The 55,103-nt window shown below is 66.6% G+C and carries 58 protein-coding genes (1 of these 58 cut by a window edge); 31 read left to right on the forward strand and 27 right to left on the reverse strand.

The genetic code is table 11. The annotated features are described in order from the left end of the window. Positions 1-134: the 3' portion of a hypothetical protein gene (locus Sa4125_RS20900; RefSeq protein WP_224001277.1), read on the forward strand. Its footprint begins 25 nt before the window's first position; only the last 134 of its 159 coding nucleotides appear in the window; its start codon lies beyond the left edge, outside the window; it ends in the stop codon at positions 132-134. Between the two features lie 253 nt (positions 135-387). Here the strand turns inward: Sa4125_RS20900 and rpsP are convergent, their stop codons facing one another. Both rpsP and ffh read right to left on the reverse strand, forming a co-directional pair. Further along, a complete protein-coding gene (gene rpsP / locus Sa4125_RS20905; protein ID WP_224001279.1) occupies positions 388-843 on the reverse strand; it encodes a 30S ribosomal protein S16 in 456 nt (151 codons plus the stop codon). A 56-nt stretch (positions 844-899) separates the two neighbouring features. Then, a complete protein-coding gene (gene ffh, locus Sa4125_RS20910; RefSeq protein ID WP_224001281.1) occupies positions 900-2,459 on the reverse strand; it encodes a signal recognition particle protein in 1,560 nt (519 codons plus the stop codon). A gap of 398 nt (positions 2,460-2,857) precedes the next feature. Here ffh and Sa4125_RS20915 point away from each other — a divergent pair, with 398 nt between their 5' ends. Beyond that, the gene (locus Sa4125_RS20915) at positions 2,858-3,994 is read left to right on the forward strand and encodes an MBL fold metallo-hydrolase (RefSeq protein WP_224001283.1); all 1,137 of its coding nucleotides are present in this window, start codon (positions 2,858-2,860) and stop codon (positions 3,992-3,994) included. Between the two features lie 82 nt (positions 3,995-4,076). Continuing rightward, positions 4,077-5,165, forward strand: a complete 1,089-nt coding sequence (locus tag Sa4125_RS20920; protein ID WP_224001285.1) for an endonuclease/exonuclease/phosphatase family protein — start codon at positions 4,077-4,079, stop codon at positions 5,163-5,165. A 167-nt stretch (positions 5,166-5,332) separates the two neighbouring features. Here Sa4125_RS20920 and Sa4125_RS20925 read toward each other — a convergent pair whose 3' ends face one another. Continuing rightward, positions 5,333-7,258 (reverse strand): methyl-accepting chemotaxis protein, encoded by a 1,926-nt coding sequence (locus tag Sa4125_RS20925; RefSeq protein ID WP_224001287.1) that lies wholly within the window; start codon positions 7,256-7,258, stop codon positions 5,333-5,335. Positions 7,259-7,500: 242 nt separating this feature from the next. Between Sa4125_RS20925 and dapF the strand changes: the two genes are divergently transcribed. The 3 genes from dapF to ftsY all read left to right on the forward strand — a co-directional run bounded on the left by dapF (position 7,501) and on the right by ftsY (position 11,571). After that, positions 7,501-8,400 carry a diaminopimelate epimerase gene (dapF, locus tag Sa4125_RS20930; protein WP_224008091.1) on the forward strand — a complete coding sequence of 300 codons (900 nt, stop codon included), beginning with the start codon at positions 7,501-7,503 and terminating at the stop codon, positions 8,398-8,400. Positions 8,401-8,439: 39 nt separating this feature from the next. Next, positions 8,440-9,720, forward strand: a complete 1,281-nt coding sequence (mtaB, locus tag Sa4125_RS20935; protein ID WP_224001289.1) for a tRNA (N(6)-L-threonylcarbamoyladenosine(37)-C(2))-methylthiotransferase MtaB — start codon at positions 8,440-8,442, stop codon at positions 9,718-9,720. 87 nt (positions 9,721-9,807) lie between these two features. Beyond that, entirely contained in the window at positions 9,808-11,571 is a 1,764-nt protein-coding gene (gene ftsY / locus Sa4125_RS20940; protein ID WP_224001291.1) for a signal recognition particle-docking protein FtsY, read from the forward strand. Positions 11,572-11,589: 18 nt separating this feature from the next. Here the strand turns inward: ftsY and Sa4125_RS20945 are convergent, their stop codons facing one another. After that, the gene (locus Sa4125_RS20945; protein WP_224001293.1) at positions 11,590-12,006 is read right to left on the reverse strand and encodes a type II toxin-antitoxin system HicB family antitoxin; all 417 of its coding nucleotides are present in this window, start codon (positions 12,004-12,006) and stop codon (positions 11,590-11,592) included. A gap of 5 nt (positions 12,007-12,011) precedes the next feature. Continuing rightward, the gene (locus tag Sa4125_RS20950) at positions 12,012-12,200 is read right to left on the reverse strand and encodes a type II toxin-antitoxin system HicA family toxin (RefSeq protein ID WP_224001295.1); all 189 of its coding nucleotides are present in this window, start codon (positions 12,198-12,200) and stop codon (positions 12,012-12,014) included. Positions 12,201-12,328: 128 nt separating this feature from the next. Here Sa4125_RS20950 and Sa4125_RS20955 point away from each other — a divergent pair, with 128 nt between their 5' ends. From Sa4125_RS20955 to Sa4125_RS20965, 3 genes are all read left to right on the forward strand, one after another. After that, complete coding sequence (locus Sa4125_RS20955) at positions 12,329-12,991, forward strand: septation protein A (protein WP_224001297.1); 663 nt, start codon at positions 12,329-12,331, stop codon at positions 12,989-12,991. 62 nt (positions 12,992-13,053) lie between these two features. Continuing rightward, complete coding sequence (locus Sa4125_RS20960) at positions 13,054-13,812, forward strand: tellurite resistance TerB family protein (RefSeq protein ID WP_224001299.1); 759 nt, start codon at positions 13,054-13,056, stop codon at positions 13,810-13,812. 119 nt (positions 13,813-13,931) lie between these two features. Continuing rightward, positions 13,932-14,705: a tellurite resistance TerB family protein gene (locus Sa4125_RS20965; RefSeq protein WP_224001301.1), complete on the forward strand. Its 774-nt coding sequence runs from the start codon at positions 13,932-13,934 to the stop codon at positions 14,703-14,705. A 31-nt stretch (positions 14,706-14,736) separates the two neighbouring features. Here Sa4125_RS20965 and Sa4125_RS20970 read toward each other — a convergent pair whose 3' ends face one another. The 9 genes from Sa4125_RS20970 to Sa4125_RS21010 all read right to left on the reverse strand — a co-directional run bounded on the left by Sa4125_RS20970 (position 14,737) and on the right by Sa4125_RS21010 (position 19,350). Beyond that, the gene (locus Sa4125_RS20970) at positions 14,737-15,300 is read right to left on the reverse strand and encodes an NUDIX hydrolase (RefSeq protein WP_224001303.1); all 564 of its coding nucleotides are present in this window, start codon (positions 15,298-15,300) and stop codon (positions 14,737-14,739) included. Between the two features lie 4 nt (positions 15,301-15,304). Beyond that, entirely contained in the window at positions 15,305-15,586 is a 282-nt protein-coding gene (locus Sa4125_RS20975; protein WP_224001312.1) for a type II toxin-antitoxin system RelE/ParE family toxin, read from the reverse strand. Next, complete coding sequence (locus tag Sa4125_RS20980; RefSeq protein ID WP_224001315.1) at positions 15,583-15,834, reverse strand: type II toxin-antitoxin system ParD family antitoxin; 252 nt, start codon at positions 15,832-15,834, stop codon at positions 15,583-15,585. The genes Sa4125_RS20975 and Sa4125_RS20980 overlap by 4 nt, the downstream gene beginning before the upstream one ends. Positions 15,835-15,894: 60 nt before the next feature. Continuing rightward, positions 15,895-16,497 carry a DsbE family thiol:disulfide interchange protein gene (locus tag Sa4125_RS20985; protein WP_224001316.1) on the reverse strand — a complete coding sequence of 201 codons (603 nt, stop codon included), beginning with the start codon at positions 16,495-16,497 and terminating at the stop codon, positions 15,895-15,897. Then, positions 16,494-16,664, reverse strand: coding sequence for a heme exporter protein CcmD (gene ccmD / locus Sa4125_RS20990; RefSeq protein WP_224001318.1), 171 nt, complete (start codon positions 16,662-16,664; stop codon positions 16,494-16,496). Before ccmD ends, Sa4125_RS20985 begins: the two co-directional genes overlap by 4 nt. A 46-nt stretch (positions 16,665-16,710) precedes the next feature. Then, positions 16,711-17,466, reverse strand: a complete 756-nt coding sequence (locus Sa4125_RS20995; protein ID WP_224001320.1) for a heme ABC transporter permease — start codon at positions 17,464-17,466, stop codon at positions 16,711-16,713. A 77-nt stretch (positions 17,467-17,543) separates the two neighbouring features. Continuing rightward, the gene (gene ccmB / locus Sa4125_RS21000; RefSeq protein WP_224001322.1) at positions 17,544-18,203 is read right to left on the reverse strand and encodes a heme exporter protein CcmB; all 660 of its coding nucleotides are present in this window, start codon (positions 18,201-18,203) and stop codon (positions 17,544-17,546) included. After that, a complete protein-coding gene (gene ccmA / locus Sa4125_RS21005; protein ID WP_224001324.1) occupies positions 18,200-18,886 on the reverse strand; it encodes a heme ABC exporter ATP-binding protein CcmA in 687 nt (228 codons plus the stop codon). The genes ccmB and ccmA overlap by 4 nt, the downstream gene beginning before the upstream one ends. 134 nt (positions 18,887-19,020) lie before the next feature. Continuing rightward, positions 19,021-19,350, reverse strand: a complete 330-nt coding sequence (locus Sa4125_RS21010; protein ID WP_224008094.1) for a helix-turn-helix domain-containing protein — start codon at positions 19,348-19,350, stop codon at positions 19,021-19,023. A 139-nt stretch (positions 19,351-19,489) separates the two neighbouring features. On the opposite strand from Sa4125_RS21010, the gene Sa4125_RS21015 reads away from it, so the two are divergent. The 4 genes from Sa4125_RS21015 (at position 19,490) to Sa4125_RS21030 (ending at position 24,938) form a co-directional block, all read left to right on the forward strand. Next, positions 19,490-20,101, forward strand: a complete 612-nt coding sequence (locus tag Sa4125_RS21015; RefSeq protein WP_224008097.1) for an NAD(P)-dependent oxidoreductase — start codon at positions 19,490-19,492, stop codon at positions 20,099-20,101. A gap of 383 nt (positions 20,102-20,484) precedes the next feature. Next, positions 20,485-23,229 carry an aconitate hydratase AcnA gene (gene acnA, locus Sa4125_RS21020; protein ID WP_224001326.1) on the forward strand — a complete coding sequence of 915 codons (2,745 nt, stop codon included), beginning with the start codon at positions 20,485-20,487 and terminating at the stop codon, positions 23,227-23,229. Positions 23,230-23,535: 306 nt separating this feature from the next. Further along, positions 23,536-24,306, forward strand: coding sequence for a DUF1223 domain-containing protein (locus tag Sa4125_RS21025; protein WP_224001328.1), 771 nt, complete (start codon positions 23,536-23,538; stop codon positions 24,304-24,306). A gap of 230 nt (positions 24,307-24,536) precedes the next feature. Beyond that, a complete protein-coding gene (locus Sa4125_RS21030; protein ID WP_224008099.1) occupies positions 24,537-24,938 on the forward strand; it encodes a DUF2794 domain-containing protein in 402 nt (133 codons plus the stop codon). Positions 24,939-25,077: 139 nt separating this feature from the next. On the opposite strand, the gene Sa4125_RS21035 is transcribed toward Sa4125_RS21030, so the two are convergent. The 4 genes from Sa4125_RS21035 to Sa4125_RS21050 form a co-directional block, all read right to left on the reverse strand. Further along, a complete protein-coding gene (locus Sa4125_RS21035; RefSeq protein ID WP_224001330.1) occupies positions 25,078-25,641 on the reverse strand; it encodes a GNAT family N-acetyltransferase in 564 nt (187 codons plus the stop codon). Between the two features lie 106 nt (positions 25,642-25,747). Next, positions 25,748-26,512: a Bax inhibitor-1/YccA family protein gene (locus Sa4125_RS21040; protein WP_224001332.1), complete on the reverse strand. Its 765-nt coding sequence runs from the start codon at positions 26,510-26,512 to the stop codon at positions 25,748-25,750. A 215-nt stretch (positions 26,513-26,727) separates the two neighbouring features. Beyond that, positions 26,728-29,217 carry an ABC transporter permease gene (locus Sa4125_RS21045; RefSeq protein ID WP_224008102.1) on the reverse strand — a complete coding sequence of 830 codons (2,490 nt, stop codon included), beginning with the start codon at positions 29,215-29,217 and terminating at the stop codon, positions 26,728-26,730. Between the two features lie 101 nt (positions 29,218-29,318). After that, on the reverse strand, positions 29,319-30,077 hold the full coding sequence (locus Sa4125_RS21050; protein WP_224001334.1) for an ABC transporter ATP-binding protein: 759 nt from the start codon (positions 30,075-30,077) through the stop codon (positions 29,319-29,321). A 66-nt stretch (positions 30,078-30,143) separates the two neighbouring features. Here Sa4125_RS21050 and Sa4125_RS21055 point away from each other — a divergent pair, with 66 nt between their 5' ends. From Sa4125_RS21055 to Sa4125_RS21090, 8 genes are all read left to right on the forward strand, one after another. Continuing rightward, a complete protein-coding gene (locus Sa4125_RS21055) occupies positions 30,144-30,857 on the forward strand; it encodes an arylesterase (RefSeq protein ID WP_224001336.1) in 714 nt (237 codons plus the stop codon). A gap of 244 nt (positions 30,858-31,101) precedes the next feature. Then, on the forward strand, positions 31,102-31,704 hold the full coding sequence (thpR, locus tag Sa4125_RS21060) for an RNA 2',3'-cyclic phosphodiesterase (RefSeq protein WP_224001338.1): 603 nt from the start codon (positions 31,102-31,104) through the stop codon (positions 31,702-31,704). 158 nt (positions 31,705-31,862) lie between these two features. Further along, positions 31,863-32,243 carry a YkvA family protein gene (locus Sa4125_RS21065; protein WP_224001340.1) on the forward strand — a complete coding sequence of 127 codons (381 nt, stop codon included), beginning with the start codon at positions 31,863-31,865 and terminating at the stop codon, positions 32,241-32,243. 269 nt (positions 32,244-32,512) lie between these two features. Next, the gene (locus Sa4125_RS21070; RefSeq protein ID WP_224001342.1) at positions 32,513-33,019 is read left to right on the forward strand and encodes an invasion associated locus B family protein; all 507 of its coding nucleotides are present in this window, start codon (positions 32,513-32,515) and stop codon (positions 33,017-33,019) included. Between the two features lie 424 nt (positions 33,020-33,443). Then, on the forward strand, positions 33,444-34,613 hold the full coding sequence (gene rlmN / locus Sa4125_RS21075) for a 23S rRNA (adenine(2503)-C(2))-methyltransferase RlmN (RefSeq protein WP_224008105.1): 1,170 nt from the start codon (positions 33,444-33,446) through the stop codon (positions 34,611-34,613). Positions 34,614-34,656: 43 nt separating this feature from the next. Then, complete coding sequence (locus Sa4125_RS21080) at positions 34,657-35,112, forward strand: hypothetical protein (RefSeq protein WP_224001344.1); 456 nt, start codon at positions 34,657-34,659, stop codon at positions 35,110-35,112. A 61-nt stretch (positions 35,113-35,173) separates the two neighbouring features. After that, positions 35,174-35,422, forward strand: a complete 249-nt coding sequence (locus Sa4125_RS21085; protein WP_224001346.1) for a BrnA antitoxin family protein — start codon at positions 35,174-35,176, stop codon at positions 35,420-35,422. A 20-nt stretch (positions 35,423-35,442) separates the two neighbouring features. Further along, the gene (locus Sa4125_RS21090) at positions 35,443-36,099 is read left to right on the forward strand and encodes a glutathione S-transferase (protein WP_224001348.1); all 657 of its coding nucleotides are present in this window, start codon (positions 35,443-35,445) and stop codon (positions 36,097-36,099) included. A 6-nt stretch (positions 36,100-36,105) separates the two neighbouring features. Here the strand turns inward: Sa4125_RS21090 and Sa4125_RS21095 are convergent, their stop codons facing one another. Continuing rightward, a complete protein-coding gene (locus tag Sa4125_RS21095) occupies positions 36,106-36,747 on the reverse strand; it encodes a LysE family translocator (protein ID WP_224001350.1) in 642 nt (213 codons plus the stop codon). Positions 36,748-36,926: 179 nt separating this feature from the next. Between Sa4125_RS21095 and Sa4125_RS21100 the strand changes: the two genes are divergently transcribed. The 4 genes from Sa4125_RS21100 to Sa4125_RS21115 all read left to right on the forward strand — a co-directional run bounded on the left by Sa4125_RS21100 (position 36,927) and on the right by Sa4125_RS21115 (position 40,937). Next, positions 36,927-38,123: a phosphatase PAP2 family protein gene (locus Sa4125_RS21100; protein WP_224001352.1), complete on the forward strand. Its 1,197-nt coding sequence runs from the start codon at positions 36,927-36,929 to the stop codon at positions 38,121-38,123. Further along, positions 38,051-39,271, forward strand: coding sequence for an argininosuccinate synthase (locus tag Sa4125_RS21105; protein WP_224001354.1), 1,221 nt, complete (start codon positions 38,051-38,053; stop codon positions 39,269-39,271). The genes Sa4125_RS21100 and Sa4125_RS21105 overlap by 73 nt, the downstream gene beginning before the upstream one ends. Before the next feature lie 203 nt (positions 39,272-39,474). Then, positions 39,475-40,584 carry a Fic family protein gene (locus tag Sa4125_RS21110; protein WP_224001356.1) on the forward strand — a complete coding sequence of 370 codons (1,110 nt, stop codon included), beginning with the start codon at positions 39,475-39,477 and terminating at the stop codon, positions 40,582-40,584. A gap of 203 nt (positions 40,585-40,787) precedes the next feature. Next, a complete protein-coding gene (locus tag Sa4125_RS21115) occupies positions 40,788-40,937 on the forward strand; it encodes a lmo0937 family membrane protein (RefSeq protein WP_188855273.1) in 150 nt (49 codons plus the stop codon). Positions 40,938-41,041: 104 nt separating this feature from the next. On the opposite strand, the gene Sa4125_RS21120 is transcribed toward Sa4125_RS21115, so the two are convergent. Then, complete coding sequence (locus Sa4125_RS21120) at positions 41,042-42,823, reverse strand: L-lactate permease (RefSeq protein ID WP_224001358.1); 1,782 nt, start codon at positions 42,821-42,823, stop codon at positions 41,042-41,044. A 185-nt stretch (positions 42,824-43,008) separates the two neighbouring features. On the opposite strand from Sa4125_RS21120, the gene Sa4125_RS21125 reads away from it, so the two are divergent. Continuing rightward, positions 43,009-44,022 (forward strand): LLM class flavin-dependent oxidoreductase, encoded by a 1,014-nt coding sequence (locus tag Sa4125_RS21125; protein WP_224001360.1) that lies wholly within the window; start codon positions 43,009-43,011, stop codon positions 44,020-44,022. A 435-nt stretch (positions 44,023-44,457) separates the two neighbouring features. Here the strand turns inward: Sa4125_RS21125 and Sa4125_RS21130 are convergent, their stop codons facing one another. Further along, positions 44,458-45,141 (reverse strand): response regulator transcription factor, encoded by a 684-nt coding sequence (locus Sa4125_RS21130; RefSeq protein WP_224001362.1) that lies wholly within the window; start codon positions 45,139-45,141, stop codon positions 44,458-44,460. Between the two features lie 101 nt (positions 45,142-45,242). Between Sa4125_RS21130 and Sa4125_RS21135 the strand changes: the two genes are divergently transcribed. After that, the gene (locus Sa4125_RS21135) at positions 45,243-45,779 is read left to right on the forward strand and encodes a L,D-transpeptidase family protein (RefSeq protein ID WP_224001370.1); all 537 of its coding nucleotides are present in this window, start codon (positions 45,243-45,245) and stop codon (positions 45,777-45,779) included. A gap of 77 nt (positions 45,780-45,856) precedes the next feature. Then, positions 45,857-48,163, forward strand: a complete 2,307-nt coding sequence (locus Sa4125_RS21140) for an FdhF/YdeP family oxidoreductase (protein WP_224001372.1) — start codon at positions 45,857-45,859, stop codon at positions 48,161-48,163. A gap of 54 nt (positions 48,164-48,217) precedes the next feature. Here Sa4125_RS21140 and Sa4125_RS21145 read toward each other — a convergent pair whose 3' ends face one another. Continuing rightward, positions 48,218-48,895, reverse strand: coding sequence for a methyltransferase (locus Sa4125_RS21145; protein ID WP_224001374.1), 678 nt, complete (start codon positions 48,893-48,895; stop codon positions 48,218-48,220). Between the two features lie 221 nt (positions 48,896-49,116). Between Sa4125_RS21145 and Sa4125_RS21150 the strand changes: the two genes are divergently transcribed. Continuing rightward, entirely contained in the window at positions 49,117-49,476 is a 360-nt protein-coding gene (locus tag Sa4125_RS21150) for a hypothetical protein (RefSeq protein WP_224001376.1), read from the forward strand. A gap of 456 nt (positions 49,477-49,932) precedes the next feature. Here the strand turns inward: Sa4125_RS21150 and Sa4125_RS21155 are convergent, their stop codons facing one another. From Sa4125_RS21155 to tsaD, 5 genes are all read right to left on the reverse strand, one after another. Beyond that, on the reverse strand, positions 49,933-50,148 hold the full coding sequence (locus Sa4125_RS21155) for a DUF3072 domain-containing protein (RefSeq protein ID WP_224001378.1): 216 nt from the start codon (positions 50,146-50,148) through the stop codon (positions 49,933-49,935). A 79-nt stretch (positions 50,149-50,227) separates the two neighbouring features. Next, on the reverse strand, positions 50,228-50,656 hold the full coding sequence (locus Sa4125_RS21160; RefSeq protein WP_224001380.1) for an EVE domain-containing protein: 429 nt from the start codon (positions 50,654-50,656) through the stop codon (positions 50,228-50,230). 1 nt (position 50,657) lies between these two features. Continuing rightward, on the reverse strand, positions 50,658-50,945 hold the full coding sequence (locus Sa4125_RS21165) for a YciI-like protein (RefSeq protein WP_224001382.1): 288 nt from the start codon (positions 50,943-50,945) through the stop codon (positions 50,658-50,660). 76 nt (positions 50,946-51,021) lie between these two features. Next, positions 51,022-52,011, reverse strand: coding sequence for an NAD(P)H-dependent glycerol-3-phosphate dehydrogenase (locus tag Sa4125_RS21170; protein ID WP_224001383.1), 990 nt, complete (start codon positions 52,009-52,011; stop codon positions 51,022-51,024). Between the two features lie 14 nt (positions 52,012-52,025). After that, positions 52,026-53,132: a tRNA (adenosine(37)-N6)-threonylcarbamoyltransferase complex transferase subunit TsaD gene (gene tsaD / locus Sa4125_RS21175; protein WP_224001389.1), complete on the reverse strand. Its 1,107-nt coding sequence runs from the start codon at positions 53,130-53,132 to the stop codon at positions 52,026-52,028. Between the two features lie 125 nt (positions 53,133-53,257). Between tsaD and hemC the strand changes: the two genes are divergently transcribed. Both hemC and Sa4125_RS21185 read left to right on the forward strand, forming a co-directional pair. Next, the gene (gene hemC, locus Sa4125_RS21180) at positions 53,258-54,202 is read left to right on the forward strand and encodes a hydroxymethylbilane synthase (protein ID WP_224001391.1); all 945 of its coding nucleotides are present in this window, start codon (positions 53,258-53,260) and stop codon (positions 54,200-54,202) included. A gap of 4 nt (positions 54,203-54,206) precedes the next feature. Then, positions 54,207-54,899 carry a uroporphyrinogen-III synthase gene (locus tag Sa4125_RS21185; protein WP_224001394.1) on the forward strand — a complete coding sequence of 231 codons (693 nt, stop codon included), beginning with the start codon at positions 54,207-54,209 and terminating at the stop codon, positions 54,897-54,899. The last annotated feature ends 204 nt before the right edge of the window (positions 54,900-55,103 follow it).

Here is a 55,103-nt window from a genome sequence, read left to right on the forward strand (position 1 = left end):
CCCGCGCCGTGCCGACGCCGCCGCTCCCCCAGCCGAGCGCGGCCGCGCAGGCGATCCTGTCCCTGTTGGCCGGCGATGGCCACCCCGTCGACGAGCCCGCCGTCGGCGGCCCTGGGCCCCTCGGCGCGGCCTAGCGTTTCCGGCGATTCCCGGGATCGCGCGAAACGCTGGCCTTCAACCTGCCGCGCCTGATAGGGCGAAAAACCGGTTCCCACTCTTTCGCCCGGCGCTCACATCCAGCGCGGGCATCCGCGCCTTCTCCGGCTGCCCGCCGCCGAGCCGCATGACCCAGAACGACGAACGGCGCCCTCTCGGGCGCCGTTCGTCGTTCGATATTCCGGAGAGAAGACCCGGCCGAGCCGGGAGCCGGCCGGGCTCGTCCCGGGCTCAGCTCGCGTCGGCAGCCGGCTCTTCGGCCGGGGCGTTCTTGGCGGCTTCCGCTGCCTCGGCCGCCTCGGCGGCGGCAGCTTCGGCGGCCGCGGCATCGGCTTCGGCCTTCTCGCGGGCGTCGATCACCTTCTGCTCGCGCTCGGCAATGCGCTCCTGCGCCTTCTTGCCCGGCAGGCCCTTGGTCTCGTTCTTGCGCTCGGGGCGGTTGGCGATCCCCGCCTGGTCGAGGAAGCGCAGCACCCGGTCGGTCGGCTGTGCGCCCTCGCCGAGCCAGTACTTGATCCGCTCCTCGTTCAGCGTGACGCGCACGGCGTCCTTGGCGAGCATCGGGTTCCACGAACCGATGGTCTCGACGAAGCGACCGTCGCGCGGGCTGCGGGCATCGGCGACGACGATGTGGTAATAGGGGCGCTTCTTAGAGCCGGCACGGGCAAGACGCATCTTCAGGGGCATGGCATTCTTCCTTGATTGATATCTCAGTTGCTTGTCGAAAGGACCGGAGCCGGCCCCTATTTCTTCTTGCCGGGAAACCCGGGAAATCCGCTGCCGGGAAGGCCGGGGAGGCCGCCGCCGCCAAAGCCCGGCGGCAGGCCTTTCGGCAGGCCGGGCATGCCGCCCGGCATCCCCCCCGACTGCGCCATCTTGGCCATGGCCTCGAGCTGCTTGGGATCCATCTTGGAGAGATCGGGCATGCCGCCCATCCCGCCACCGCCGCCCAGCCCGAGCTTGGCGCCGAGGCCGCCCATCAGCTGACCCATCATGCCGCCCTTGCCCTTCGTCATCGACTTCATGACGTCGGCCATCTGGCGGTGCATCTTGAGAAGCTTGTTGATGTCGGCCGAGGTGGTGCCGGAACCCGCCGCGATGCGCTTCTTGCGGGAATGCTTGAGGATGTCGGGATTGCCGCGCTCGGCTGCCGTCATCGACGAGATGATCGCGAGCTGACGCTTCAGCATCTTGTCGTCGAGGCCGGCCGCGGCGGCCTGGTCCTTCATCTTCGCCATGCCGGGCATCATGCCCATCACGCCGCCCATGCCGCCCATCTTCTGCATCTGGCCGATCTGGTCGGCGAGATCGTTGAGGTCGAACTTGCCCGACTGCATCTTCTTGGCCATCGACGCGGCCTTTTCCGCGTCGATGTTTTCCGCCGCCCGTTCGACGAGCGAGACGATGTCGCCCATGCCGAGAATGCGGTCGGCGATGCGCGAGGGATGGAAATCCTCCAGCGCATCCATCTTCTCGCCGGTGCCGATCAGCTTGATCGGCTTGCCGGTGACGGCGCGCATGGAGAGCGCCGCGCCGCCGCGGCCGTCGCCGTCGATGCGGGTGAGGACGATGCCGGTGATGCCGACGCGCTCGTCGAAGGAGCGGGCAAGGTTCACCGCATCCTGGCCGGTCAGCGAGTCCGCGACCAAGAGGATTTCGTGCGGCTTCGAGCGTGCCTTGATCTCGGCCATCTCGGCCATCAGAGGCTCGTCGATATGGGTACGGCCGGCGGTGTCGAGGATGAGGACGTCGTAGCCGCCGAGCTTTGCCGCCTGCGCGGCACGGCTGGCGATGTCGACCGGATCCTGGCCGGCGATGATCGGCAGGGTGGCGACGCCCGTCTGCTCGCCCAGGATCCTCAGCTGCTCCTGCGCGGCGGGGCGGCGCGTGTCGAGCGAGGCCATCAGGACACGCTTGCGCTGCTTCTCGGTCAGGCGCTTGGCGAGCTTGCCGGAAGTCGTTGTCTTGCCCGAGCCCTGCAGGCCGACCATCATGATGGTGACCGGCGCGGCGGCATTCAGGTCGATCGGCGACTGCTCCGAGCCGAGCGTGGCGACCAGTTCGTCATGGACGATCTTGACGACCATCTGGCCCGGACGGATCGACTTCAGGATCTCCGCGCCGACGGCTTTCGTGCGCACCCGGTCGGTGAAGGAGCGCACGACTTCGAGCGCGACGTCGGCCTCGAGCAGCGCGCGGCGAACCTCACGCAGCGCCGCCGAGACGTCGTCGGCCGAGAGCGCGCCGCGCCCGGTCAGGCCGTTGAGGATCGAACCGAGCCGGTTCTGAAGCGAATCGAACATGTCTTCCCTTCCGTCTCGTCCGCAAAGCCCGGCGCCACGGCGCCGCTTCTCCTTGCAGAATGTGGTGACGGACCAGCAACCGCAACATGCCGCAAAAGCCCAAAGCAAAGCGTCATCCGCGGGCGACACTCGCTGGCGGATGGTGACCTCCGTGCGACTCTGGATGAGGGACACGGTCGGCGGCTCGCGGACGGACTGTCGCGGATTTCACCGGGGTAAAGCACGGTTTGGGGGCGATGGTCAAGGAAGCCAGAGGCGCAGGCTGCCGGGCTGTCATCGCAAGGCCTGCTCCCCGCGCGCCCCGCGCCCCGCGGCGCCGGCCTTCGAGAGCCATGCCGGTCAGACGCCCTGGCTCAGGTATCGACGGTCACCCCTGCAAGCCGGCGATCCCACCCTATATGCCGAAAGCCACCGTCCTTCCACGAGGCCTTCCGCTGAAACCCTTCGTCAATCCTTACTACACCGGCCCCGTCTCCGACCATTTCGACGGCAAGCGCTTCTTCAATCCCGGCGGCGAGATGCCGGCCTCGCTCCGGCAGATCTGGGAGTGGCAGCGTTCGGGCCAGCGACGGAAATGGCCGCTCGCGGCGCCGAGCCCCTTCGCGGCGGACATTCCGCCGCCGGAAGTGACGGGCGAGGCGGCGCGCATGGTCGCGGTCGGGCATGCGAGTTTTCTCCTGCAGACGGGCGGGCTGAACATCCTGTTCGATCCGGTCTGGTCGGACCGCTGCGCACCGCCGATCGGGCCGAAACGCCACAATGTGCCGGGCATCGCCTTCGACGACCTGCCGGAGATCCACGTCGTCTGCGTCTCGCATTCGCATTACGACCACATGGACCGGCCGACGCTCGAACGTCTCCACGACCGGCACGGGCCGCGCTTCGTCGTGCCGCTCGGCTGCGACGCGCTGATCCGAAGCTTTCGCAAGACGGCGGAGGTGTCGGCGCACGACTGGCACGAGCGGGTGGCGCTGTCGGGCGACGTCGCGCTGACGCTCGATCCGACGCATCACTGGTCGGCACGCGGCATCGCCGACCGGCGGATGACGCTCTGGGCGTCCTTCGCGGTGGAGACGCCGGCCGGGCTCGTCTATGTCGTCGGCGATTCAGGCTTTCACGGCGGCGAGAATTATCGTGCCGCAAGGCTTCGCTATGGCGCACCGAAACTCGCCGTCCTGCCGATCGGTGCCTATGCGCCGCGTGCGGTGATGCGGCCGCAGCATCAGGATCCGGACGAGGCGGTGCGGGCGGCGCGGTTTCTGCAGGCGGAAATGTCGCTCGGCAGCCATTTCGGCACTTTCCAGCTGACCGACGAGGCGCTGGAAGATCCGGTGGCGCGTCTCGGCGCGGCCTTGGCGCGCTGGGACGTCTCGCCGGCACGCTTCCTGCCGGCGCATCCCGGCCGGGTCCACCTGCTGCCGCATGCGATCGATGCGCCGCTGCCGGCGCCCCTCGCACCAACCGCGGAAGCGGTGGCGCCGACGGATCACGCAGCCCTTCCGACGGCGATAACGGCGACGGCCACGGCCAAATGAGCCCTCTTGCCTTTCCTCCCCCGCGCCCGACTCTTGCTGCCAGCCTCGCCGGTATCGGTGCGGATCCTATCGGGAGACTGCCATGATCTGGACGATCCTGCTCTGCACACTGACGGGCCTTGTCCTGGCGGCGACGCTCCTCTCCTTCGTGCGCGTCGCCCATGGCTTCTTCCGCAGCTTTTCCTTTCCCCGCCTCCAGATCTTCGCGGTCGCGGTGGTGCTCCTGCCGCTCATCATCCTCTTCGTCCGGCCGATGGGCCTGATGGAAGTGACGGCCGCGGCGGACCTGGCGACCATCGTCATCCAGGCACTGTCGATCCTCCCGTTCACGCCGCTCTGGCGCAGGCAGTCCAAGGCCAAGGCGGCGAGCGAGGTCGGCGACGAGAGCGTCACCATCCTCTCCTGCAATGTGAAGATGTCGAACCGCGACTATGACGCGACCCTGCGCATGACGCGCGAGGGCGATCCCGACATCGCCGTCTTCATGGAGACCGACCAGCCCTGGTGCGACGCGCTCGATTCCTTGCGCGAAACGCTGCCGCATGTCGTCGCCGCGCCCGAGGACAATGCCTACGGCATGATCCTCTTCTCGCGGCTTTCCCTCAGCGACATCCGGATCGACCATCTGGTGATGGACGAGGTTCCCTCGATCACCGTGACGGTGACGCTTCGGGACGGCCAGCGCTTTCGCCTGCACGCCGTCCACCCCGAGCCACCGGTGCCCTCGGTCGATTCGGTCGGGCGCGATGCGGAGCTTCTTCTCGTTGCCGACATCGTCTCGAAGGAAAGCCTGCCCTCGGTCGTCTCGGGCGATCTCAACGACGTCGCCTGGTCGCATACGACACGGCTGTTCCAGCGGGTCTCTGGCCTTCTCGACCCGCGCATCGGCCGCGGCTTCTACAACACCTTCGACGCGCGCTTTCCGTTCCTGCGCTGGCCGCTCGACCACCTGTTCCACGACGCGCGTTTCGCGCTCGTCGACATGCAGCGCCTGCCGGCTGGCGGCTCCGATCACTTTCCGATGCTGTTCCGTCTTGCCTTGACCCCAAACACGGCGGGCGCGGCGGAACCACAGCCGGAAGACGCAGAGGACCGGGCGGAAATGCGCGAGATCGTCGCCGAGAGCGAGACGCTCGACCGCGCGGCGATCGGCGTCGACTGGGAAAAATAATGCCGCGAGGGGCTGAAGAGGCCGGTGACCACGTTGCCACCCACGTCTCCAGCCCCTCGCGGCGCTTCTTTGCGTCTCAGATCACGCCCGGCAGCTGTCGCCGAAGGGGAGAACGGAACCCTCGCCCGGCTTCATCGACAGTTTTCCCGGGCAGGATTTCCCCGGGGCTAGAATTCCTCCCAGCCGTCGGCCGCCGGGGCGGCACTGCTGGTCGTGCGCATCTGCGCGACTGGTGCACGCGGCCGCGACGCGGCGGGTCGCGAGGGTGCACGACCCTTCGGGGCGGCCGTGGCGCGGCCGGATCCGGCGCTGGTGCGGAAGGTTTGGACCATCCCGGCCAGCGTATCGGTCTCGTCCGACAGCGTCTGCGCCGCAGCCGTCGCCTCTTCGACCATCGCCGCGTTCTGCTGTGTCACCTTGTCCATCTGATCGGCCGCAGCCGAGACCTCGCGCAGACCGACCGCCTGCTCCTTGGCGCTGCGGGCGATCTCGGTGACGACGCCGGTCATCTCGCCGACCTGGGTGACGATCTGCTCCAGCGCCTTGCCGGAGGCGGTGACGAGGTCGACGCCCTCTCCCACCTGCTTCGACGAGAGCGAGATCAGATCCTTGATCTCCTTGGCGGCCTCGGCCGAACGCTGAGCAAGCCCGCGGACTTCCTGTGCGACCACCGCGAAACCGCGACCGGCCTCGCCCGCACGCGCCGCCTCGACGCCGGCATTCAGCGCCAGAAGGTTGGTCTGGAAGGCGATCTCGTCGATGACGCCGATGATCTTGGTGATCTTCTCAGAGGATTCCTCGATCTGGCTCATCGCCAGCACTGCCTTGGCGACGATTTCGCCGCCCTTTTCGGCGTTCTGGCGGGCCGTATGCGCCGTCCCCTGCGCCCGTGCTGCCCCCTCGGCGGTCTGGTTGACGCCCGTCGCCACCTGGCTCAGCGCGGCCACAGTCTCTTCCAGGCTCGCCGCCTGCTGCTCGGTGCGTTGTGCGAGATCGTTGGAAGCGACCGTGATTTCGGCAAGGCCGGTCCGGATCGTGGCGACGCCCGTGACCACCGAGCCGATCGCCGATTCCAGCGTGGCGACGCTGTCGTTGAACTGGCCGCGGATCGGCTCGAATTCAGGCGCCACAGCCTGCGTCATGCGGACCGTCAGGTCGCCGGCGGCAAGGCTGTTGAAGCCCATCTCGACCGCGGTGACGAACTGCTTCAGATCCTCGGCCCGCGCATTCTCGATCGCGGCCTGCCGGTCGCCCAGAAGCTTCTGGGCCGAACGAGCCTCCGATGCCTCGACCTCGAGGCGTTTGTTCTCGAGCGCCGCATTCTTGAATACCTGCACCGCCGTCGCCATCGCGCCGATCTCGTCGCGCCGGTCCTGTCCCTCGATCTCGACGTCGAGCCGGCCGCCGGCCAGCTGTCCCATCCGGTCGCGCAGCTGCGACAGCGGCCCGGTGATCCCCTTGGACGCGACGATCATCGCCCCGGCGATGCCGAGCACCGCGGCCAGAAGCGACAGCGCGAGCGTCGTGAGGATGGCGGTGTGGGCCGAAGCCGACATTTCACTGGACAAGGCGGTGCTTTCGTCCAGCACCACATCGGTCATTCCCAAGCTCTTTGCGGTGTAGGCAGAAATGAGGGGATCGATTTCGGCCAGAATTCGGCGAGCAGCCTCGTTGTCGTCGGCCATACCACGCTCGACCGCCAGGGAGCCTTTCGCCCGGATGCTCTTGACGATTTCGGCCATCGCATCGATGTCCTGCCCATAACCAGGCAGTGAGGGTTTGGAAGTCGCTAGCCTCGTTTCGGTCTGGTCGAGCGCCGCTTTCCATTCTTCAGCCGCACGCTTGGCCGCTGGCGAGTTGCCGCCATAGGTCACCATTTTGTAGGAGTCGTAGGCGGATTCAACCAACGACGCGCGGGCGCGTACCAGTTCGACGACTGCGGGCGCACGTACGGTGACCAATCTGGAATAACGTGCATCGATCTCCTTCATCGTCCAGGCCGAATAGGCGCTGAGGCCGGCCCCGACGGCGCTAATGACCAGCACGATGGCTGAGATCTTGGTCGAGATCTTCGCGTTCTTCAACAAGCTCATATGCGTACGGCCCGTGCCGCTCCCGTCAGGTACTGATTGGAAAATTGTCGCCGGATTGGCACATCCGAGAATGGCCACGGGCCCGCTATGAAAGGATTAACGCCGGGAAGGGGAAACCTGTCGGATTCTGGTGGTCGTATATAGTACTTATGGTGTTTTGTCGTTCTCAGGATCGCATGGCTGCGGCGGAAGCGGCTTTTGGCCGGCTGGCAATTCGCCCGCAAATCCCTCATATACGGCAGATGATCCCGCCCGACGCCGCTTCCGGCGACACCGTCCCCTTCGCCCGCATGAACGGGCTCGGCAACGAGATCCTCGTCGCCGATCTGCGCGGCCGGCCCCTGCGCATTTTGTCGCAGGCGGCCATTGCCCTGGCGGCGCAGCCCGTCACGCGCTTTGACCAGATCATGGCGGTTCACGATCCGGTTACCCCCGGCACCGACGCCCTGGTGCGCATCCTCAATGCCGACGGTTCCGAGGCTGGTGCCTGCGGCAACGGGATGCGTTGCGTCGTCCAGGCGCTTGCCGCCGAACTCGGCCGGCATCGCTTCACCTTCGAGACGCGCGCAGGCATCCTCTTTGCGGAAGAACACGCCGACGGATTGATTTCGGTCGACATGGGCAAGCCGAAATTCGGCTGGCAGGACATCCCGCTGGCCGAGCCCTTTCACGACACCCGCGCCATCGAATTGCAGATCGGCCCGATCGACGCGCCGCTGCTGCATTCGCCTTCGGTCGCCTCGATGGGCAATCCACATGCGATCTTCTGGGTGGCACGCGACGTCTGGTCCTACGAGCTGGATCGCTTCGGCCCGGTTCTCGAAAACCACCCGCTCTTCCCCGAGCGCGCCAACATCTCCATCGCCCATGTCACCGCGGACGACGCCATGACCATCCGCACCTGGGAGCGCGGCGTCGGCCTGACCCGCGCCTGCGGCTCGGCCGCCTGCGCCGCCGCCGTCTCCGGCGCCCGCACGCGGCGTACGGGGCGCGTGGTGACGGTGACGGTTCCCGGCGGAGACCTCCTCATCGACTGGCGCGACGACGACCGCGTGGTGATGACCGGTCCCGCCGAATGGGAATGGTCCGGCCGGCTCGACCCGTCGACGGGGGCTTTCGAGCGGGACACGGTCGCGGCGTGACCGCTCGTCTTACCGCGCCGCCGACGCCAGCGTGATTCCATGAGCCTCGACATCCTCTCCTTCGGCTGTCGCCTCAACACCTTCGAGGGCGAGGTGATGCGGCAGGCGGCGACGTCCGCCGGCCTCGGGCAAAACCGCGACGCCATTCTCGTCAACACCTGCGCCGTCACCGCCGAGGCGGTGCGCCAGGCGAAGAAGGCCGTGCGCCGCGCCCGCCGCGACCATCCGGATGCGCAGATCCTCGTCACCGGCTGCGCCGCCCAGATCGACCCCGCCGGCTTCGCTGCCATGCCCGAGGTCGACGCGGTCCTCGGCAATGCCGAGAAGCTTCTGCCGGAAAGCTACCGCGCGCTGCCCGACTTCGGCGTCGCCGCGAGCGAAAAAATCCGCGTCGACGACATCATGAGCGTCACCGAAACCGCGCCGCACATGGTCGAGGCGATCGAGGGACGCGCAAGGGCGATCGTCGAGGTGCAGAACGGCTGCGATCACCGCTGCACCTTCTGCATCATTCCCTATGGCCGCGGCCCCTCGCGCTCGGTGCCGATGGGCGCCGTGGTCGAGCAGATCAGGCGCCTCGTCGGCAATGGCGCCGCCGAGGTCGTGCTGTCGGGCGTCGACCTGACGAGTTATGGCGCCGACCTTCCGGGCTTTCCGAAGCTCGGCACCCTCGTCCAGGCGATCCTGCGCCACGTACCCGACCTGCCGCGCCTGCGCCTCTCCTCGATCGACAGCGTCGAGGCCGACGAAGCGCTCGTCGAGGCGATCGGCGGCGAGAGCCGGCTGATGCCCTATCTGCATCTGTCGCTGCAGGCCGGCGACGACATGATCTTGAAGCGCATGAAGCGCCGCCACAGCCGCCGCGACGCCGTCGATTTCTGCGCGACCATCCGCGCGGCGCGCCCCGACATCGCCTTCGGCGCCGACATCATCGCCGGCTTCCCGACCGAAACCGAGGCGATGTTTCAAAACTCGCTGGCGCTGGTCGAGGATTGCGGCCTGAGTTTCCTCCATGTTTTCCCGTTCTCGCCGCGCGGCGGCACGCCGGCGGCCCGCATGCCGCTTCTGGCCCCGACGGTCGTTGCCGAAAGGGCCGCTCGGCTGCGGGTGAGGGGCGAGGCGGCGCTCTCCCGGCACCTCGGGGCTATGGTCGGCACGCGCCAGAACGTGCTGGTCGAGCGCGGTCGGCGCGGGCGTCTTGCCGATTTCACGCCCTGCCATATCGATACCGGCCTGCCCGGCGCGCTCGTCGACGCTATCATCACCGGCCATGACGGCACGCGGCTCACCACCCGCCCCGTTCACGCGCAAGCGGCGTGATCGCCTCGGCGCATGAGGGGTGGACGCATCGGCGTCCGCCTGCAATGCAGGGCGAAAGCAACGCCGATGAACAGGAAACCTTCGTCCATGTCTGAGAAAAAAGGCTTCTTCCGGCGCGTCTTCTCCTTCGGTGCTGCCGAGGAGACAAGCCCCGCACCCGAGGCGGCCCGCTCATCCGAGACACTCCTGCCCACGGCCGAGGCGGCGGATCCCGAACGCCGCGCTGATGAGGTCGCGCCCGTTGCCGGCGTGCCCGCGCCCCCCGAGGAGGAGCTTCGGCCTGTCCCCGCGAGCATCGGCGCCTTGCCGCTGACGCCATCGGACGAGAGCGCGCTCGCGGCCGGATACCCGGCAACGGCCGGTGATGACGCCCGCGGTCGGGTCCCGGCCGGCGGGGACGCTCCGGGCCCGGGCGAGCCGGCAGGCCCGACCGCGACCGGGGAAACGGCATTCGTCGCAGCGGACATGCCGGAATGGCTGGACCCCGCAGCGCCCGAGCCGGAAACCGACTTCTCCTGGCTCGACGCCGACGTGCCGTCCGACGAATTTTCGGAGGAAACCTTTTCTGTCGACGGCACGTCGGACGAAGTGGTGCTACCCGGGCGCGTTCTGCACGAGGAGCCGGGGGAAGATGGCCAGCCCCTGTCGGAAACGCCGACGGGCGACGCGGTAGCCGACGCCGACGACGAGCCGGATTTTTCCTTTCTCGATCCCGAAGCCCCCCTGCCCGAAGAGCCGGCCGACTTTTCCTGGCTGGAGACACCGGTCGACGACACGTCGGCCGACGAGACGGTCTCGCCTTCGGGCGTCGTCGCCTCGGTCGCCGCCGCCGGCATCGCGGCTGCCACGGCATCGGCATCGCCCGGCGCAGCCGATGCCGGCTGGCGCCTGCGCGAAGCGGCCGCCCCGGCTCCCGCTGCGCCGGCGGCGCCAAAACCGTGGCTGGAACGGTTGCGCGAAGGTCTGGCGCGCTCGTCGGGCCAGCTTTCCGGCCAGATCACCGCCCTCTTCACCAAGCGCCGGCTCGACGAGGCGACGCTGCAGGAATTCGAGGACGTGCTGATCCAGGCCGATCTCGGCGTCGAGACGGCGCTCCGGATCACCGACCGCCTGTCGGAAGGGCGCTTCGGGAAGGAGATCACCGGCAGCGAGGTGCGCGCCATCCTCGCCGACGAGGTCGAGGCGACGCTCCGCCCCGTCGCCCTGCCGCTGGAGCTCGACCTCGAGAAGAAGCCGCACGTCATCCTCGTCGTCGGCGTCAACGGCACCGGCAAGACCACCACCATCGGCAAGCTCGCGGCCAAGCTGACGCGCGGCGGCCTGAAGGTGACGCTCTGCGCGGGCGACACCTTCCGCGCCGCGGCCGTCGAGCAGCTGAAGATCTGGGGCGAGCGCACGGGTTCCGAGGTGATCGCCAAGGCGATCGGCGCGGATGCGGCGGGCCTGGCCTTCGAGGCCTATGACGCGGCCGTCGCCAACGGTTCCGACGTCCTCATCATCGACACCGCCGGCCGGCTGCAGAACCGCACCGAGCTGATGGCCGAACTGGAAAAGATCGTCCGCGTCCTGCAGCGGCGCGAGCCCGACGCGCCGCACACCGTCCTGCAGACGCTCGACGCCACCACCGGGCAGAACGCCCTCTCCCAGGTCGAGATCTTTCGCAACGTCGCCGGCGTCAACGGCCTGGTGATGACCAAGCTCGACGGCACGGCACGCGGCGGCATCCTCGTCGCCATCGCGGCGAAATACCGACTGCCGGTCTATTTCATCGGCGTCGGCGAGGGCATCGACGACCTCGAGCCGTTCAAGGCGCGGGAGTTCGCCATGGCCATCGCCGGGCAGACGGCCTGAGGTGTTGGATTGGCGTTCTCAGCCGGCAGGGCGCTTGCTGTCCTTGCGGCCCATGGCCGATTTCGCCGATTCCAGGAGGAAACCCGACCGCGTCAGACCGCGCTCCTCGGCGGCCATGTCGATTGCCCGAAGCGTATCTTCGGGAAAGGTAACGTTGACCCGCACGGATTTTCGGACGCGTTCCGGAACGGTGACGAGGATGGCGACACCGTCCCGGTTGGCGGCATTGGCCATCACCGCGTCCAGCGACGATGGCTCGGGGATCGTGTCGCCGTCCGCGTCCATCCCCACCAGGTGCAGCGCCAACGCTTCACCGGCCATGGCGCGCGCTTCGTCGAGATCGCGGCCCCCCGAGATGCATCCGGGAAAGTCCGGAAAAGACACGCCGAAATCGCTGTCGGAGTCCTTGTGGATGATGGCGATATAGCTCGTCATGGGTCTCACTTCAGCTTCAGCCCGGATTGCTTCTCAATACTCTTCAAGGTGCCGACCGGGACGTCTTTCCTCGGGTGAGGCAGCGTCACCCGCCCGGGCTTTGTGGGATGCTTCATCTGCAAATGACTGCCCGCCCGAACCACTTCGATCCAGCCGTCAGCGAGAAGTTTCGCCAGGATGATGCGACTGTCCACGTTCCATCCCGTTCCTGGCACAGGCTATCTATACACATCAATACACATGCTCGCAATTAAGAGCCCGCAAGGGTATTGCCCCATATCCGTCGACGTCGGCCGCTAGCGCAGCGGCGAAAGGAAATTTCATGGCCGAGCATCTGATCGAGGGCGGGCCCAACGCCCCCGAGGAAAACAAGATCAACCCGATGCTGAAGTTCGCGCTGGAACTCGGTCCGCTGGTCGTCTTCTTCTTCGCCAATTCGCGCGGGCCCTGGCTGGCGGAGCGCTTTCCCGCGCTCGCCGAACTCGGCGGACCGCTGTTCATCGCGACCGGCCTCTTCATGGTGGCGACCGTCGTGGCGCTGTCGGTGTCCTGGGCCCTGACGCGCACGCTGCCGGTCATGCCGCTGGTCTCCGGCTTTTTCGTCATCGTCTTCGGCACGCTGACGATCTGGCTGCAGAACGAGACCTTCATCAAGATGAAGCCGACCATCGTCAACGCGCTGTTCGGCGCGATCCTTCTGGGCGGCCTCCTGTTCGGTCGCTCGCTTCTCGGCTATGTCTTCAACCAGGCGTTCAAGCTGAACGATGCCGGCTGGCGCAAGCTGACGCTGCGCTGGGGCTTGTTCTTTCTGGCGATGGCATTGGTGAACGAGATCGTCTGGCGCAATTTTTCGACCGATTTCTGGGCCGGTTTCAAGGTCTGGGCGACCATGCCGATCACCATGGTCTTCATGCTGTGCCAGATCCCGCTTTTGCAGCGCCATGCGACTGAGCCGCTGTTCGGCGACGGCGGGACGAAGAAGTAACGCGACGCCCCACCTCCGGCGTCATTGGCGCGCCGGCGCTTCCTCTCGGCAGGCAGGCTTCCATGTTCGACGTCCAGAACCTCCTCGGCCGATTTCTCGGCGCCGGCACGGCCGGGACCGGCGCCGAAGGCCGCAGCACCGCGCCCGATGACAGAGCGGACACTGCAGGCTCGTTGGAAGACGCGATCGGCACGCTCCTGCGCAATCCTGCCGCCTCGGCACTGGCGGGCGGATTGGCCGGCGGGCTGGCGGCCAGCCTCTTCGGCGGCCGGACGCTCGGAACATCCGGCAAGGCAGCGCTGCAGGTGGGTGGAGCTGCGCTGATCGCAAGCCTCGCCTATGCCGCCTATGAGAACTATCGAACGAGCACGCCGGCCGGCGGGTTACCCCCTTCCGCCGATGCGGCTCCGTCCGCAGCGGTTACAGCGGCAGAATTCAGCGTGCACAGCCCGGACCAGTCCGACGACGACTGGGCCTGCCTTCTGCTTTCGGCGATGATCGCGGCGGCCAAGGCGGACGGCTACATCGACCCCGCCGAGGAGAAGGAAATTCTCGGCCGGCTCGACAGCCTCGACCTCGACCCGGAGGAACGCAATTTCGTCCGCCGCGAAATGCAGAAGCCGCAGACCATCGACGCGCTCGTTGCTGGCGCAACGACGCCGGAAGCGGCGCTGCAGATCTATACGGCTTCGTTTCTGGCCATCGATCCCGACCATCCGGCCGAGCAGGCCTATCTCGCCCGGCTGGCGATCAGCCTCGGCCTCCCCTCCGCGCTGACGGCCGAGGTGCGGCGTGCGGCAAAGGCCGCCGCCGGGGACTGAGGCCGCCCGCGCAAGGTGCAAACCGTGCCCTCGACGGCAGAAAGACGTGGCTCCCGCATTGCGCGATGGCCTTGCCGTTTCGATATGCCCTTTGACGACATCAACGCCAAAGGACCCCCATGCTCGACGTACAGAAACTCCTCGGCCAGTTCCTCGGCACCCAGTCGCCGTTCGGCGGCAGCACCCATCCGTCGTCGCAGGGACGCCCGCAGGGCGGCGGATCGCTGCAGGACACGGTCGGCAACCTGATCCGCACCCATGGCAGCTCGGCTCTTTCGGGCGGTCTTGCCGGCGGCCTCGCCTCGCAGCTCTTTCGTGGCAAGGGCGTCGGCAAGATGGGTGGATCGGCCTTGAAGCTCGGCGGCGCTGCGCTCGTTGCCGGCCTCGCCTACAAGGCCTATAAGAACTACCAGGCGACCAACGGCGCGGCTGCCCTGCCGGGCGCTGCGCCTTTGCCGGCCTTGCCGGCGCCAAGCGCCGCCGGTGAGTTGCCCGAGCCGTCCGGCACGGCCTTTCTTCCCGGCGGCGAGGAGACATCGCGGGCGCGTCTCATGCTCTCGGCGATGATCGCCGCGGCCAAGGCCGACGGCTATATCGACGCTGGCGAGCAGGAAGCGATCTTCGGCCGCATCGACGATCTCGGCCTCGACTCGGAAGCCAAGGGCTTTGTCGTCGACGAGATGCGCCGGCCGATGTCGATCGACGACCTCGTTGCCGCCGCCGCGACGCCCGAGGCCGCCATCGAGGTCTACACCGCCTCGGTCCTGGCGATCGATCCCGACCATCCGGCCGAGCGCGCCTATCTCGACATGCTCGCGGCACGGCTCCAGCTTCCCGCCGCGCTGACGGCGGAGGTGCGGCGCACCGCCGAAGAGGTCACCGTTCTCTCCTGACCTGGCGGGCACCGGCGGGCTTCATCCCGCTCTAGAATTCGTCGGTCGGCAGAAGCCGGCCGTCCGGCATCCGGTCGCCGGTGGCGTCGCCCGGATTGCCGAAGGGTACCGGCGGCGCCCCGGCCTCGGCCTCGGCATCGTGGCGCAGCGCCCAGTGCACCGAGGGGAAGGCCAGGTCGTCCCAGGGAATGTCGGAAAAGTCGAAGAAGCCGACCTCCAGGCTTTCGGAGCCGGCGGCAATGCCGGGCCGCGCCAGCGTCGCGCGATAGATCAGCTGCACCTGGCTGATCCGCGGGACGGCATAGACGGCCAGCAGCCGCTCGATCGCGAGCATTGCGTTCGCCTCCTCGTGGGCCTCGCGCCTCGCCCCCTCTTCCGGCGTCTCGTTCAACTCCATGTAGCCGGCCGGGATCGTCCAGAATCCCTTGCGCGGCTCGATCGCCCGGCGGCAGAGCAGGATCTTCCCGGCATCGCGCACGACCGCGCCGACGACGATCTTCGGGTTCTCGTAGGCGACGAAGCCGCAGGTGTCGCAGATCTTGCGCGGCACGCAATCGTCGTCGGGGGTGCGGAGGGTGAAGGCCGGTTCGCTCATGCGCTTAGAGATAATCCTCGTGGTTCATGGCTTTATGCAGGATGCGGACGACGACGACACCCTCCTCGGCCCGCCGAAAGAATATGATGTGAGACGCGACGGACCGCTTCAGCAGATCCCGCGAAATCGCGCCTGCGGATTGGCCTCGACCATCGGCTAAGGCGCCGCAAGCGCCTTCGATCAACCTGAGATAGCGCTTGGCCTGCGCCTTGCCGAAGCTTCGGCGACTGTAGCGGGCAATCTCGAGAAGATCATTCGCCGCCTCGGGGCGAAAGATCAGCGTCATTCAGGAGCTTCGTCGTCGGCATCGATTTCAGCGTAAAGGGACTGGAAGTCGAAGGGAGCAGCAACACCGCTCTCATCCCCCGCCGCGATGGCCTTGCGCAGGATCTGAAGCTTCGCCTCCTGCTTCTCCAGGAGCCGCAGGCCGGCCTCGATAACGTCGCTCGCCGAGGCATAGCGCCCCTCTGCGGTCTGTTCCGCAATGAACTCTTCGTAATGGCTTGTCAGGGATATCGGCGCCGATCTGCTCATACCAATACCTCATGGATATCGCGCCCGGTTATCACTAGCACGCTGGGGCAACCGTGTCTTTCACCCAGCGCCAGCCTCCGCCAGCATCTTCGCCAGCGCCGGCTCGAGCTTGCGCGCCGCATCGTCTGGCGAGAACGGCCCGGTCTGCTTCCAGACGATCGTGCCCGAAGGGGAGACAAGAAACGTCTCGGGCACGCCGTAGACGCCCCAGTCGATGCCGGCGCGGCCGGAGAGATCGCTGCCGATCGCGGCATAGGGGTTGCCGAGCCCGGCGAGGAACTGGCGGGCGTTGTTGGGCTCGTCCTTGTAGTTGATGCCGACGAGGCGGAACCGCGTGTCCCTGGCAAGATCCATCAGCACCGGGTGCTCCTGACGGCAGGGCACGCACCAGGAGGCGAAGACGTTGACGAGCACCGGCCGGCCGTCGCCTTGCGCGAGATCGAGACCCGGCACCGGCGTGCTATCGGCGCGCAGGATACCCTCCACCGGCGGCAGGTTCGTCGGCGGCGCCGGATTGCCGATCAGCGCCGAGGGCAGTTCCTGCGGATCATGGCCCGACACCAGCTGGTACAGGAAGACGCCGGCCAGCGACAGGAACAGGATAAGCGGCAGGAGGACGAAGAGCGAGGGCCTGCGCCGCGTGGTATGCCGATCGACGCTCATGCTCCGCCGTCCCGCGCCGAACGCCGCCTGACGCCGCTCGCCTCGAGCGCCGCAAGATCCGCCCGCCGGCCGCGCGCGTCGAAGAAGACCCAAAGGCCGAGGCCGCCGACCGCCAGCGCGGAAACGGCATAGGCGGCGAGGATGAAGGCGAAATAGTCGTTCTGCATGTCAGGGCTTTCCGTCCGCATGTCAGGGCTTTCCGTCCGCTCGCGCTCAGGCGTCGGTCGCGCGCAGCGACAGTTTCGTCAGCGCCCGCACGCGCCGGCGCAGGATTTCCGTGCGCATCGCCGTCAGGTGCAGGGCGAAGAACAGCAGCGTGAAGCCGATGGCCGAGATCATCAGCGGCCAGAGATAGGCCGCCGGCATCGCCGGCCCGTCCAGCCGCATGACGCTGGCCGGCTGGTGCAGCGTGTTCCACCAGTCGACCGAGAACTTGATGATCGGGATGTTGACGAAGCCGACGAGGACGAGGATCGCCGCCGCCTTGGCCGAGCGGCCGGGATCGTCGAGGGCCCGCGTCAGCGCGATCAGGCCGAGATACATGAGGAAGAGGATGAAGACCGAGGTCAGCCGCGCGTCCCAGACCCACCATGTGCCCCACATCGGCCGGCCCCAGATCGCGCCGGTGACGAGCGCCAGCGCCGTGAACACCGCGCCGACGGGTGCTGCGGCCTTCACCGCGACGTCGGCAAGCGGATGGCGCCAGACGAGCGTGCCGAGTGCCGAGACCGACATGACCGTCCAGGCCATCATCGCGATCCAGGCGAAGGGCACGTGGACGAACATGATCCGGACGGTCGAGCCCTGCTGGTAGTCCTCGGGCGCGGTCAGACCGAGCCAGAGGCCGACGACGAGCGCTGCCGCCGCGAGGCCATAGAGCCAAGGCTGGACGGCACCCGAGAGCTGCAGGAAGCGCGTCGGATTGGCGAGAATGGCGAAACGGCCGGGAGCGGCGGAGAGGTCGGTCATCCCTCTACTTTAGAAGGGTTGGAAAGCCGGGGCAAATGGACTTCTTCGCCATCGTCGCGACCGATGCCCGCAGCGGCTCAGTCGCCCGCACTCTTCAGCGCCGCCGCCGCCGCGATCGGCCCGAGCACGGCGAAGAACAAAGTGAGGGCCCCGAGGATCATCAGCGGCGACAGAAAGGGGTCGTTGGCGTTGACCGCGCCGTAGCTGGCGGAGACGCCGAAGATCAGCACGGGGATGGCGAGCGGCAGGACGAGGACGGAAACCAGGAGGCCGCCGCGCGGCAGGGCGATGGCGACGGCCGCGCCGACGGCACCGATGAAGGTGATCGCCGGCGTGCCGACGAGGAGCGTCAGCATCACCGCACCCGACGTCAGCGGCTCCTGCGCCAGGAACAGGCCGAGGACCGGTGTCGCCAGCACCAGCGGCAGGCCGCTTGCCGCCCAGTGTGCCAGGCACTTCGCCAGCACCACGAGCGGCAGCGGCGTGTCGCCCATGACGAGGAGGTCGAGCGTGCCGTCGTCGCGGTCGGCCTGAAACAGCCGGTCGAGGGTGAGCAGCGCCGAGAGCAGCGCGCCGATCCACAGGATCGCCGGGCCGATGCGCGACAGGAGGTTGAGGTCGGGACCGACGCCAAAAGGCATGGTCGCGACCACGGCGAGGAAGAAGATGACGCCGGTCATCGCTCCGCCGCCGCCGGCAAAGGCGAGCCTGACATCGCGGCGGAAAACCGCGATCACAGCCAGCCCTCCGCCGCGGCGCGTTCCGCCCGATCAAGAGGCAGATCCCGCGACGACGCACTCCCCGCCGCACGATGGTCGAGCCGCAACTCGCGCGCGACGAGCCCGAGCGGCTGATGCGTCGCGGCGACGACGATGCCGCCGCCCTCCAGATGCTGCGCCAGAATCCGGGCGAACATTGCCTGCGAGCCCTTGTCGAGGGCGGCTGTCGGCTCGTCGAGGATCCACACCGGGCGGTGCGAGACGAGGAGCCGTGCGATCGCGGCGCGGCGCTGCTGGCCGGCCGAGAGGTAGGCGAATGGCAGTTTCGCCACCATGGGCAGGCCGACGGCGGCCAGCGCCGCCTCGATGGAAATGCCGGGCGCACCGAAGAAGTCGCGCCAGAAGCCGAGACCGGCACCGACGCTCTCGGCCGGCTTCATGGCGTTGCGGTGGCCGAGATAGTGCGCGACCTCGGCAAGACGCCGCGCCGGCTCACCGTCGACGGCCAGAAAACCCTCGATCTCGAGCGTCCCGCCGCCTTTCGGCAGGAGCCCCGCCAGCGTGCGCAGGAGGGTCGATTTGCCCGCCCCGTTCTGGCCGGTGACGACCAGCGCCTCGCCGCTGGAGAGTTCGAAATCGAGCGGTCCGGCGATGACGCTCGCGGCCCGCGCAGCGCAGAGGCCGCGCGCAAGGATTTTCATGCCCATGGCCGCCCAAAGGCGCGCGAGGCGAGAACGGGCCTTTGTCGAAGCGGAGGGAGCAACACACTCATGGCCCTGCTTTGCAGCAATCACCCGCCGCGGTAAAGCGGGCAGGCGATCGGCACCCCCGCGTCTCAGGCGGCTGCGACGCGTTGCAGATCGTATTGCTGCTGGGCGCGTTGCACTTCCTCGAAATGGGCTTCCGCCCAGAGGCGCAGGGCATCGACGGTGGCCGCCAGCGTTTGCCCGAGTGGGGTGATGCTGTACTCGACCGTCACCGGGACCGTCGCGAACGCTTTTCGGCTGACCAAACCGTCCCGCTCCAGACTTTTCAATGTCTGCGACAGCATCTTCTGCGACAGGCCCTCGATGGAGCGGCGCAACTGGTTGAAGCGGACGGGGCCGTCCGCGAGCAGACCCAGAACCAGAACCGCCCATTTGTCGGCCACCCGGTCGAGGATCATCCGCGTCGGGCAGTCGGCCGCATAGATGTTGGGCAGCACGGCGGTCTCCTCGGGGTAACCAAGTGATGTGGTGGTGCCTTCTTTACACCTGGATAAGGAAAATGCACCTGGTTTCTATTCGGAACCAAGGAGAAATGCCATCATGAATCTTGCCCTCATCGGCGCCACCGGCAATGTCGGCGCGCCTATCCTCGACGAACTCCTGCAGCGCGGCCACACCGTCACCGCCATCGTCCGCCGGCCGGAAAAGGTGCTCTCGGCGCCGGGCGTCGTCGCCCGCCAGGGCGATGTCCTGGATCAGGAGGGGCTCGCCCCCCTTCTCGCCGGTCACGATGCAGTCATCAGCGCCGTCCCCTTCGCCGTCAGCGACCCCGTCAGGCTGATCGACGCCGTGCGCGCCTCGGGGGTCAGGCGCTATCTCGTCGTCGGCGGCGCCGGCAGTCTCGAGGTCGCCCCCGGAGTGCAGCTGCTCGATTCCCCGGACTTCCCGGCGCAGTACAAAGAAGAAGCCACCGCCGGGGCCGCCTTTCTCGACCGGCTGCGCGGCGAGGCCGAGATCGACTGGACCTTCCTGTCGCCCTCGGCGATGTTTGTTCCCGGCGAGAGGACAGGGCACTTCCGGCTCGGCCGCGACGCGCTTTTGACCCACGCGCAGGGCAGCAGCATTTCCTACCAGGACTATGCCATCGCGCTCGTCGACGAAGTCGAACGGCCGGCCCATTCCCGCCAGCGGTTCACCGTCGGGTATTAGCGACGGACCGACGTCGCGGCCGACGTGGCGGACAGCCCGGGCGAGGCGCTCGCGCGGGCTGTCCCCCGGGAGGCGCATCACATCATTGGCGGCCCGGCTGAAGACCTCCCAAGGGAGCTTGCGCCGGCCTTTTCGCAGCGCGGCGATATTCGCGAAATCCCGGCGGTTCGCCCTTTATAGCCGTTACAAACTTGCCTATAAGAGCCGCAACCACACCAGCGGCCGGGGTGGAGTTTCAGTGCCGAATCGAAATCGCCTCCCTTGCGGACGGGCTTCGGGGCGGACAAGCGGAAATGGTCGTACCCGCACTTTCGGCGCTTTTTCCGCGCGCCGCAGGCGTTCGCCTTTCGGACAATCATTCAGTTCGAGAAGGAACAGACGCCGTGTCTCATCCAGACAGCTTCAAATGCCGCAAGACGCTCGACGTCGGCGGCAAGCCCTATGTCTATTTCGACCTGCAGGAAGCCGAGCGGAACGGCCTCGCCGGCGCTTCCCGCCTGCCTTTCTCGATGAAGGTCATCCTCGAGAATCTCCTGCGCAACGAGGACGGCCGCACCGTCAAGGCCGACGACATCCGCGCCGTCGCCAACTGGGTCGAGGATCGCGGCACCGCCGGCCATGAGATCGCCTACCGCCCGGCCCGCGTGCTGATGCAGGACTTCACCGGCGTTCCCGCCGTCGTCGATCTCGCCGCCATGCGCGACGCCACCCGCCAGCTCGGCGCCGACCCGACCAAGATCAACCCGCTGGTCCCCGTCGACCTCGTCATCGACCACTCCGTCATGGTCGACTTCTTCGGCCAGGCCGACTCCTTCAAGAAGAACGTCGACGCCGAATACGGTCGCAATGGTGAGCGTTACACCTTCCTGCGCTGGGGCTCGGAAGCCTTCGAGAATTTCCGCGTCGTGCCGCCCGGCACCGGCATCTGCCATCAGGTGAATCTCGAATATCTCGCGCAGACGGTCTGGACCAAGGAAGAGGACGGCGAGACGATCGCCTATCCCGACACCCTCGTCGGCACCGATTCCCACACCACGATGGTCAACGGCCTGTCGGTCCTCGGCTGGGGCGTCGGCGGCATCGAGGCCGAGGCCGCGATGCTCGGCCAGCCCGTCTCCATGCTGATCCCCGAAGTCATCGGCTTCCGCGTCGAAGGCAAGCTCCCGGAAGGCACCACCGCCACCGATCTGGTGCTGACCGTCACGCAGATGCTGCGCAAGAAGGGCGTCGTCGGCAAGTTCGTCGAGTTCTATGGCCCCGGCCTGTCGAACCTCACTCTGGAAGACCAGGCGACGATCGCCAACATGGCACCGGAATATGGCGCGACCTGCGGCTTCTTCCCGGTCGACAAGGATACGATCAGCTATCTCGAGGCGACCGGCCGCGACCAGCAGCGCGTCGCCCTCGTCGAGGCCTATTCGCGGGCGCAGGGGATGTACCGCGACGAGACGAGCACGGACCCGGTCTTCACCGACACGCTGTCGCTCGACCTGTCGACCGTCGTTCCCTCGCTCGCCGGCCCGAAGCGCCCGCAGGACCGCGTCGCCTTGACCGACGTCTCGAAAGCCTTCGCTGCCGCTCTGCCCGAACTTCAGGGCGCCACCGCCAAGGCGCCGTCGACGGACGAGGCCCGCTTCGTCTCGGAAGGCGCGACCGGCGCCTTCGAGGGCCCGGCCGTGACGCGCTATGCCGTGGAAGGCACCGAGCACGGCATCGCCGACGGCGACGTGGTCATCGCCGCGATCACCTCCTGCACCAACACCTCGAACCCGAACGTTCTCGTCGCCGCCGGCCTCGTCGCCCGCAAGGCGCATGCTCTCGGCCTCACGGTAAAGCCCTGGGTGAAGACCTCGCTCGCGCCGGGATCGCAGATCGTCACCGAGTATCTCGAAAAGGCCGACCTGCAGAAGGACCTCGACGCGATGGGGTTCAACCTCGTCGGCTATGGCTGCACGACCTGCATCGGCAATTCCGGCCCGTTGCCGGAGGCGATCTCCGAGGCGATCACCAAGAACGACCTCGTCGCCTGCTCGGTCCTGTCGGGCAACCGCAATTTCGAGGGCCGGGTCAATCCGGACGTGCGCGCCAACTGGCTGGCCTCGCCGCCGCTCGTCGTCGCCTACGCCATCGCCGGCTCGCTCTTCGTCGACATCACCAAGGACCCGCTCGGCAAGGATCGCGACGGCAACGACGTGTTCCTGAAGGACATCTGGCCGACGACGCAGGAGATCGCCGAGATCGTCCGCAAGACGGTGACCCGCGACCTCTTCGTCGAGCGCTATTCCGACGTCTTCAGGGGCGACGAGCACTGGCAGAAGATCGACGTCTCGGGCGGCCTCACCTACGACTGGGACGATCGCTCGACCTATGTCCAGAACCCGCCCTACTTCGAGGGCATGACCATGGAGCCGGTGCCGGTGGAGGACATCCACGGCGCCCGCGTCCTCGGCCTCTTCCTCGATTCCATCACCACCGACCACATCTCGCCGGCGGGATCGATCAAGGCCAACGGCCCGGCCGGCGACTATCTCGTCAGCCACCAGGTCCGCCCCGTCGACTTCAACTCCTACGGCGCGCGCCGCGGCAATCATCAGATCATGATGCGCGGCACGTTTGCCAACATCCGCATCAAGAACCAGATGGTGCCGGGCATCGAGGGCGGCGTCACCAAGCATGAGCCTTCGGGCGAGACCATGCCGATCTACGATGCGGCGATGCGGTACAAGGAAGAGGGCGTGCCGCTCGTCGTCTTCGCCGGCAAGGAATACGGCACCGGCTCCTCGCGCGACTGGGCGGCCAAGGGCACGGTCCTTCTCGGCGTGCGGGCGGTCATCGCCCAGTCCTTCGAGCGCATCCACCGCTCCAACCTCGTCGGCATGGGCGTCGTGCCCTTCCTGTTCGAGGAGGGCACCTCCTGGCAGACGCTGGAGCTGAAGGGCGACGAGATCGTCACCATCGAGGGACTGAAGACGATCCAGCCGCGTCAGAAGATGCAGGCGAAGATCGAGCGGTCCGACGGCACGGTGACCATGGTGCCGCTGCTCTGCCGCATCGATACCCTCGATGAGCTCGAATACTACCGCCATGGCGGCATCCTGCAATACGTCCTGAGGCGTCTGGCCGCCTGATCCGCCAGACCCTTCCGCTCGATGAGACTGGAGAACCGCCGGCCCAGCGCCGGCGGTTTTTTTTGCCCCTGCGGCAGGCCCGATCACGACTGTGGCGCGCGCTCGCCGGGCTGCCTCACTGCCAATTGAGTGGTGAGTGCTCTGACACCGAACTATCATGATCTCCTAGGGTGGAGTTTGCGTCCGTCCTATGGATACCTTACGAGGACAGCGTCGCAGCAAGGCGCCCTTTTCTGCGAGAAGCCTCGTGGAGCCAGATCCCCCAGAGGAGCCCTGCTCCTCGTTGCGAAGCGGATATCGATACACGTGATTGGCCGGGTGCTTGCCTTCGTCGTTGCCATAGTCATGGCGGGCCCGACGCCGCCGTCGTCTGCCGAGGAGCATCCGGCCAGCAGCCGCAGCGTGCGCGGAGTCGTCGAGCTGTTCACGAGCCAAGGCTGTTCCTCCTGCCCGCCGGCCGACCGCATCCTTGGCAGACTGGCGAAGGATCCCGAGATCGTCGCCCTTTCCTATCATGTCGACTATTGGAACTACATCGGCTGGAGCGACCCCCTGGCCACCCGCGCCAACACCGATCGCCAGCGGGCCTATTCCAGGGCGCTCGGCACCGGCACGATTTATACGCCGCAGGTTGTCGTCAACGGACAGCGCGACGTGGTGGGCTCGCGCGAGGACGAGATTCGGAAGGCGCTGGACGAGACCGCGCTGACAGAGCGAAAGACCAACGTTTCGGTCGACCTCACCGTGCACGGCGACCGGCTGCACATCAGCGCCGACGGGGTTCCGCCGAGCACGACGGGAAAGCCCCCGGTGCTGATGCTGATCACTTACGACGAGAAGGTCGAGACCGTCGTCGACAAAGGCGAGAACAAGGGGCTGACGCTCTACAGCGTGCACGCGGTCCGGGACTGGCGCATTCTCGGCATGTGGGACGGCAAGACGCTCAGCGTCGATATCCCGGTCTCGTCGATGCAGGGGGCTAACGGTCGCAAGGGCGGGTGCGCGGCGGTCTTGCAGTCCGTCACGGCAGCAGGCGCGCCGGGTCCTATTCTGGCTGCAGCGGCCATTGACTTCTGATGCCATCCACCGGTCCGGCGGTCGCAGCGGCGGCGGCGTGGCGGGCGCGCCGAACCGCCGGATCGCTCTCCGATGGACCGCCCGCGTGTCGCGGGTGGCCTTCCCTCGCCTGGAACGACACGCACCCCGCGCGCCTCGCAGACCGAAAAGCTTTTGCCGCCCCGGAGCTTTCATGGCACCATGGCGTTTCGGGGGATGCGGATCCTTCATCCTGATCGGAGGCCCGCTTCATCGCGCGGGATACGCAAGGGGAACGGAATTTGGCTGATCTCGCTTCGGAGCGCACCGCGTCGGCGACCCTCATCGACCTGTCAACCGTCCGAAGTCCACCTCCCCCGCTCGTCTGCTTCGACCGCCGCGAATTCTCCGAGATCCTCAACGTCTATGGCCGCATGGTCGCCGCAGGCGAATGGCGGGACTATGCCATCGACACGCTGAAGGACCGCGCCGTCTTCTCGGTCTTCCGCCGCTCCAGCGAGATGCCGCTTTTCCGGATCGAGAAGAACCCGAAGCTGGCCCGGCGCCAGGGCGCGTTCAGCGTCATCGCCGCCGGCGGCCTGGTGCTGAAGCGCGGACACGATCTCGGGCAGGTGATGAAGGTGTTCGACAAGGCGCTGAAACTCGTCCGCTGATCCGCGCCGGCGGACCCGCCAGCCGGCAGAGCGCTTTGGAGCGCCCGGCGAAGCATGGGGATCAGGCTTTCGCACCGGCGCGGCAAAGCGAGACCTGACGATTCCGGCGATTTCGCCAGATCGTCCGAAACGCCGGGGCTCAGACGCCGAACAGAAGTCCGGGACCCGACGTCTCGTCCGGCAGGCTGGTCCGGCCGTCGCCGATCGGGATCTGCATGAAGACGGTGTCGACCCAGCGGCCGAACTTGAAGCCCGAGCCGTGGAAGATGCCGATGGTGCGAAAGCCCGCGCGCTCGTGCAGGCGGATCGAGGGGGCATGGTCCGAGCCGCCGATCACCGCGATCATCTGCCGAAAGCCAAGTTCCTCGCAGAGTTCGAGCAGCCGCTCCAGAAGCGCCCTGCCGGCGCCGCGGCCATAGGCCTCCGGCGCGATGTAGACGGAATCCTCGACCGACCAGCGATAGGCCGGCCGTGCCCGGAAGGGGCCGGCATAGGCGTAGCCGATGACGCGGTCCTTGCGGTCGGCGGCGACGATGTAGGGATAGCCCTGCCGCGTCAGCGATTCGAAGCGGACCTGCATTTCCGCCGCGTCGGGCGGCACGAGTTCGAAGGTCGCCGTTCCGTTGAGGACCGCGTGACCATAGATTTCGGCAAGGCGCGGCACGTCGGTCAGAACCGCCTCGCGCAGGACAAAGGCACTCATCGACACTCAACTCCCCGCTGGTCCAGCCCTCCCATGGCAAACCCGCGGGCAAAAGAAAAGGGCGACCCGAGGGCCGCCCTTCTCGCATGCGTCATGAACCGCTGGCTTAGCGGCGCTGGCCGAAGAGCTGCAGCAGGAACATGAACATGTTGATGAAGTCGAGGTAGAGGCGCAGCGCGCCCATGATGGCCTTGCGGCCCATGACCGCCGAGCCGTCGCCCTCGTAGTACATTTCCTTGATCTGCTGCGTGTCGTAGGCGGTGAGGCCGGCGAAGACGAGCACGCCAATCGCCGAGATGGCGAAGGCAAGGGCGCTGGAGGCGAGGAAGATGTTCACCACCGACGCGATGATGATGCCGATCACGCCCATGAACAGGAACGAGCCCCAGGCCGAGAGGTCACGCTTCGTCGTGTAGCCGAAGAGCGACAGCGCGCCGAAGGAGGCCGCCGTGACGAAGAACACCTGGACGATGGACTGCTGCGTGTAGACCATGAAGATGGTCGACAGCGACAGACCGACGAGGGCCGCATAGCCCCAGAACGTCGCCTGCGCCGCCGCGACGCTCATCTTGTCGACGCGGAAGGACAGGAACAGCACCATCGCCAGCGGGGCGAACATCAGCACCCACTTCAGCGGCGAGCCGAAGACGGTCTGGCCGAGCGGCGTCAACGCCGTGATGGCGCCTGCCTCGTTCGTCACCACCGACAGGGTGAACATCATGTATGCCGCGACGCCGGTGATCGCGAGACCGCCGGCCATCAGATTGTAGACCTTGATCATGTATGCGCGCAGGCCCTGGTCGATGGTGTCGTCGACCCTGGACCCGGCGAGCGGGACGCTTTGCGCGCCCTGATTCCACTTGTCCGCCATGGAGAGTTTCCTTTTCTGCGTTCCCCGTCCGGTGTCGATCAAGCCTGCGATTGCAGGCGATCGAGGCGCCGCTGGCGGGGGGCCCAGCATGCCTGACAACAATATGCGGACGAGAGCCCGTCCGCACAAGACCAAGGTCGCCCTCGGCGTGCGCGAATCCGTGAGGGAGCATTAAATTTGCGTCATTGCCCTCTCCCCCGGCGCCTGCGGCCGCGCTAGAGGCTGCGCAGCACCGGCGCCGCCTTCTGTCCAAGCACCCGCCAGGTCCCGAGAAGGCCGAAGCCGACCGTCAGAACCAGCGAGACGACGAGTGTCGACAACGCCACCGTCGCGTCGAAGGTGAAGGGCAGCTGCATGATCGAGGAAACCACGAACCAGGCCGCGAGCGCGCCCGCAGCAATGGCGAACACGGCGGTCGCAAGGCCGAGCAGCATGTACTCCATCGTGAAGGCGGCGATCAGCGTGGCGCGCGTCGCGCCGAGCGTCTTCAGGACGACGGCGTCATGCACGCGGTTGCGGTTGCTGGCCGCGAGCGCACCCGACAGCACCAGCACCGAAGCGACCAGCGCCACCGCCGCCGCCGCCCGGATCGCCAGTGCCAGCTGCGCGATCAGCCCGTTGATGGCGTCGAGCGCGTCCTTGACGCGCACCGTCGTCACGGCGGGATAGGCGTTGGTGATGCCGTTCAGCACCGCCCTCTCGGTCTCGGCCGTCGCCCCCGGGATCGCCAGCGTCGCCAGCCAGGCATGCGGCGCACCGGCGAATGTATTGGGCGAGAAGACCATGACGAAGTTGATCGACAGCGACTCCCACTCGACGGTGCGGAAATTGGCGATCTTCGCCGTGATGTCGCGGCCGAGCACGTTCACCGTCAGCGTCTCGCCGATCTTCAGGCCGAGCTCTCCCGCCTCTTCCGCCGAAAAGGAAACCAGCGGCTCGCCGCTGTAGTCGGCGGGCCACCATTCACCCTCGGTGACGTTCGAATTCTCCGGCAGCGCCGGCGCGTAGGTCACGCCGCGGTCGCCGCGCAGCACCCATCCGCCCTCTGCCGGAATGGTCATCTTGGCCACGTCGACGCCATTCAGCTGCGTGATCCGCCCGCGCAGCATCGGCGCGGCGTCGAGCCTGGAGCCCGGCGCGAGCCTTTCGATCTCCGCCCGGAACGGGTCGATCTGGTCCCTCTGGATGTCGACGAAGAAGAAGTTCGGCGCCCGGTCGGCAAGGCCGGTCGATATCTCGCGGCGAAGCGCGTTGTCGATGACGGCAAGCGTGACGAGGAGTGTCAGTCCGAGGCCGAGCGAGAGCACGACGGAGGATGTCAGGGCGCCCGGCCGATGGATGTTGCCGATGGCGAGACGAAGCGGCGTCGAGCCGACCCGCGGCATGCGCCGGGCGAGGTGCTGGATGCCCCAGGCGACGGCGCGCAGGATCAGGAAGGCGACGGCGGTGGCGACGAGGAAGATCGCCGCGACCTTGCGATCGCTCGCCATGGCGAGTGCGAGGACGGCGATGACCGCGGCGAGGCCGATCGCGCCGAGAAGATAGCTCCAGCGGATCCGCCCCCTGCCCGACGTCGACATTTCACGGAAGAGCGCGGTCGCCGGCACGTCGCGCGTATGCCCGAGGGGCAAGAGCGCGAAGGCGAGCGCGGTCAGGAGGCCGAAGACGGCGGCAAGCGCGAGCGCGCCGGGATAGACGGAAGCGCTGGCGGCGACCGGGATGACGCTTTCGAGAAAGCGTGCGGTCGCGAAGGGCGCAGCGGCGCCGAGAACGAGACCGAGCCCGACGCCGACGAGGGCGAGCGTCATGATCTGGATGAGATAGACGGTGACCACGAAGGTGCCGCCGGCGCCGAGGCTCTTGAATGTCGCAATGACCTGGCGCTTGGCGTCGAGATAGGCGTTCACCGCATTGGCGACGCCGACGCCGCCGACGATCAGCGCAGTCAGCCCGACCAGCGTCAGGAACTGCGAGAAGCGCTCGATGTTGCGCTGAAGCGAGGGCGCCGCCCTCTCGGACGTGCGCACGCTCCAGCCGGCGCCGGGGAAGCGTTCGTTCGCGTCATCCGCCACCGCCTTGGCATCCGTGCCCTCCGGCAGCCTGACCTTGTAGCTGTGCTCGATCAGGCTGCCCGGCTGGACAAGGCCCGTCGCCGCGATTGCCGCCTCGGAAAGGAGCAGCCGCGGGGCGAAATTCATGCCGTCCGACAGAAGATCGGGCTCGCGCAGCACGACGCCGCGGATCTCCACCTCGCTCGAGCCGAGCCTCAGAAGCGCGCCCGGCCGGATGTTCATCCGATCCAGAAGCTCCTGCGCCACCAGCGCGCCGAAATGACCGTTTCGTTCGGTAAGGAGTTCGGGCAGCGGCAGCGCCGGCTCTGTCTCCAGCGAGCCGAACAGCGGATAACGCTCGTCCACCGCCTTGACCTCCACCAGCGACTGGTCGCTGCCGTCGGGAAGGCGGGCCATCGAGCGCATCGACGTCGCGGCGGAGACCGTGCCGAGACTGTCGAGATAGGCCTCTTCGGGTCCCGTCACCGTGCGCTGGACGAGGGCGAAGCGCAGGTCGCCGCCGAGAATGGCGCGGCCCTGCTCGGATATGCCCGACGTCATCATCTGCGACACCGAATTCACCGCCGCGATCGAGGCGACGCCGAGGGTGATGCAGGCCAGGAAGATGTAGAAGCCGGAAAGGCCGCCGCGCATTTCGCGCAGCGCGAAGCGGGCCGCGAGCTTCAGCTGGGCGCCGCGTCCGCTCGCCGCCTGGCGCCTCTGATCGCTCGCCGTCGCGACCGCGTCGACCGCCGTCACGGCACCATCCCGAGGCGAGCCTCGTTGCCCAGGATGCGGGCCTCAACGCTGCCGGCGCCGATCGGTGGCATGCCGGCGACAGGCGCCGCCTCGATCTCGCCGCTGCGCACGCGCACCTCGCGGCTGCAGCGGGCGGCCAGTTCCCGGTCGTGGGTGACGAGGATGAGGGTCATCTGCCGCCGCGCCTGTTCGGCAAAGAGAAGGTCGGCGATCTGCACACCCGTCACCGCATCGAGATTGCCGGTCGGCTCGTCGGCGATCAGGATCGCGGGCTCAGGGGCCAGCGCCCGCGCCATCGCGACGCGCTGCTGCTCACCGCCCGACAGTTCGCCCGGATAATGCGTCACCCGGTCTTTCAACCCGACATTGGCGAGTTCCCGCTCGGCCCGCGCAAAGGCGTCCGCATGGCCGGCGAGCTCCAGCGGCACGGCGACGTTCTCCAGCGCGGTCATGTTGGGAATGAGGTGGAAGGACTGGAACACGATGCCGATATTGCGGCCGCGGAACGTCGCGAGCCTGTCTTCGCTCAGCGGCCCGAGCGCCTGCCCGGCGATTTCCACCAGCCCGCTATCGGCCCGCTCCAGCCCGGCCAGGACCATCAGAAGCGTCGACTTGCCCGAACCCGAGGGGCCGACGATGCCGACCGACTCCCCGCGCGAGACGGTGAGATCGACACCCTTCAACACATGCACGGACGAGCGACCGCTGCCGAGGGTCAGGTGGACATTCTGTAATCGGATTGCCGGTTCTGCCACGCGTTCGGGTCCCTATATGCACATCGATGGGCCTTCGCCGGAGGCCGACCGCAATATGGGCGCCCGATGTCACGCTTTAAACCGTTCACCGCACGCTTGACGGCATTGTCATGGCCGCATCTCGCACTGGGCCCCCTTTTCGCCCTTGCCGCTGCGACCATCTGTCTCTCAGGGCCCGCTGTCGCGCAGGCCGTGTCGAACGGCGCCGCGCCATCGCAGATCGTCGCCTTCGGCGACAGCCTCTCGGCCGGATACGGCGTCGGGCCGGGCGAGTCCTTTCCCGAGCAGCTGCAGGCGGCCCTCGTTGCGAAAGGCTATCCGGCCACGGTCGTCAATGCCGGCGTTTCCGGCGATACGACCACGGGCGGCCTTGCCCGGCTCGACTGGTCGGTGCCCGACGGCGCCAGCCTCGTCATCGTCGAACTCGGCGCCAACGATGCCTTGCGCGGCGTCTTGCCCGAGATCACCGAAAGGAACCTCGACGCCATCCTGGAACGCCTGCAGCAGCGCGAAATCCCCGTGCTTCTGGCCGGCATGATCGCCCCGCCGAACATGGGGCCGGACTACGCCGCCGCCTTCAATCCGATCTATGCCCGGCTTGCCGAGCGTTACGACGTGCCGCTCTACCCCTTCTTCCTCGACGGCGTCGCCGGCACCGCGGATCTCAACCAGGCGGACGCCATGCATCCCAATGCAAAGGGCGTCGCGATGGTCGTGGAGAAGATCCTGCCGGCGGTAACGGCCGCGCTCGATGCCGCCGCGGCAGCGCCGGCGGACTGAGCCACGGAGGCCCGCGCTCCCTGTCCGGGTCGAGGCACGGGCGACCGGAAGCTCTGCTGAAGGGATGGATCTCCCCTCATCGCTCGACCTTCGAGCGACCCGCCCGGCACGATGGCGAAACTAGTTGTGCATTGCGCCATCGGCAGGGCGGTTGCCGGCCTATCCCGGTATCCCTGTCTTGAAACCATGCGAACGAGGTGAAAGGATTCGATTCGAGACCCCTGCTTCCCGGAGAGGTTGTCTGATGCCGAGACTGTTCACAGCCATCGAAATCCCGCGTGATGCGGCCCTCTCCCTGTCCTTCCTGCGCGGCGGCATGCCCTCCGCGCGGTGGATCGACGTCGAGAATTACCATCTGACGCTGCGCTTCGTCGGCGATGTGGAGAGCCGCCTCGCCGACGAACTGGTGGCGGCGCTCGACCGGGTCGAGCGGCCGGGCTTCGAGCTCAGCCTGTCGGGTGTCGGCGCCTTCGGCTCCAAGAAGCCGCATTCCTTCTATGCCGGCGTTGCGCCATCGGCCCCGCTGGAGGCGTTGCAGGGCGATATCGACCGGATCTGCCGGCGTCTCGGCCTGCCGTCTGATTCAAGGAAGTTCGTGCCCCACGTCACCCTGGCGCGGCTGCGCCAGCCGCGGATCGACGAGGTCGCGCACTATCTCGCCGCCCGCGGCGACTTTCGTACGCCGCCCTTTCCCGTCAGCCGCTTCGTTCTCTATTCCTCGCGCGATTCCGTGGGTGGCGGCCCCTATGTGCGAGAGGAGAGCTATCCCCTGCGCCAAAACGAGTTCGACAGCCGGCGCGACCGCCTGCCCGCTCTGGCTCCCGGCGCCGTCACCCTCTGTCGCTAGCCACGGCACGCGCAGGCGGCAACGCCCTGCCCCCCTGCCCCTGCCCCTTGCCCCTGAACCCCTGGCGCCTCGTCCGGCACTTCCCGCCCGCATCGCGATGATCTTGCAGTGGCGATCATCAGCGCCATCTGAGGGGGAGTATCGCGGGAGACATGAGCATGGACAGGTCGAAGATCGAGGAAATCCTGGCGCCGGCCTCGCTCGAGAGGCAGGCGGAGCAGGAAAGCCGGGTGCGCGGCTCGTTCTTCGAGACACTGCGCCGCGCCGCGCGGCATATCCCCTTTTCGCGCGACCTTGTCGCTTCCTACTACTGCGCCGTCGATCCCCAGACACCCTCGACGAGCAAGGGCATCCTCCTCGCCGCTCTCGCCTATTTCGTCCTGCCGATCGACTTCGTGCCCGATTTCCTGTTCGGCCTTGGCTTCACCGACGACATCGCCGTCCTGTGGGCCGCTTTCGGTGCCGTTCGCCACAACATCAAGCCCGAGCACTACGTCCTGGCGAGCGAGGCGCTGGGCGAGGCCGAAACGCCGGCATAGGTCCTGGTCGCCGTCGTCTCGCGGCAACGGCTGCGCGACAAACTATCGCCAAGTTTATTCGTTCATTCGCCGCAAAGACGGATCGCTCGCCGAACCGTTTCCCCGACTGCGGCAAGGGTCGAACGCTCCTTCGAGCGGTCCTTCATCGCCCATCATTCATCAGGCGTTTACCAGACATCAACACCTTTTAAGTCTAAATGAATGCAAGTCGCGTCCGCATTCCGGCCGGGCGCTTGAGCCTCAAGCGACACTCTGAACAGCGGGGAACCATGTCCTTCAAGAACGTTCTGACCACGGCAGCAGCCATCCTCGTCCTGTCGAGCGCGGCAGCCACGGCCCAGACGCCGACGCGGATCAAGCAGTTCAATGCGTGGGGCAGCTATTCCTACACCGCCGCCGGCGGCAAGGTCTGCTACATCCTGTCCACACCGACGGCGATGCAGCCCGCCAGCGTCGACCACGGCGACATCTTCTTCCTGATCTCGCAGAAGCCGGGCCAGGGCGTTTCCTACGAACCGCAGGTCGTCATGGGCTACAAGATGCAGGAGGGGTCGAAGGTCATCGTCGACGTCGACGGCAAGAAATACTCGCTGTTCACCCGCGGGGAATCCGCCTGGATGGAGAATGCCGCCGAGGAGCCGCAGCTGGTCGATTCCCTGCGCAAGGGCCAGGGCATGAAGGTCGATGCCAAATCACAGCGCGGCACCGCGACGAGCTACACCTATTCGCTGTCCGGCGTGACCGCCGCCCTCCAGTCGATCAACAACTGCAAATAGCCTGTTTCGCCCGATCGCGGCGGAACGCCTCTCCAAGGCGACAATCGAGCCGTAGGACCCTCCCCATGCCGTCGACCGCCCATCCGCGCGGACGGCATGGGCGTCACGCACCCGCTCTCCTTCTGTTTCCGGCTTCCGGTTTCTCGCGCGCTTACGTCGCTCCGCAAATAGCAAAGCCGCCTCGTCCGGCATCGACCCGGCATGGCGGGACGCGCAGCAGATCGGCCTCACATCCGCACCAAATTGCGCCCGGTCTTGCGAAAACCACGCAAACACGCCATTTGATGGCCATCCAGAGATATTTTGCGGCGCCAGCCCCCTGACGGATGGCGGCAACCGCCCCGAAGGCAGACCCATGGCCGTATCCATCGACCTCGCCCCGAAGGCGTCCGGCCATGCTGGCGACGCCCTGGTGCCGCTCGCCATGGTGCGCCCGCAGATCGTCGCCGCGACCGCGGAGCGCCCGCATGTCATCGGCATGACGCGCGAGGGGCTCGGCACGGTCCTGGCGCAGGCGGGCGTTCCCGCCAAGCAGATCCGCATGCGCACCGCCCAGCTCTGGCACTGGCTCTACATTCGCGGCGTCGACGATTTCTCCAAGATGGCGAACATCTCCCGCGAGCTCCGCCAGAAGCTCGCGGAGAACGCCGACATTGCCCGGCCGGAGATCGTCGACGAGCAGATCTCCGTCGACGGCACGCGCAAATGGCTGTTCCGCTTTCCCGCGCGCGGCGCCGGCAAGCCGGTCGAGATCGAGACCGTCTACATTCCCGAGGAAGGCCGCGGCACGCTCTGCGTCTCCAGCCAGGTCGGCTGCACCCTCACCTGCACCTTCTGCCACACCGGCACGCAGCGCCTCGTGCGCAACCTGACACCCGACGAGATCGTCGGCCAGGTCATGGTCGCGCGTGACCGGCTCGGCGACTTTCCCGACGCCGACACGCCGGAGGGTGGCATCCTGCCGTCGGAAGGGCGCCTCGTCTCCAATGTCGTGATGATGGGCATGGGCGAGCCGCTCTACAATTTCGACAATGTCCGCCAGGCGCTCTCCGTCATCGCCGATGGCGAGGGCCTGGCGCTGTCGAAGCGGCGCATCACGCTGTCGACCTCGGGCGTCGTGCCGATGATCGCGCCGACCGGCGAGGACATGGGCGTCGGTCTTGCCATCTCGCTCCATGCCGTCCGCGACGAGCTGCGCGACGTGCTGGTGCCGATCAACAAGAAGTACCCGCTGGCGCAGCTCCTCGACGCCTGCAGGACCTATCCCGGCGTTTCCAATGCCCGCCGCATCACCTTCGAATATGTGATGCTGAAGGACGTCAACGACAGCCTCGCCGACGCGCGCGAACTCGTCCGTCTTCTCAGCGGCATTCCCGCCAAGATCAATCTCATCCCCTTCAACCCCTGGCCCGGCAGTGCCTACGAATGCTCCGACTGGGATCAGATCGAGCGTTTCGCCGAGGTCGTGAACCAGGCCGGCTATGCCTCGCCGATCCGCACGCCGCGCGGCCGCGACATCTTCGCGGCCTGCGGCCAGCTGAAGTCGGAAAGCGAGCGCATGCGCAAGACCGAACGGGCGGCGGCACCGCTTTGAAGAAGCGAGCGACCCGGGCTTCCCGACCCCAGGCTTCGCGATAATGGCCGTCCTGCGCTTTCTCATCGTCATCCCGTTCGGCTTCGTCCTGTCGTGCTTTGCCGCGGCCTTCGCTTTGCTTTGGCCATTTCTCGACACCGCGGGAGCGGCGACCGGCGATCCGTTGTTCTGGCTGCAGGCGATCCTCGGCTTTGTCGCCCAGAGCGCCCAGGTCGGCTCGACGGCGGTCGTGCCCTGGGCGCTGTTCATGGTCCTGACGGAAAGCCTCGGCTGGCGTTCCGTGCTCCTGCACATGGCGGCGGGTCTCGCCGGCGCCTTCGCCGTGATCCGCACGGCCTATGTCGGCGCGCTGCCGCATGCCAGCGTCCAGACGGCGATGATGGTCGCCGGCCTCACCTTCGCGCTCGTCTACTGGATCTTCGCCGGCCGCAATGCCGGCCGTTGGCGTCAACGCAAGACTGGCCCGGCGGAAACGGTGGAATCCGCGCCGAAGGCCTGAACAGGCCCCCGTCCACCGTGCTAGAAGCAGGGTGCATTCCCTTTAGACCCGAGGAAACGACATGGCGCGACCGCCGGAGAGAACGAGGCGACCGACCGACGCGCGCAGCGCCGCGGAAGCCGCCTTCAAGCAGATGACGAAAAAACCGGAGCGCACCGACGAGCGCACGCTCGGCATGCCGGGCATCCCCGGCGCCAAGGAGCTTGTCTCGCTGCGCATCGATACCGACGTGTTGCAGCATTTCCAGGCCGAGGGGCCGGGCTGGCAGGAGCGCATCAACCAGGCGCTGCGTCAGGCGGCCGGAAAGTAAGGCGGTCCCGCCGCGCCTTCATGATCACGCTTCATCATCTGAACAACAGCCGCTCGCAGCGCATTCTCTGGCTTCTCGAGGAGCTTGGGCTGGAATATGCGATCGAACGCCACCAGCGCGACCCCCGGACCCTGCAGGCGCCGGCCTCGCTGCGCGCGATCCATCCGCTCGGCAAGGCGCCGGTGATCACCGAAGACGGCCTGACGCTCGCCGAGACCGGCGCGATCGTCGACTACCTGACGGAGAAGACGGGTCGCTTCGGTCCGCCGGCCAGCGGCACAACGCGCTGGCGCTACCGCCATTTCCTCCATTATGCCGAGGGCTCGGCGATGCCGCCGCTGGTGATGAAGCTCGTCTTCTCCCGCATTCCCGCCGGCATGCCGAGACTCCTGCGCCCGCTGATGCGGCCGGTCTTCGCCAAGCTCGACCGTGTCTTCCTCGAGCCGCAGCTGCAACTGCACGCCGACTACTGGGAACAGGCCCTTGAGGAAAGCGGCTGGTTCGCCGGCCCCGACATCACCGCCGCCGACATCATGATGAGCTTTCCGCTGGAGACTGCCCGCAGCCGCGTCGGCTTCGATGCCCGGCCGAACTGCCGCGCCTTCCTGGATCAGATCCATGCCCGGCCGGCCTATATCAAGGCGCTCGAGGTCGGCGGAGCCTACGCCTACGCCTGAGGCGATTTACCGGCCCCGCGTCAGCAGCATCGAGACGGCGAAGGTCGAGAAGACCGAGGCAAACAGCCAGTCCAGCCCGCGCATGATCTTCGGCCGCCGCTTCAGCGCGGCGGAAAATCGGTCGGCGGCCAGGATCATGACGCAGCTCAGCGGCACGGCGATCAGGATGAAATAGATTCCGAAGAAGAACAGCTTGCCGCCGGCATGGGGGTCTCCCGCCGAGACGAAGCTCGGCAGGAAGGTGACGAAGAACAGGATGATCTTGGGATTGAGGAGGTTGATCCCGACCCCCGTCAGCCAGTTCGACAGAAGCGAATGCCGCTTGCCGCCGGCCGCGTCGAGATTGAAGCTCGAGCCGTATCGGACGGCCTGGAAGGCGAGGAAGGCGAGGTAGAGCGCCCCGCCGACCTTCAGCACGGCAAAGGCCTCGGGCGAGGCGGCGATCAGCGCGGAGATGCCGACGGCCGCGAGCGTCGTGTGGACGACGACGCCGCAGGTGGCCCCGAGCATGGCGGCAAAGCCCGCCGGCCGCCCCTCCGACAACGTCCGGCCGATGAACAGCGTCATGTCGGGGCCGGGGGTGATGGTCAGGATCAGCGCCGCCAGGGTGAAGGCGGCGATCGCGCCGATGTCGGGAATGAAGGTCATCGAGGCTATCCGTCCATTGGGGCCGTCGCAGTCTCTAGCCGGTCGGCGGCGGCATTCCACCCGAAATCTGCCAGGCCTTGCAAAATCGTCCCGTCGTCGGACAAGTGTCACGTCGCCGTCACCTGCCTGTCACCGCGCTGGGCCATTCCCATGCGTGTTGCATCGGGGGATCGGCAGACATGGACGCGACCATCGGCAGGGCCAACGGCCGCCAGACGGCCGGCGACAGGATCACGTGGCTGCGCAGAAACGCCGTCGATCGAAGCAGCAGCGTCGCCGCCGAGCTCGCCCGGTCCGTCGATCAGGCCCCGCTTCGGCTGCTCGCCTATCTTCTGGCCGGTCTCAGCTTTCTGTTCATGATGTTTCCCGGCATCGACCTTGCGGTATCGGCGATCTTTGCCGGTCGCGACGGCGGATTTCCGCTTGCCGAGGATAGGCTCGCGACGGGGATCCGCGACATCAACCGCCTCGTACCGACGATCCTGTTGCCGGGATTGACGATCTGTCTTCTGTGGTGGGCTTTTCGGCCGGGCCGCCCGGCCCCGGTCGCCCCACACCAAGCCCTGTTCGTCCTTTCGGTCTACATCCTCGGCTGCGGCATCATCGTCCACGGCCTGAAGAACTTCGTCGGCCGGGCGCGTCCCGATGCCATCCTACCGTTCGGCGGAACCGATGCCTTTACCGTCGCCTGGCAGATGTCGGGCGCCTGCCTGCGCAATTGTTCCTTTGCCTCCGGCGAGGCTTCCTCGGCCGCGGCCATGCTCGCATTCGCCCTGCTTCTGCGAGCGCGCCAGCGCGTCGCCATGCTGGTCGTGCTGGTGCCGCTTGCCGTGATTTTTTCGAGCGCCCGGATCGCCGTCGGCAAGCATTTCCTGTCCGACGTGGTCGTGTCCTGGCTGATTCTCATGATCGTCATCGTCGCCCTCTGGCGGGTCTTTCGCCATCACGCCGCCGACATTGACCGGAAAGTCGCCGGCTGTGGCGTGAGGCTGACCGCCGCGCTGAACGCCCGCTTCGCTCTGCGCGGCCTTCATCGCCCGACCGGCGGCGAGGGTGCGTCCGGCCGACCGGGCAGAGAGACCGTTCGGCCTTGTATCGCCTTGCCGCACCGGGCCGGCAACGACACCGCGGAGAAGGGTGAGACTGACGTCCGGAGCCCGGCGCACGGGCCCCTCCGCCGACATTCTGAAGCGAGCAGCATCGGCCGACCGGCACACGGGGCGGCACTGGATGCTGCAACCACCCTTCCTTACCCGTCCACACTTGCTATAGAGCCCATAACGCACTCTCCTGGGACAACAACATGGCAAACCAGCGCGACGTCAAGAAGGTCGTCCTCGCCTATTCCGGCGGCCTCGACACCTCGATCATCCTGAAATGGCTGCAGACCGAATACGGCGCGGAGGTCGTGACCTTCACCGCCGATCTCGGCCAGGGCGAGGAACTGGAGCCCGCGCGCAAGAAGGCCGAGATGCTCGGCATCAAGGAAATCTACGTCGAGGACGTGCGCGAGGAATTCTGCCGCGACTTCGTCTTCCCGATGTTCCGGGCGAACGCCGCCTATGAGGGCGTCTATCTCCTCGGCACCTCCATCGCCCGGCCGCTGATCTCCAAGCGCCTCGTCGAGATCGCGCAAGAGACCGGCGCCGACGCCATCGCCCACGGCGCCACCGGCAAGGGCAACGACCAGGTGCGCTTCGAGCTTTCGGCCTATGCGCTGAACCCCGACATCAAGATCATCGCGCCCTGGCGCGAATGGGAATTCAAGAGCCGCACCGACCTCCTCGACTTTGCCGAGAAACACCAGATCCCCGTCGCCAAGGACAAGCGCGGCGAGGCGCCTTTCTCGGTCGACGCCAACCTTCTGCACTCCTCCTCCGAGGGTAAGGTGCTCGAAGACCCGGCCGAGGACGCGCCGGCCTATGTCTACCAGCGCTCCGTCAGCCCGCAGGAGGCGCCCGACGTCACCACCGAGATCGAGATCGGCTTTGCCAAGGGCGACGCCGTCTCGCTCGACGGCAAGGCGCTGCGTCCGCACGAGATCCTCGCGGCCCTCAACGATCTCGGCCGCGACAACGGCATCGGCCGGCTCGACCTCGTCGAGAACCGTTTCGTCGGCATGAAGTCGCGCGGCGTCTACGAGACGCCGGGCGGCACGATCCTGCTTTCCGCGCACCGCGCCATCGAGAGCCTGACGCTCGATCGCGGTGCCGCGCATCTCAAGGACGAGCTGATGCCGCGCTACGCCGAGCTGATCTACAACGGCTTCTGGTTCTCGCCCGAGCGCGAGATGCTGCAGGCGCTGATCGACAAGAGCCAGGAGCATGTCGAGGGCACGGTCAGGCTGAAGCTCTACAAGGGCAATGTCATCGTCGCCGGACGCGCCAGCCCGAAGTCGCTCTATTCCGACGCCCTCGTCACCTTCGAGGACGATCACGGCGCCTACGACCAGAAGGACGCCGCCGGCTTCATCAAGCTGAACGCCCTGCGCCTGCGCACGCTCGCCAAGCGCGACAGGCTGTAACCAAATTTAGAGCGCCAATTTTGGTTTTACCTTCCCAAAGCCAAAAAGTGTTGGTATAGGTCCATATCTAGAAAACTCCGTGATAGGAGCTACTACATATGGCGAGCAGCCCTAGAGCCGGTAGCTACGTAGTGTCGGGAAGCTACCGGTGCTTCGCCCCTACTGCACTGCCTCCTCGACCGCCGATTACGTTCGACAGCGATATGAGTTTAATTCTCTCCGCTGCAGATCGCGCATTAGCACGTCTCGATGGAGCAGCTCTAACCCTGCCCAATCCAGAATTGTTCGTATATGCGTTTATGCGACAGGAAGCCGCCTTATCCTCCCAGATTGAAGGGACGCAAGCCAGCCTCGAAGATCTGTTTGAGTACGAAGCCGTTCCTGAAGCAGCAGGGGCGGGCAGCGATGTAACGGAAATCATCAACTACATCCAGGCAATGAATTGGGGCCTGGACGAGATCAACCGCCTTCCGCTATCGAAACGGTTGGTCAGAGGACTTCATGAGAGACTTCTAGCAACCGGCCGAGGAGCCGCCCGCAACCCTGGAAATTTTAGACAGGGTCAGAATCATATTGGAACAATCGGCTGCAGCATAGAAGAAGCTACCTTTGTTCCGCCATCCGTGCAGCTCATGCATCCCGCCTTAGATAACTGGGAAAAATACCTCCACCAGCGCGAACTGCCTATATTAGTAAGATGCGCTATTATACATGCACAATTCGAAACAATACATCCCTTTTGGGATGGAAATGGTCGCGTAGGCCGAATGATAATCACGTTGAAATTGTGCGAAGAAGGAATATTGGAGCGCCCGTTATTGTATCTAAGCTTATACTTTAAACAGTATCGACAGGAGTACTATGACCGATTGCAAAGCGTAAGAGATAACGGCGACTGGGAGGGTTGGATAAAATTCTTCCTAACTGGAGTCCGCCTTACATGCAAAGCGGCACTGGCCTCCGCTCGGCAGATTACGTTACTACGCGAAGAGCTTATTTTGAAAGCGCAGGCATCCAGTCGATCTAGCAACCCAGCAAGATTAACAGATGCGCTATTTCGCCACCCATACATAACAATACCTCAAGCAGCAAAAATTTTAGACACCACCGCTCAAGGTGGTTCGAATGTTGTCTCAAATCTTGTTGAAATCGGAATTTTGAAAGAAACCTATAAATCCGGACGCATGCGCGTATTTGCTTTTCGCCCTTATTTAGATTTATTGCATCAAACGTCAGGAGATCTTAGCTCTTCAATTGGCAGGGAAGACGCGCTTCGAAAGCCCATTGGGACGGAAGTCTCAACACCGCGCTGACGTTTTATAGGTAGCAGGGAAATATGTCTTCGACGTCCGGACCCGTGTTATCGCTAGTCACTTCCAAAGAAGCCTCGCGTCCGCGTACATGAAATGATGTTCACCGCATCGTACGTTGAGAAGGTGCACGGGAACGCTCCTCTATCTGGCTTCGTTGTCGTGCCAAGGCAGCCCGCGGGACTGCGAGGTCAGGAGACGATGACATGTTGTGGACGATTGCAGTAATTCTGGTGGTGGCGTGGCTTCTCGGCGGCTTCGTGTTTCACGTCGCGGGCGGTTTGATCCATCTCCTCCTCGTGATCGCCCTGATCGTGATCGTCGTTCAACTCGTGCGAGGCCGCAGGGTTCTCTGACGCAGCGTATTTGGACGGTCCGGCTCCGGGCGAACCGTTTCGGAAGAATGCCCGGGCGAGGTAATCGCCCGGGCCTTCTGCTGTCATCCCCGTTGGAACAGGTCCTACTCCGCCGGCACGGCCGCCAGGTGTCTCGGACGGCCCTTGTTGTAGGACATCGCCACCAGCACCACAGCCAGCCAGCCGAGCGCCACAAAGCCCCAGACCCCGCCGTAGATCAGCGCCATGCCGATGAGGCCGGCCTGAACAGTGTAGTAGGCCATCGGGATCAGCGTCATGCGGATGACCTCGCCCTCACGGTCGGTCAGCCCGACCACGGCCGAGGCGGCGACGACGTTATGGACGCAGATCATGTTGCCGGCAGCCCCGCCGACCGCCTGCAGAGCCACGACGAGGATGGTGCCGAGACCGGCGAGGCCGATCTGCTCGGCCGCCGAGAACTGGAACAGCGAGAACATCATGTTCGACACCGTATTGGAGCCGGCGATGAAGGCGCCGAGGGCGCCGATCAGCGGCGCGAACAGCGGCCAGGCCTGGCCGGTGACGCCGGCGACGCTTTCGGCCAGGACCAGGGGCATGGACTCCAGCGGCCCACGGCCGGTGTTGAGGAACACCTGCACCATGGGCACCGCGAGGAGAAGCGCCGGGGCTGCCGCGACCATGGTTTTCGCCGAGCCGGTCCAGGCACGGCCATAGGCCCGACCGCTCATCTTGAACAGGAAGAACGAGATGAACGAGGCGAGGATCAGGATCGACCCGGGCGAGTAAAGAAGCTGCGCGCTCGCCCGGATGCCGGAGCCGAAGAGGTCGTCGAAGGCGAGCGTGGCCTCCGGCGAGGTCAAGGCCGCCTTCAGCGGCGCGATCACGCGCGTCGCCACGAGGAGCACGGCGACGATGAGATAGGGCGACCAGGCCCGGATCAGCGAGATGTTCGCGCCGGGTGACGCCGCCAGTTCGGCGGCATCGGCCGGCTTCAGCGTACCGAACCAGTGCGCGTTCCAGCCGGCGCGGACCGGAAACTCGAACCGGTCCTTCGGCACCAGAAATCCGCGGCGGGCCGCCGGCACGACGATCATGAGCCCGATCAGGCCGCCCAGCAGCGAGGGAAATTCCGGCCCGAGGATCCAGGCGACGAGATAGTAGGGAACGGTGAAGGCAAGGCCGGCGAAGAGCGCGAACTTCCAGACCCTAAATCCCTCGGTGAAGGAGCGGTTCTCGCCGAAGAATCGGGTCAGCATGCCGACCATGATCAGCGGAATGACGAAGCCGATCAAAGCGTGCACCATCGCGACATTGGCCGCGAGGTTGACGATGTATTCCGGCAGCGTCATCGGCGCGATCGACTGCAGGACGCCCTCGTTGCCGGAAAGGCCGGTGGTGACGCCGACAAGCATCGGCGTGCCGACCGCGCCGAAGGAGACCGGCGTCGACTGGATGATCAGCGTCACCAGCACCGCCGCCATGGCGGGAAAGCCGATGGCGACCAGAAGCGGCGCGGCGACCGCCGCCGGCGTGCCGAAGCCCGAGGCACCCTCGATCATCGAGCCGAACAGCCAGGCGATGATGATCGCCTGGATCCGCCGGTCCGGCGAAAGGTCGGTGAAGCCCTGGCGGATCGCCCTGATGGCACCGCTCTCCTGCACCGTCGCCAGGAGCAGGATGGCGCCGAAGATGATGAACAACAGCGTCAGCGCGGTGACGATGCCGTTGATGGTCGCGCCCCCGACGGTCGCGATGTCGAGCCCCCAGACGGCCATGGCGAGAATCACGGTCGCGAGATAGGCGACGGTCATCGACAGTTTCGCCGATCGCCTGAGGACGACGAGCAGCACGAAGACGATGGCGATCGGCACGAGCGCGAACGCGAAAAGCAGGCCTTGCGGCATCGGAGTCCTCCCTGGGCAGTCTTTTGCTGCAGGCTTAAAGGGCCGAAATGCCGATAGCGACCATATTCGGATACAATGATACCAATTGCTTAGAAGGACGCCCTTGGTCGGGGAGCCTCATCGAGGGTGGAAACCGATCGGTATGGTACCCATGTTCCGTCCACCCGATTGAACTGGACAGCGCCATGATCCCCTATTCCGTGCTCGATCTCTCGCCGATCCCCGAAGGCGGCACCGCCACTGACGCGCTGGCAAATTCGCTGGCTCTGGCGCGGCACGCCGAGTCGCTCGGCTACAATCGCTTCTGGCTCGCCGAGCATCACAACATGACGGGCATCGCCAGCGCCGCAACCGCCGTGGTCATCGGCCACGTCGCCGGCGGGACCCGGACGATCCGTGTCGGCTCGGGCGGCATCATGCTGCCGAACCACGCGCCGCTCGTCATCGCCGAGCAGTTCGGCACGCTCGCCACGCTCTATCCCGGCCGCATCGATCTTGGGCTGGGTCGCGCGCCCGGCACCGACATGAACACCGCGCGGGCGCTCCGCCGCAGCCTCGACAACTCCGACAACTTCCCTCAGGACGTGATGGAGCTCCTCGCCTATTTCGCAGAGGCCGGGCCGAACCAGCGCGTGCGGGCCGTGCCGGGCGTGGGCACGAACGTTCCCGTGTGGATCCTCGGCTCCAGCCTGTACGGCGCCCAGCTCGCCGCCCATCTCGGCCTGCCCTACGCCTTTGCGTCGCACTTCGCGCCGGCCGCGTTGGCACAGGCGGTCGAGGTCTACCGCGAGACGTTCCGTCCGTCGGAATATCTCGACGCGCCCTATTTCATGCTGGCGATGAACGTCTTTGCCGGCGAGACCGACGCCGAGGGCCGGCGCATCCGCAGCTCGATGGAGCAGGCTTTCGCCAATCTTCGGACGGGAAAGCCGGGTCCCCTGCCGCGCGCCGTCGATGACATCGACGCCGTCATCGATCCGATGACGCGGGCCGGTGTCGACGAGGCGCTGTCGGTTTCCGCCACGGGCTCGCCGCAGACGGTCGCCCGCGAGATCGAGACCCTCGTTTCCCGTTATGCGCCGGACGAGATCATCATCACCGGCCAGATCCACGACCAGGCAGCGCGGCTGCGCTCGTTCGAGATCGCGGCGCAGGCGATGCAGGGACTTGCGTCGCGGCGGGCTGTGGCGGCGGAGTAGAAGGCCGCGCTTGTGCCTCAGGGGTTGCGGTGATGCGAGAGCCTCATCTTGGCCGCAAATCCCTAGAGCATGATCCGGAAAGGTGGCTTCCGGCTTTCGGAAAAGATCATGCGAGGACAAAGAGCTAAAGCGGGACGGCGATTCGACGAAGAGCCATGCCGCTTTAGCGGGATGCCCCCAAGCTTCGTCATCCCGGGCTTGACCCGGGATCCATTCCAAATCGCTGCCGGAGTGTTCATTCCGGCACCGATTTGGCGGCGGAACGGCCTCGGCATGGATCCCGGGTCGAGCCCGGGATGACGATCCGGAGAAGGTGGCGCTCTCGATAGTATTCTCAGCGCCCAGTATTCTTGAGGACCGATCTATGCGCCGTGCGGGCCTGGAGTGCGGCCTCGGCAGCTTCTCGGAAGAGGCCGTAGACCCACTGCCCCGGCCCTACGGCATCAGCTTGTAGCCGCCCGATTCCGTCACGATCAGCCGGGCATTCGACGGATCCGGCTCGATCTTCTGGCGCAGGCGGTAGACATGCGTCTCCAGCGTATGGGTCGTCACGCCCGAATTGTAGCCCCAGACCTCTTCCAGAAGGATGTCGCGGGTGATCACCTTGCGGTCGGCGCGGTAGAGATAGCGGATGATCGCCGTCTCCTTCTCGGTCAACCGCACCTTGCCGCCACGGTCGTCGACGAGGATCTTCTGGCTCGGCTTGAAGATGTACGGTCCGACCTGGAAGGTCGCGTCCTCGCTCTGCTCATGCTGGCGCAGTTGGGCGCGGATGCGGGCGAGCAGCACGGCGAAGCGGAACGGCTTCGTCACATAGTCGTTGGCGCCGGCTTCCAGACCCAGAATCGTGTCGGAGTCGGTATCGTGGCCGGTCAGAATGATGATCGGCGCCTTGAAGCCTGACTTTCGCAGGACCTTGACGGCTTCCCGCCCATCCATGTCCGGCAAGCCGACATCCATGCAGACGAGGTCGATCAGACCGGCCCGAGCGGCAGCGATGCCCTTGGCAGCGCTCGGCTCTTGGAGCACGGTGAACTCCTCGTGCAACGACAGCTGCTCGGCAAGTGTCTGTCTCAGGTCGTCATCATCGTCGACGATCAGGATGCTGCGTGCGCTCATGGCTAGACTTTGACCCCGGAGTGGTTTTCGACGCTGGCAATTTCATGGCTGGCTACGTCCCCAGCCACCTCTGTTGAAATAGGTCTAAACTGGAAACTGTCATGCATCGATCGCGAAATCCTGCCACTATTATCGTTCGGCGCTCTCCGCTCCATCGAAGTCTCGGCATTCTTCAGGCCGGCCCCTTGCGTCTGCGCTGCGCCATCGGACGGGCCGGGACGAGCAGTCTGAAGCTTGAAGGTGACGGCGCAACCCCCATCGCGTCGATGCGGTTGCTGAATGCTTACCGTCGCCCGCAAAAATTCTCCGACCTGCAGGTCTCGTTGCCGACAAGGCGTACGCGTGCCGACAACGGCTGGTGCGACTCGCCGGGTTCCCCTGCCTACAACCACCCCGTGCGGTTGCCGTTCCCCGCAAGTGCAGAAACTCTTCAGCGGAACGACCGGCTCTACGATTTCATCGTGGTTCTTGACTGGAACATCACCTGTCGCCAGCGCGGACGCGGCAGCGCCATCTTCCTGCATGTCGCCCATCCGGACTACCGTCCGACCGAGGGTTGCGTCGCGATCTCGCCGACCGACATGCGGCGCCTGCAGCCCTTCCTGCGCATGGGCATGCGTCTCGTTGTCTCGGGATGACGCGGAACGGTCAGGACATTTTCGGCGTTGGCCCCTCGAGCTTTCATCAGATCCGGGAGCCCCGGGCGGAGGATTGAATGGACCGCAGCGAGATCACCGACAACCCCGTCATCAAGGCCTATGACCATCCCTCCGGCGGCTGGGGATCGCTGAAGTCGGTGGCGGAGAAGACCCTGGCCGAAGGCCTGTCGGTCCAGACCATTCTCGAGATGCTGCGCAAGCAGAACAAGGCCGACGGCTATGCCTGCGTCTCCTGTTCCTGGGCCAAGCCCGCCGAGCCGAATCTGGCCGAGTTTTGCGAGAACGGCGCGAAGGCGACCGTCTGGGAAGTCACCCGCAAGCGTTGCGACCGAGCGTTCTTTGCCCGGCACCGCGTCAGCGACTTGCGCCAATGGCCCGATCACGACCTGGAAAAGCAGGGACGGCTGACGACCCCCCTGCGCTATGACGCGACGCTCGACCAGTACATTCCGGTGAAGTGGGCGGATGCCTTCCGCGAGATCGGCGCCGAGCTCCAGGCGCTCGATCCCGACTCGGCCGTCTTTTACGTCTCCGGTCGCGCCTCGCTCGAGACCTCTTACATGTGGCAGCTTTTCGCCCGCATCTACGGCTCGCCGAACCTGCCCGATTCCTCGAACATGTGCCACGAATCGACCTCGGTCGGTCTGCCCAAGTCGATCGGCTCGCCCGTCGGCACGGTCCAGATCGAGGATTTCGACGCGGCCGACATGCTCTTCTTCTTCGGCCACAACACCGGCACGAACGCCCCGCGGCTGCTGCACCAGGTCCACGACGCCCGCAAGCGCGGCGTGCCGGTGATCACGTTCAACCCGCTGCAGGAGCGCGGGCTCATGCGGTTCAAGGATCCGCAGTCGCCGACGGAGATGCTCTCGCCCGACGACGGCGTGAAGATGTCGAGCGACTATTTCCAGATCCGGCCCGGCGGCGACATCGCGGCGATGACGGGAATCGCCAAGGCGGTCCTTGCGCTCGACGACGCGGCTCTGGCATCGGGCGACCCGCGCGTCCTCGACGTCGCCTTCATTGCCGAACACTGCCACGGCTTAGCGGAATTCGAAGTCTTCGTGCGCGCGCAGACCTGGGAGGAGATCGAGCGCTGCGCCGGGATCGACCGCGACAGTCTGGAACATGTCGGACGGCTCTATGCGACGGCCAAGAAAGTCATCGCCAACTTCGGCATGGGACTGACCCAGCACCGGCACGGCACTGAGAACGTCCAGATGCTCTGCAATCTCCTGCTGATGCGCGGCAATATCGGCAGGCCCGGCGCCGGCATCTCGCCGATCCGGGGCCATTCCAACGTCCAGGGCCAGAGAACGGTCGGCGTTTCCGAAAAGCCGGAACTGGTGCCGCTCGACGTCTTCGCCGCGCGATACGGGTTCGAGCCGCCGCGCCACAAGGGTCTCGACACCGTCGAGGCCTGCAAGGGCATCATCGACGGCTCGGTGCGCGCCTTCGTCTCGCTCGGCGGAAATTTCTCGCGGGCGGCGCCGGAGACTGCGCTTCTGGAAGGGGCCTGGCGCAAGCTCCGCCTCTCCGTCCAGATCTCGACCAAGCTGAACCGCAACCATCTCCTGCCCGGCGAAGTCACCTACATCCTTCCCTGCCTCGGCCGTATCGAGGAGGACCTTCAGGCAAGCGGCAAGCAGCACGTCTCGATGGAGGACTCCACCGCCTGCATCCACGGCTCGATCGGCTGGAGCCCACCCGCCTCGCCCGAACTCCTGTCGGAGCCGAAGATCGTCGCCGAACTCGCCAAGGCGACCGTTGCCGGCCGTTCCAGCATTCCCTGGGACGAATGGGTCGGCGACTATTCGAAGGTGCGCGACGAGATCGCCGCGGTCTACCCCAGTGATTTTCACGACTTCAATGCCCGCTTCCTGCAGCCGGGCGGATTTCACCGCGATCTTCCCGCCTGCAAGCGGGAGTGGAAGACCGAGAATGGCAAGGCGAATTTCCTCACGCCCTCAGGCTTCGACGTCAATCCGAACATCCATGTCGACGGCAAGGATATCCTCTCCCTGATGACCATCCGCTCGAACGACCAGTTCAACACCACCGTCTACGGCTATGACGACCGGCTGCGCGGCATCAAGGGAACGCGCATGGTGCTCCTGATGAACGCCGAGGACATGGCGCGGCTGAAGCTTCGGGACGACGACCGCGTCGACGTCGCCACCTATGCCGACGACGGCGTCGACCGCCGCGTCCATGACATGCGTGTCCACAGCTTCTCGATCCCGAAGGGTGCGGTTGCCGGCTATTTCCCCGAACTCAACCCGCTCGTCCCGCTCTGGCATCATGCCAAGGGTTCGCACACACCCGCCTCCAAGGCGATTCCGGTCGAGATCATCCGGCGGTAGAACCTGTGCCGCCGCACCGTCCCCCGGTCGCGGCGAATAAAGCGGCGGGCCTCCCTATCCGTTCCGCCAGCGCCAGACGGTCGTCCGCTTGACGTCGGCGTCTTCGAGCGCCCGCGTGACCGCCACCTCGTAGGTGATCAGGGGCACCAGCCTGTCGTGCGGCAGGTAGCTGCGCCCGGGATCGCCGACGAGGACTGTCACGCCTGCCGCTGAGACGGCGTCGAACCACGGCACGATCGCCGCCGCCATCGCCTTGTCGAAGAACACGTCGCCGGCCAGAAGCACCTCGGCCCCAACTGGAAGGCCGATGGCGTCCTCGATCCTGATGGTCAGATCGACGCCGTTGAGCGCGGCGTTGACCGCCATGGCCTCGCGGCAGAAGGGGTCGATGTCGGCGGCGGTGACCGCCTCAGCCTTTGCCTTGGCCGCGGCGATGGCGACGAGGCCCGACCCCGCGGCGAAATCGAGGACGGTCCGGCCGGCAACCACCTCGGGGTGGTCGAGCACGTAACGGGCGAGACCCTGCCCGCCCGCCCAGGCAAAGGCCCAATAGGGCGGCGGCAGGCCGATGGCGTCCAGTTCCGCCTCGGTCCGCAGCCACAGCCCGTGCGCTTCGGTCGCCAGTCGCAGCGAGACTTCGGGCACATGCGGCGGCGTCAGAACGTCGGTGTTGTCCAGGATGAAGGCGCGCATCCGGTCGGCCGAGAGGCGGGGCAGGACGGCGTCCATCATGTCTCTTGTTTCTCCCTGGGGTTGTATGCGCAACCCTGCCGCCCGTGCGGCGCAGGCGCCTTGCGTTCTTTCAACCTACCTCCCCTAGCTGCAGCACGCGACAAATCCGGCTCGCTCATCGCTCACGCGGTAAATTTCTGTCGAATCGCTCGGTTGTATCTTTTCAAGATGCAACTTATGCGCGATAACTGCCATGCTACAATCTCAACGGGAGAACGGACATGGCAGAGCAGTATCCCAGCTTCAGCAGCGAATCGATCGAAGGCGCCCTCGAGGCCGCCCGTCGCGACCACGAGGGCCAGGACCTCAAGTCCCTCGGGATGAAAGGCCTTCCGCCGAGCAGCGAACTCAGCGTGCTGGCCCAGTGCATCAGCGTGACGGTGAGCAACAACAAGGTCTGCCTCAACCTGCCGCTCGGGATCGGAAGCGTCTGTCTTCCCATTCCGATCAGTTTTCCGAACGGGACCGTCGCCCAGGCCTGCCTCAGCATCTGCACGACCTGGGGCCTGCCGACGGGTGTGAAGGTCAGCGTGATCGTCGCCGGCATCACGATCGTCCAGCAGACTTTCGGCAAGTGCTGAGGCACGCTCACCGAAGGAGGCTTGCGGGATGACGGAGCAAGGCGATCGAGCAGCAATGGCCCAAAGCGGGAGGACGGCCGGTGGAAGATCCGTCTCCCTCCAGGATCGGGACCATCCGCCGTCAGTTCGCTGAAGACCTGGGTCCAAGAGCCAGCTGATGGCGTTCGCCGGTCGAGCGGCGAACCGCCTCCCGCTTCGACCGTCGGGGCATGCGCCGGCGAGAACTTCATTCTGGCGGCGGACGAGGCGACCGCTGTTTCGGCCATCGCTGAAGCCGGCCGATTCGCGGTTTGCGAGGCGGGCAGGGTGCAGCCCACTTTGGCTTGCCGAGCCGGTTGCCCCGTCTCCCGGCCGCTCATCTCACCCGCGCACCGGACGGAGATAGCCCGTTGGAGCGAAGGGTCGAACTGATCACCGGCCGGACTGGCCGGTGATCTGGCCTTTCCGATCGTCTCGTCAGGCGGACTTCAGACGCTGGCTCTGTCCCTGCAGCGCATCGATCTGTTTCGATGCCTCGGCCTTCGAAACCTTGTCGTCGAAGGCCGCGCCGGTCTCCTCGCACAGCGTCTTGAGATAGGAGGCCTGCGCCCCCGTCATCGGCTCGTCGCCGGTGGTCCAGTCGTCCGGACTCTTTTCGGTGTTGGAGCCGGTCTTGGGGTTCTGGTCGGACATCGTCGCTCTTTCTCGCGGTTCAGATGTTCCTATAATGTTCCGATTGCCCGCCTGTTCCCCTTCGGGTTGGGCAGAACCCCTACTCCGGAATCCGGTCCAGCCCGCCCATGGCGCAGATCGCGGCAAACTCCGCCTCCGTCACCGGCTGTACCGACAGCCGGGAATTCGTCGCCAGCACCATGTCCTTCAGCCGCGGCTCGGTCTTGACCGTGTCGAGCGGGACCGGCTTCGGCAGGTCCGCGACGGCCACGAGGTCGACGCATTCCCAGGCCGGATTGTCGGCGGTGGAGTCGGGATGCACCTCGTTCAGCACCTCGACGATGCCGACGATCTCCTTGCCGTCATTGGAATGGTAGAAGAAGCCGCGCTCGCCCTTCTTCATCGTCCGCATGAAGTTGCGCGCCTGATAGTTGCGCACGCCGTCCCATTCCTGGCCTTTCGGCCCGGCCGCCTTCTGCATCTCCCAAGACCATTTCACCGGCTCGGACTTGAACAGCCAGTAGGCCATGTCAGGCGTCCGGGTTGTTGATGGTCCAGTTCCAGCGGCGCACCTGCACCGATTCGAAGAGGCCCGCGAGTGCATAGGGGTCGCCGGCGGCGATTTCGGCAGCGGCCTCGGCGCTTGGCGCATCCAGCACCAGCATCGAGCCGACGGGCTTGTCGTCGAGCCCCAGGAAGGGGCCGGCGAGCTTCAGCGTCGGCCCGAGCCCCTTCAGGAACTCGACATGTCTAGGCCGGTTTTCCATCCGGACGTCGAGGGCGCCGGGCTTGTCTTCACACAGGACGACGAAAAGCATCAGTATTCCTTTTATGCGGGGGATGTCGGCCTGCTGGGCAGGCGTTTGCCGGAACCTATCCGCCGGGCGCTGCCGGTCAATCGAATTCGCGCCTCAGGGGCCGCGCGAGGAGTTCGCGCACGGCCGACTCCACCGACAGCGTACCGTCGATGATGGCGGCGACGGTCGTGATGATCGGCGCCTCGATGCCATGGTCGGCGGCCAGGCGCGCGGCGATGGCGGCGGAATGGACGCCTTCGGCAAGTTTCAGCGAGCCGAGATCCTCGCCGCGCCCGAGCGCCAGGCCATAGGAGAAGTTGCGCGACTGCGCGCCGGAACAGGTGAGAACGAGATCGCCGAGCCCGGAGAGCCCCATCAGCGTTTCCGGCCGGGCGCCCAGTGCCTCGCCGACGCGGCGCAGTTCGACGAAGCCGCGGGTGACGATCGCCGCCCCGGCCGAGGCGCCGAGCCCCGCGCCGGCGACGATGCCGGCGGCGATGGCAAGAACGTTCTTCAGGGCACCGCCCGCCTCGACGCCGACGACGTCGCTCGAGGCGTAGCCGCGAAAACTCTCCGTCGACAGCCGCCGGGCGATGTCGTCGGCCCGCGCCTCGTCGGCAGCCGCGATCGTCACCGCCGTGGGCAGCCCGCGCGCGACGTCGGCGGCAAAGCTCGGTCCGGAGAGGACGGCGAGATCGGCCGGACCGACATGGGCGGCAAGGATGTCGCTGGCAAAACGTCCGGTCCCCCGCTCGATGCCCTTGGCGCAGAGGACGACCGGCACCCCCTCCGCCCTGCCCGCTGCCAGAGCCTCGGCGATGTCGGCAAGATTCTGGGCGGGCACGACGACGAGCACCACGGTGGCACCGCCGAGTGCCAGAGCCATGTCCGTGGTCGCGGCAAGGCTTTCGGGCAGAGGAATGCCGGGAAGATACCGCTCGTTCCGGCCGGTGGCGGCGATCGCCTGCACGGTCGCGGCGTCGCGGGCGTAGAGTACGGTGCTCCGCCCGGCGCGGGATTGGAGCGCGGCCAGCGCCGTGCCCCAGGCGCCGCCGCCGATGACCGCGATCTTGTCAGGCTGGTTCATGGTCGGGCCCTTCCTCAGGCCTTGGCGCCGCGCCGGCCGAAGCCGATGAGGGGCACGGCCGCCTCGTCGAGCGGCCAGCGCGAGCGCACGGGCGCGTCCATGCCGTCGAGCCGTCCGGCCTCGAAACGCTCGAGGCCGGCATAGGCGATCATCGCGGCATTGTCGCCGCAGAGTTTGAGCGGTGGCGCGACGAGGCGCACGCCGGCGGCCAGACAGGCGTCCTCCAGCCGCAGCCGGATCGCCGCATTGGCCGCGACGCCGCCGGCGACCGCCAGAACCTTATCGGCGAGACCCGGATATTCCGCGCCAAAACGCGTGAGCGCACGGGCGATGCGGTCGGCGAGGCTGTCGGCGGCGGCCGCCTGGAAACTCGCGCAGAGATCCGCGACGTCCTGCGCCGTCAGCGGCATCGCCGCCTGCGCCGCCTGGCGCACCGCCGTCTTCAGCCCGGAAAAGGAAAAATCGAGCCTCGCCTCGCCCCGCATCGGCCGCGGCAGGCCGAACCGCCGGGCATCACCGCCGCGCGCAGATTTCTCCACCGCCGCACCGCCCTGTTCGGGCAGGCCGAGGAGTTTTGCGGTCTTGTCGAAGGCCTCGCCCAGCGCGTCGTCGATCGTCGTGCCCCAGCGCTCGTAGTCGCCGAGACCGCGCACGAGAAGGATCTGCGTATGCCCGCCCGAGACGAGCAGCATGAGATAGGGATAGGCGACGCCGTCGGTCAGCCGCGGCGTCAGCGCATGGCCCTCCAGATGATTGACGCCGACGAAGCCAAGGCCCCTGGCCGCCGCGATCGCCTTGCCGGTCATCGCCCCGACGATGAGCCCGCCGACGAGGCCGGGCCCGAGCGTCGCGGCGACGGCGGAGAGATCATCAAGGTTGACGCCGGCATCGCCGAGTGCCGCCTCGACGATGCCCGAGATGGCATCGACATGGGCGCGTGCGGCGATCTCCGGCACGACGCCGCCGAAGGCCGCATGCTCCTCGACCTGGCTGAGAACGACGTTCGACAGAATCTCCGGCCGCCCGTCCGCGCCGCGTCCGACGACGCTTGCCGCCGTCTCGTCGCAGCTGGTCTCGATGCCGAGGATGAGAGGGGACAAGGGGCGGCTCGGGTTTCGCATGCTCCTCCATCGCCCCGACCGGGATGAAATGTCAAAGCCGAAGCCGCGAAATCGGCCGGTCATTGCCGGCTGCCCCCGAAATCCTCTAAGAACGCTGGACGACCCTCGCGAAGACAGGCGGCAAGATGGCACCTATCCGGATCGGCACACGCGGCAGCCAGCTGGCCCTGGCGCAGGCGAGCGAAGTGCGGGCCCGGCTGATGGTCGCGCACGGGCTCGGCGAGGAGGATTTCGAGATCAGCGTGATCTCGACGTCGGGGGACCGCATCCTCGACCGGCCATTGTCGGAAGTCGGCGGCAAGGGGCTCTTCACCAAGGAGATCGAGGAGGCGCTGCTGGATAAGCGCATCGATCTGGCGGTGCATTCCTCCAAGGACATGGCGACGGCCATCCCGGACGGGCTGGTGCTCGCCGCCTTCCTGCCGCGCGAGGACGTGCGCGACGCCTTCATCGGCCGCACGGCGAAGACGATCGCGACCCTGCCGGAGGGGGCCGTCGTCGGCAGCGCCTCGCTCCGGCGCCAGGCACTCCTGAAGCGCATGCGCCCCGACCTCGAACTCGTCATCCTGCGCGGCAATGTCCAGACGCGGCTGCGCAAGCTGGAGGCCGGAGAAGTCGATGCGACGCTTCTCGCCCTCGCCGGCCTCAACCGGATGGGCATGGCGGCGGTCGCGACGGAGATCCTTTCGGCCGAAGACTTCATGCCTGCCCCCGGCCAGGGCGCCATCTGCATCGAGACGCGCGGCGACGACACGGCGACGCTGGCCCTCGTCCACGCGATCGACCATGCCGAGACGACGACGGCCCTCACGGCCGAGCGTGGCTTCCTCGCCGAGCTCGACGGCTCCTGCCGCACGCCCATCGCCGCACATGCGACGCTGGGGGAGGCCGGCGTCCTGCACCTCGCCGGCATGATCCTGACGCCTGACGGCTCGGCCATGCATGCGACGAAGCGCACCGGCGTGATGGGCGAGGCGGCGATGATCGGGCGCCTGGCGGCACAACAGCTGCTCGAGGAAGCCGGCCCCGACTTCTTCGCCAGCTGGAACGCCCCGGCCGATCCCCGCTGACCGCATGGCGCGGATCCTGGTCCTCCGGCCGGCAGCCGACGCAGAGGCAACCGGCCGCGCGATAGAGGCACGCGGGCACGAGGCGCAGATCCTGCCGGCGGAGGAGATCGTCGCGCTTTCATCAGCGCCGCCCCCTGGCCCGTTCGCGGCGATCCTCGTGACCAGTGCCCATGCCGTCCCTGCGCTCGCGGTCTTGCCGCGCGAAGACCTGGCGCCGTTTCTGGCCGTCGGCGCGCGCACCGCATCAGCGCTGCGGGCGGCGGGTTTTGGCGAGATCGCGACCGGCAGCGGCGGCGCCGCCAACCTCGTCGAGCCGGCAGCGCGCCTTGCCGCCACGCGCGGACTGCCGCTTCTCTATGCCGCCGGCCGCGTCAGAACCGATGCCCTCGAGGCAGCGTTCGCCGATCGCGACGTGCCCCTTCGCCTCTGGGAAGCCTACGACATCAGGCCGCTGGACCCGGCGCCGGACGAGATCGCCCAGGCCACCGGCGGCATTTCTCCGGACGCCGTGCTCCTCCTGTCGCGGGGGCAGGTCGCCGCCTATGTCAGGCTCGCCGGGCGCCTGCCGGCCGGTTCTGCACCGCGACTTCTCTGCCTGTCGCCCCGGATTGCCGACGCTTTGCCGGCAAACTTGCGCGGCTGGGCGGAGATTTCTCCCACGATGAGCCTCGCCACGCTGTTCGATCACGTTCTATAACCTACCTAATCCCTGCGGCGCCCGCGCCGAACGCGCGGCATGCCGGTCCGAGAGCTTCAGAAACTGCTCCCGGCCAGAGGCCAGCCGCCGGCGAAGACTGGAAACGGAGTCCTTTTCGATGCGCAATCCTCCGCGGCGTTCGCGACCCCAGAAGCCCGCGACGACGATCGATGCGACTGCCGTGCCCGCGGTCGGGTATCCCGG

Origin of the sequence: Aureimonas sp. SA4125, from assembly GCF_019973775.1 — a bacterium.
Classification (GTDB): domain Bacteria; phylum Pseudomonadota; class Alphaproteobacteria; order Rhizobiales; family Rhizobiaceae; genus Plantimonas.

Bases quoted from the DNA above. Each gene is read 5' to 3' on its own strand.
- thpR (WP_224001338.1), top strand. From the start codon at position 31,102: ATGCCGAGACTGTTCACAGCCATCGAAATCCCGCGTGATGCGGCCCTC.
- Sa4125_RS21150 (WP_224001376.1), top strand. From the start codon at position 49,117: ATGGCAGAGCAGTATCCCAGCTTCAGCAGCGAATCGATCGAAGGCGCC.
- Sa4125_RS21040 (WP_224001332.1), bottom strand. From the start codon at position 26,512: ATGGCGGACAAGTGGAATCAGGGCGCGCAAAGCGTCCCGCTCGCCGGG.
- Sa4125_RS21140 (WP_224001372.1), top strand. From the start codon at position 45,857: ATGGACCGCAGCGAGATCACCGACAACCCCGTCATCAAGGCCTATGAC.
- Sa4125_RS21110 (WP_224001356.1), top strand. From the start codon at position 39,475: ATGAGTTTAATTCTCTCCGCTGCAGATCGCGCATTAGCACGTCTCGAT.
- Sa4125_RS20975 (WP_224001312.1), bottom strand. From the start codon at position 15,586: ATGACGCTGATCTTTCGCCCCGAGGCGGCGAATGATCTTCTCGAGATT.
- Sa4125_RS21120 (WP_224001358.1), bottom strand. From the start codon at position 42,823: ATGCCGCAAGGCCTGCTTTTCGCGTTCGCGCTCGTGCCGATCGCCATC.
- Sa4125_RS20970 (WP_224001303.1), bottom strand. From the start codon at position 15,300: ATGAGCGAACCGGCCTTCACCCTCCGCACCCCCGACGACGATTGCGTG.
- Sa4125_RS21100 (WP_224001352.1), top strand. From the start codon at position 36,927: ATGGACGCGACCATCGGCAGGGCCAACGGCCGCCAGACGGCCGGCGAC.
- Sa4125_RS21145 (WP_224001374.1), bottom strand. From the start codon at position 48,895: ATGATGGACGCCGTCCTGCCCCGCCTCTCGGCCGACCGGATGCGCGCC.
- Sa4125_RS20980 (WP_224001315.1), bottom strand. From the start codon at position 15,834: ATGAGCAGATCGGCGCCGATATCCCTGACAAGCCATTACGAAGAGTTC.
- Sa4125_RS20915 (WP_224001283.1), top strand. From the start codon at position 2,858: ATGCCGAAAGCCACCGTCCTTCCACGAGGCCTTCCGCTGAAACCCTTC.
- Sa4125_RS20945 (WP_224001293.1), bottom strand. From the start codon at position 12,006: ATGACGAGCTATATCGCCATCATCCACAAGGACTCCGACAGCGATTTC.
- Sa4125_RS21085 (WP_224001346.1), top strand. From the start codon at position 35,174: ATGGCGCGACCGCCGGAGAGAACGAGGCGACCGACCGACGCGCGCAGC.
- Sa4125_RS21170 (WP_224001383.1), bottom strand. From the start codon at position 52,011: ATGAACCAGCCTGACAAGATCGCGGTCATCGGCGGCGGCGCCTGGGGC.
- Sa4125_RS20920 (WP_224001285.1), top strand. From the start codon at position 4,077: ATGATCTGGACGATCCTGCTCTGCACACTGACGGGCCTTGTCCTGGCG.
- tsaD (WP_224001389.1), bottom strand. From the start codon at position 53,132: ATGCGAAACCCGAGCCGCCCCTTGTCCCCTCTCATCCTCGGCATCGAG.
- Sa4125_RS21165 (WP_224001382.1), bottom strand. From the start codon at position 50,945: ATGCTTTTCGTCGTCCTGTGTGAAGACAAGCCCGGCGCCCTCGACGTC.
- Sa4125_RS20995 (WP_224001320.1), bottom strand. From the start codon at position 17,466: ATGACCGACCTCTCCGCCGCTCCCGGCCGTTTCGCCATTCTCGCCAAT.
- rlmN (WP_224008105.1), top strand. From the start codon at position 33,444: ATGGTGCGCCCGCAGATCGTCGCCGCGACCGCGGAGCGCCCGCATGTC.
- Sa4125_RS20925 (WP_224001287.1), bottom strand. From the start codon at position 7,258: ATGAGCTTGTTGAAGAACGCGAAGATCTCGACCAAGATCTCAGCCATC.
- Sa4125_RS20960 (WP_224001299.1), top strand. From the start codon at position 13,054: ATGTTCGACGTCCAGAACCTCCTCGGCCGATTTCTCGGCGCCGGCACG.
- Sa4125_RS20955 (WP_224001297.1), top strand. From the start codon at position 12,329: ATGGCCGAGCATCTGATCGAGGGCGGGCCCAACGCCCCCGAGGAAAAC.
- hemC (WP_224001391.1), top strand. From the start codon at position 53,258: ATGGCACCTATCCGGATCGGCACACGCGGCAGCCAGCTGGCCCTGGCG.
- Sa4125_RS21115 (WP_188855273.1), top strand. From the start codon at position 40,788: ATGTTGTGGACGATTGCAGTAATTCTGGTGGTGGCGTGGCTTCTCGGC.
- Sa4125_RS21130 (WP_224001362.1), bottom strand. From the start codon at position 45,141: ATGAGCGCACGCAGCATCCTGATCGTCGACGATGATGACGACCTGAGA.
- Sa4125_RS21125 (WP_224001360.1), top strand. From the start codon at position 43,009: ATGATCCCCTATTCCGTGCTCGATCTCTCGCCGATCCCCGAAGGCGGC.
- Sa4125_RS21065 (WP_224001340.1), top strand. From the start codon at position 31,863: ATGGACAGGTCGAAGATCGAGGAAATCCTGGCGCCGGCCTCGCTCGAG.
- Sa4125_RS21155 (WP_224001378.1), bottom strand. From the start codon at position 50,148: ATGTCCGACCAGAACCCCAAGACCGGCTCCAACACCGAAAAGAGTCCG.
- Sa4125_RS21185 (WP_224001394.1), top strand. From the start codon at position 54,207: ATGGCGCGGATCCTGGTCCTCCGGCCGGCAGCCGACGCAGAGGCAACC.
- ccmD (WP_224001318.1), bottom strand. From the start codon at position 16,664: ATGCAGAACGACTATTTCGCCTTCATCCTCGCCGCCTATGCCGTTTCC.
- ccmA (WP_224001324.1), bottom strand. From the start codon at position 18,886: ATGAAAATCCTTGCGCGCGGCCTCTGCGCTGCGCGGGCCGCGAGCGTC.
- Sa4125_RS21045 (WP_224008102.1), bottom strand. From the start codon at position 29,217: ATGCGCGGCGGCCTTTCCGGCTTCTACATCTTCCTGGCCTGCATCACC.
- Sa4125_RS20985 (WP_224001316.1), bottom strand. From the start codon at position 16,497: ATGAGCGTCGATCGGCATACCACGCGGCGCAGGCCCTCGCTCTTCGTC.
- Sa4125_RS21070 (WP_224001342.1), top strand. From the start codon at position 32,513: ATGTCCTTCAAGAACGTTCTGACCACGGCAGCAGCCATCCTCGTCCTG.
- Sa4125_RS21160 (WP_224001380.1), bottom strand. From the start codon at position 50,656: ATGGCCTACTGGCTGTTCAAGTCCGAGCCGGTGAAATGGTCTTGGGAG.
- ftsY (WP_224001291.1), top strand. From the start codon at position 9,808: ATGTCTGAGAAAAAAGGCTTCTTCCGGCGCGTCTTCTCCTTCGGTGCT.
- ffh (WP_224001281.1), bottom strand. From the start codon at position 2,459: ATGTTCGATTCGCTTCAGAACCGGCTCGGTTCGATCCTCAACGGCCTG.
- Sa4125_RS21035 (WP_224001330.1), bottom strand. From the start codon at position 25,641: ATGAGTGCCTTTGTCCTGCGCGAGGCGGTTCTGACCGACGTGCCGCGC.
- dapF (WP_224008091.1), top strand. From the start codon at position 7,501: ATGATCCCGCCCGACGCCGCTTCCGGCGACACCGTCCCCTTCGCCCGC.
- Sa4125_RS21080 (WP_224001344.1), top strand. From the start codon at position 34,657: ATGGCCGTCCTGCGCTTTCTCATCGTCATCCCGTTCGGCTTCGTCCTG.
- Sa4125_RS21105 (WP_224001354.1), top strand. From the start codon at position 38,051: ATGGCAAACCAGCGCGACGTCAAGAAGGTCGTCCTCGCCTATTCCGGC.
- Sa4125_RS21095 (WP_224001350.1), bottom strand. From the start codon at position 36,747: ATGACCTTCATTCCCGACATCGGCGCGATCGCCGCCTTCACCCTGGCG.
- Sa4125_RS21090 (WP_224001348.1), top strand. From the start codon at position 35,443: ATGATCACGCTTCATCATCTGAACAACAGCCGCTCGCAGCGCATTCTC.
- Sa4125_RS21135 (WP_224001370.1), top strand. From the start codon at position 45,243: ATGCATCGATCGCGAAATCCTGCCACTATTATCGTTCGGCGCTCTCCG.
- Sa4125_RS21055 (WP_224001336.1), top strand. From the start codon at position 30,144: ATGTCACGCTTTAAACCGTTCACCGCACGCTTGACGGCATTGTCATGG.
- rpsP (WP_224001279.1), bottom strand. From the start codon at position 843: ATGCCCCTGAAGATGCGTCTTGCCCGTGCCGGCTCTAAGAAGCGCCCC.
- mtaB (WP_224001289.1), top strand. From the start codon at position 8,440: ATGAGCCTCGACATCCTCTCCTTCGGCTGTCGCCTCAACACCTTCGAG.
- Sa4125_RS21010 (WP_224008094.1), bottom strand. From the start codon at position 19,350: ATGATCCTCGACCGGGTGGCCGACAAATGGGCGGTTCTGGTTCTGGGT.
- Sa4125_RS20965 (WP_224001301.1), top strand. From the start codon at position 13,932: ATGCTCGACGTACAGAAACTCCTCGGCCAGTTCCTCGGCACCCAGTCG.